Origin of the sequence: Rossellomorea sp. NPDC071047 (genome assembly GCF_050270195.1) — a bacterium.
Classification (GTDB): Bacteria; Bacillota; Bacilli; order Bacillales; family Bacillaceae_B; genus Rossellomorea.
In genome coordinates this window covers 1,186,671-1,244,341 of sequence record NZ_JBNNJT010000001.1, presented here as the reverse complement: position 1 = coordinate 1,244,341, position 57,671 = coordinate 1,186,671, and the positions used below count along the sequence as shown (strand labels likewise).

The window sequence follows — 57,671 nt, the reverse complement described above, 5'->3', positions numbered from 1 at the left end:
GTAAATTCGCCAATGCAATGACAGATTCCCCAGTGTTAATGGCTGCTAAAGCGACTCTTCGTAATCATCGACCTGTAGTACTGGGGATATCAACAAATGATGCTCTTGGTTTAAACGGTGTAAACCTAATGAGATTAATATCAACCAAAGATATTTACTTTATCCCATTTGGTCAGGATGCACCTGAAAGTAAACCAAAATCAATGGTAGCCAGAATGACGCTGATTCAGGAAACGGTAGAAGCGGCTATTGAAGGAAAACAGCTTCAGCCTGTCGTAATCGAAAGATATTTAGATTAATAGATTGAGAAGGCTATCAACTTGCACTGTTATGATGGCCTTCTTTTCATGTATATATATTTAAAGTTATTAGTAAATAAAAATAATCAAGGCATAAATATAAAATTTCCTATTGTCGAATAATTGTTTATGTTAAAATATTCTTTATTATAGTAATAGACTAAAAGGTATACCTACTATGAGAATACTGAATGGTTGGAAGGAGAGAAGATTTTGAATACAATGGGATTACATGTAGCTGTTGTCGGTGCCACAGGTGCTGTTGGACAACAAATGCTACAAACATTAGAAAAAAGGGACTTTCCAATAAAACAATTGACATTATTGTCTTCAGCCCGCTCAGCCGGATCCACCGTTACCTTTAAAGGGAAAGAATGGACGGTTGAAGAAGCTACGCCCGAGAGTTTTGAAGGGGTAGACATTGCTTTATTTAGTGCAGGGGGTAGTGTATCCAAACTTCTTGCTCCTGAAGCCGTTAAACGTGGAGCAATCGTCGTTGACAATACAAGTGCATACAGAATGGACCCAGATGTCCCTCTTGTTGTTCCAGAGGTGAATGAAGATGATATCAAACTTCATAAAGGCATTATTGCTAATCCTAACTGTTCTACGATCCAGATGGTGGCAGCACTTGAACCGATCCGTAAACAATATGGTTTATCTAAAGTAATCGTGTCAACCTATCAAGCCGTTTCAGGGGCAGGTGCAGTGGCCATCGATGAGCTCCACGCGCAATCACAGGCCATATTATCCGGTGAATCATTTGAACCGAGTGTGCTACCTGTAAAAGGGGATAAAAAGCATTATCAGATAGCTTATAACGCCATTCCTCAAATTGATAAATTCCAGGAGAACGGCTTTACATTCGAAGAAATGAAAATGATCAATGAAACAAAAAAAATTATGCATATGCCTTCATTGAAGGTATCTGCAACATGCGTAAGATTACCAGTTGTAACAGGTCACTCAGAAAGTGTATATATTGAAATTGAGAAGGGATCTGTAACAGTGAATGAAATCCACTCACTGTTAAAAGATGCTCCTGGAGTAACTTTAGAAGATGTCCCGGAAGAACAGATTTATCCGATGCCTGCACATGCAGTAGGGAAACCGGATGTATTTGTTGGCAGGGTGCGTAAAGATCTTGATGAAGACAAAGGCTTCCATATGTGGGTTGTGTCTGACAACTTACTTAAGGGAGCGGCTTGGAACTCAGTTCAAATCGCAGAAAGTCTGATGAAACTTGGTATAATTAAGTAACGAAGAGGGACCATTTCAGCTATAGTTCTATTTATTTCCACTAGTCGTTCTCACATACCTCTTGAACATATGACAATGAGGTGTAGTCATGAAAGTGATCGTTCAAAAATTTGGTGGAACGTCTGTACGTGATGAGGCAAGTCGCTTAAAGGCATTAGCCCACACAAAGCAAGCGATAGATAAGGGATATAAAGTGGTGGTAGTCGTTTCAGCTATGGGAAGAAAAGGTGAACCTTACGCTACTGACTCCCTATTATCCCTTATCGGTGGCAGGAATACTTCAATAAGTAAGAGAGAGCAAGACTTATTATTATCGTGTGGAGAAATCATTTCCAGTCTGGTCTTCTCCAACATGCTTCTTGAACATGGAATCCGGTCAACCGCTTTAACTGGTGCTCAAGCCGGATTCCGGACTAATAGTGATTTTAACAATGCTAAGATTCTGGAAATGAGATGCAGCCGTTTGGTAAAAGAGCTTGAAAATCACGATGCAGTGGTGGTGGCGGGCTTTCAAGGTGCAACGAAAGATGGTGATGTCACAACGATCGGCAGAGGGGGAAGTGATACTTCAGCTTCTGCTTTAGGAGTGGCATTAAAAGCTGAATTCATCGATATTTTCACCGATGTTGAAGGGGTCATGACTGCCGATCCCCGCATTTCATCCAAAGCGAGACCTATTACGGTTGTTTCTTATAACGAAGTATGTAATATGGCATATCAGGGGGCAAAGGTGATTCATCCAAGAGCTGTTGAAATTGCGATGAATTCAAATGTTCCAATCCGGATTCGTTCTACTTATTCAAATGGTGAAGGGACTCTTGTGACAACACTTGAAAATACGAAAGCACATAAAGAATTCAGGAGTCATCCCGTAACTGGAATCGCTCATGTACCCAACCTTACGCAAATAAAAGTTTTCGCTAAAGAAGACCAATACAATCTTCAAGCTGAAGTCTTTAAAGCGATGGCTATAGAAGGAATAAGTGTTGACTTCATTAACATCTCGCCACGGGGAGTTGTTTATACTGTTGCATCATCCCTGGCAGAAGGAGCGATTTCGGTTCTTAATAAAATAGGTCATAAACCTACTGTAGAGTCAGAGTGTGCTAAGATTTCAATAGTGGGAGCCGGGATGACGGGTGTTCCTGGTGTAACTTCAGCCATCGTATCTTCTCTGTCCAACGAAGGAATTCGAATCCTCCAGTCAGCAGATAGTCATACGACTATTTGGGTTCTGGTGAAAGAGATGGACCTGATTAATGCGATTAATGCACTTCATGATACGTTTCAACTACAAGAGAGAACCGCTACATTCAGGGTAGGATAAACTTAAGAGGAGAGTGACTAGATTGAATTTTGGCCGCGTTTCTACGGCGATGGTTACCCCATTTGACCGTAAAGGAAATATCGATTTCACCAAGACGACGCAATTAATTCAGTATCTGATTGATAATGGATCAGATTCTTTAGTAGTAGCCGGGACCACTGGAGAGTCTCCGACTTTAACAAAAGAAGAAAAGATGGCTTTATTTCGACATGTAGTAAAAGTAGTAAACGGAAGAGTACCTGTTATTGCCGGGACGGGAAGCAATAACACCCACGCGTCAATCGAACTTACCAAAAAAGCAGTGGAGGCAGGCGTAGATGCCATCATGCTGGTGGCTCCATACTATAATAAACCGAGTCAGGAAGGGTTGTTCCAGCATTTCAAGGCGATTGCTGAATCAACAGCCTTACCTGTCATGCTATATAATATTCCTGGACGATCAAGCGTCAATGTTTCTCCGGAAACTATCATTCGATTATCAGAGATTGAAAACATTGTAGCTGTTAAAGAAGCAAGCGGTGACTTGGATAGCATGACTGAAATCATTTCACATACATCAGACGACTTTATGCTATACAGTGGTGATGACGGACTAACTCTTCCTGTATTGTCGATAGGCGGAACTGGAATCGTGTCTGTTGCCTCCCATATCATCGGAAACGAAATGCAAGAGATGGTTGCTGCATTTACAAGTGGAAACCATTCAATGGCAGCCGGTCTGCATCAAAAACTTCTTCCAGTCATGAAAGGATTATTTACCAGCCCGAACCCGACACCGGTTAAAACAGCCCTTCAAATGAAGGGTCTCGACGTTGGATCTGTCCGCTTACCATTAATTCCATTGACAGAAGTGGAAAGAGCAAAGCTGTCTCAATTATTACAGGTATTATCTTAAGAAAAAGACTGTGAAGGACATTCCTTCACAGTCTTTTATTATAGACAGGAAAAGACCCTAAATCAGTAATAGATTAATTTATTTTAAAGAAGAAGGATTTAGTCACGTAGTATCGAAATAGTAATGTAGTAAAAATGAATGCAGTCCTTTTCCTAATCTTATTATAGGAAGGATAAAATTGGTTGTACTCCCAAAATATTATCAAGTATAATAAACGTAACTGATTGAAGATCGGGAAAGGCACAGCATAGGAGGACATAATGTGAGTAAAACAAAAAATGAAAGTATAAAGATCATACCGCTCGGAGGAGTCGGGGAAATTGGTAAGAACATGTACGTGATCGAAGTGGATCATGAAATTTTCGTGGTTGACGCAGGGCTGATGTTCCCTGAAAATGAAATGCTCGGGATTGATATCGTCATACCAGACATTCAATACTTGATTGAAAATAAAGAACGTGTGAAAGGAATCTTTTTGACTCATGGGCATGAGGATAGTATTGGAGCGATTTCATACGTTCTCAATAAAATTAAAGCTCCTGTTTACGGGACCCGTTTAACAAATGCTCTTGTAAAGGCTCGATTGAAGGATGAAAACATCAGGGAAGATGTGAAATTCTATACGATTCACTCAGATAGCCATCTCACTTTCGATGGAGTGAATGTAACGTTCTTTAAAACCACACATAGCATTCCGGATTCAGTTGGTGTATGCATACATACATCTGAAGGAGTCATCGTACATACCGGGGAATTCAAATTTGATCAATCTGCTAAACACCTTTATCGACCGGATTTAGGCAAAATGGCTCAAATCGGTGAAAAAGGAGTGCTATGTTTATTGTCCGACAGCAAAGAAGCGGAGAGACCCGGCTATACAACATCCGAAGCCGTCATAGAACAACATATAACAGACGCTTTACGAATGGCATCCGGTAGAGTTATTGTAGCTTGCTTTGCCTCTAATTTAATTCGACTACAGCAAGTTTTTGACGCTGCAGATCAAAATAACCGTAAAGTGATCGTAGTGGGTAAGAGTTTGAAGAGAGTATATGATGTAGCTTTGAAATTAGGCTATCTTCACGTCCGGGATGAGATGATCATAGGAATGGATGAGATTGGTGATTATCCTAAAGATGAAGTCGTCATCGTTGCCACCGGAACACAAGGAGAACCGTTTGAGGCCTTGCAGCGGATGTCAAAACGTTCCCATCGTCTTGTGAATATCGAAGAAGGGGATACAGTCCTAATTACGGCTTCACCTTCACCTGGCATGGAAGTCATTGCAGGAAAGACAATTGACATGCTTTATAGAGCAGGAGCAAACGTATTGACCGCCAATAAGAAGGTTCATGTTTCAGGGCATGGTAGTCAGGAAGATCTAAAGTTTATGTTAAATATCATGAAGCCGAAGTATTTCATTCCTATACAAGGTGAGTATAAAATGCTGGTGGCTCATACACAGATCGCTCACGACATCGGTCTCCCGTATAAGCAAATCTTCATTTTGGATAAAGGAGATGTGCTTCAATACAAGGACGGTAAGATGAGAATGAGCGGCCGGGTGCAGGCTGGGAATGTGTTGATTGATGGAATTGGTGTAGGGGACGTAGGGAATATCGTCCTTCGCGACCGTAAACTATTATCAGAAGATGGTGTGTTTACGGTCGTAGTAACGATCAACCGCAGATCCAAATCGATTGTGTCAGGTCCTGAAATTATATCTCGCGGCTTCGTTTATGTGAGGGAGTCAGAAGAATTGATTGAAGGAGCTGGAGGCATCGTAACGGACGTAGTACATTCCTATTTACAAAAGGGCTCTTTTGAATGGACAACCATTAAACAAGATATCAGAGATCAGCTCAATTACTATTTATTCAATAAAACAAGAAGAAGACCAATGATATTACCGATCATCATGGAAGTTTAATGCGTGAGGCTATTTGTTTCTAACAGATAGCCTCCGTTTTTTTATTTGATCCCAAAGTATAAAGTATGAAAACACTCCCTTATTAAAATAATAACAAGAGAATGGAAATGAAAAGGAGATGTTTTCATGGAAGAAAATCATGAACGAATGCAGGATCAGCCAAATAAAGGCGAGGATAATAAAGATAAACCATCAGGATTAATGGAAAAGATACAGCAATTAGGGCAAACCAATGTCCCGCAACTCTCTCAGGATTCCAATATCCATTGTTTGACCATTGTAGGACAGATAGAGGGACATATGCAGCTTCCGCCACAGAATAAAACAACGAAGTATGAACATGTTATTCCTCAGCTGGTAGCCATTGAGCAAAACCCTAAAATAGAGGGATTGGTGGTAATATTAAATACGGTAGGTGGAGACGTGGAAGCTGGACTCGCCATTTCTGAAATGATCGCTTCCCTTTCTAAACCTACAGTATCTGTTGTGTTGGGGGGAGGGCATAGTATTGGTGTACCGATTGCCGTATCATGCGATTTTTCGTACATTGCGAGCACTGCTACAATGACAATCCACCCGGTTCGGTTGACGGGGTTGGTGATCGGCGTACCACAGACCTTCGAGTATTTGGATAAAATGCAGGATCGGGTAGTTAGTTTCGTAACGAAGCACAGTAATATATCCGAAGAAGATTTTAAAGACCTGATGTTTGCAAAAGGTAACCTTACACGGGATATCGGTACGAATGTGGTCGGTGACGATGCCGTCGAATACGGCCTGATAGATGGGATCGGGGGCATTGGGACAGCCATTAAAAAGATTAACGAGTTAATTGAGATGAAAAAGCAATCGGATCAACAAGAGGGGCTAGTGCAATGATCCTTTATACAGTCGTTCCCAATGATCTTGTATTCCCAACAGATGCAAGTGAATTCAGTGGTCAAATGATGATGGAATATCAGGGTGTTCCTATCCTTGTTCAGCAGGAGGATAACCGGTATCGAATTGTGAGGGTCATGAGTAGTGATCCTGCACATTATCTAGATAATCAGATTTGCCCAGGTGAATTTATCAATAATTAAGCGAGAAAGAGGATTTTCCCGAAATAGTGGTTATGCTATAATATTACTGGAAGAGATAATCATAATGATACTTTAAGTTAACGGGAAGGGTCTGACACCTTAGGCACATGGATTGCCCCAAAGGATCAGCCCTTTCTTCATCTTTATGTACATAAGAAGAAAGACTTCAATAGAATTTAGGTGAATTGGATTGGCTAAACGAAAAAGAAGAAAAAAACGATCTGCAACGAGTTCAACCTTAAAACAAACCATTAAATATGAAATTACAGGAATGATCCTTGCTGCACTCAGTTTGATTTCAATCATAGAGCTTGGAGCTGTAGGGAAAGCAATGGTATATTTCTATCGATTCTTTCTGGGTGAGTGGTATATGGTTGCCCTTCTGTGGATGCTGTATGTGGCTGGATACCTCATGGTTAAACGGGAGATTCCTATGTTATTTAGTCGCAGGCTTATTGGGATTTACATCATCATTGCGAGCTTCTTGCTATTGAGTCATGTGAAATTATTTGATTTGCTCTCCAATGATGGTTCTTTCGATAATCCAAGTGTCATCATGAATACATGGGATTTGTTCTGGATGGATGCAGGCGGGGAAACGAGTACATCGGACCTTGGTGGTGGAATGATAGGGAGCATTTTATTTGCCGTTTCTTATTTTCTATTTGACTCGCAAGGAGCAAGGATTGTTAGTGCAACATTCATATTGATCGGAATCATACTAGTGACAGGTAAATCCATCGGGGATGTGCTGGGAAGAGCAGGAAAGCGCTTTGGTGCATTCTTAAGCGGACAATGGTCGGCGTTCAAGCAAGATATGAGTGATTGGAGAGAAGATCAGTCAAAGAAAAAAGAAGTGAAAGAAAAGAAAAAGAAAGAAGTTCCTGTGAGGCAGGAGAAAGCGGTTGAAACACAGCTGCCTCAGGAAGAGGAAACGAGAGAACCAATCATCTCAAACTTCGCGGAACGTGCATACGGAGGGAATCCGACTAAAGATGAACCATCCACTTCAGGAGCGGAAATGAATGGTGAAAAAGATGGTGCGGCCGCTAAAGATAAGCCCGATTCAGAAGGAGAAGCGGATTCTGCACCACCGATTACGTTTACTGAAGTAGAAAATAAGGATTATAAACTACCTTCTATTTCGTTATTAAAGACTCCTAGAAAAACAGATCAGAGTAATGAATATCAACTGATTCATGCAAACGCAGCCAAACTTGAAAGAACCTTCCAAAGCTTCGGGGTAAAAGCGAAAGTTACACAAGTTCACTTAGGTCCAGCCGTCACCAAGTATGAAGTTCACCCGGATGTAGGTGTGAAAGTAAGCCGCATCGTGAACCTTAGTGATGATTTAGCCTTGGCTCTTGCGGCTAAAGATATCCGAATCGAAGCTCCTATTCCAGGGAAATCGGCTATCGGTATTGAAGTTCCTAACTCGGAGGTTGCCATGGTGTCATTAAGAGAGGTGCTTGAAGCCAAGGAACATAATAAACCGGATGCCAAGCTACAAATTGGGTTAGGGCGGGATATAACGGGAGAAGCCGTACTTGCAGAATTGAATAAAATGCCTCACTTACTTGTAGCCGGGGCCACTGGAAGCGGAAAGAGTGTTTGTATTAACGGAATCATTACGAGTATTCTAATGAGAGCTAAACCCCATGAAGTCAAGCTCATGATGATTGATCCAAAAATGGTTGAATTGAATGTATATAATGGGGTACCCCACCTATTGGCTCCCGTTGTAACTGATGCAAAGAAAGCTTCACAGGCATTAAAAAAGGTTGTAAGTGAAATGGAGCGGAGATATGAGTTGTTCTCTCACACAGGAACAAGGAATATTGAAGGGTACAACGACTACGTAAAGAGACAGAATCTCGAGAACGAAGAAAAGCAGCCTCTGCTTCCATACATTGTGGTAATAGTGGATGAGCTGGCTGATTTAATGATGGTTGCTTCAAACGATGTAGAAGACGCCATCACAAGACTCGCACAGATGGCACGTGCCGCAGGGATCCATTTAATCATTGCTACGCAGCGTCCATCTGTTGATGTTATTACAGGGGTCATCAAAGCGAATATACCATCCAGGATTGCGTTTGCCGTATCTTCCCAAATCGATTCCAGAACCATCCTGGATTCCGGTGGCGCAGAAAAACTATTGGGTAGAGGAGACATGCTCTTCATGCCTGTAGGGGCTTCAAAGCCTACAAGGGTACAAGGAGCATTTTTATCAGATGAAGAAGTTGAAGAAATCGTTGATTTTGTCATTTCTCAACAAAAGGCACAGTATCAGGAAGAAATGATTCCAGATGAGATACAGGAAGATGAGAAAACGGGCGAAGCTGAAGACGAACTCTATAATGATGCAGTTCAGTTGATCGCTGAAATGCAAACTGCTTCTGTCTCCATGCTTCAAAGAAGATTTAGAGTTGGTTATACAAGAGCAGCACGATTGATTGATGAGATGGAAGTAAGAGGAGTCGTTGGACCTTATGAAGGAAGTAAGCCGCGAACCGTCTTGATCGGTAAACCTTCAGAAGAGCAAAGCTCTTAACAAAAGGTGTGTTACCCTATTCAAAATGAATGGGGTAACACACCTTTTTTATGTAAGGATCAAGAGGAAAATCTGAAAATGTATCCGTTTCAAATGATGTTATTCTAGTTTATCCACCAATGTGTTATACTATTAAAAGCGTTTACAATTGTAATGGCGTTGTTTTAACTTTGTAAAGATTGATAATCTACAACAACCTTAATGTAAATTTTATGTAAAATAACTCCATGAAACCCTATTCATCCTTAAATATTTACTAATTATTTACAAATAAGGATTTTAAATTGTCATTCTAGTCATTTTTTTCGACAAAATCACACAATGCTATTTATTTATGAAAAGAAAAGTGTTATAGTATTTTCGATTAGTAGGAAAGATATACATCAGAGGTCTGATGTCTTGAGAAAATTTGGTGGTGGTTCCAGTGACAATAAAAACAGACAATCGACATTTATACTTACAAGTGATAGACCGTTTGAAGAAAGATATCGAAGCGGGAGTATACAAAGAAAAAGAAAAACTCCCGTCTGAATTTGATCTCTCCAAACAACTCGGTGTGAGTAGGGCTACTCTCCGTGAAGCTCTCAGAATTCTTGAGGAAGAAAGTGTCATCGTACGACGTCATGGGGTAGGAACATTTGTAAACGCTAAACCGCTCTTTACTTCTGGTATTGAGCAGCTGAACAGTGTTACGAACATGATCAAGCAGGCTGGTATGGAGCCAGGGACCATTTTCTTAAGCTCAACAACTCAAGAAGCTACTGAGGATGATGTGAAGAGGTTTACTTGCAATGAAGAGGACGACGTGATCCTGATTGAACGGGTTCGTACTGCAAACGGGGAACCGGTTGTGTATTGTGTAGACAAAATTCCTGAAAAGGTTATGCCGAGGAATTTCACCCATGAAGATAATTCGATTTTCACCGTATTGGAAAAACGGGAGAATAAGAGAATCACTCATGCTGTTGCACAAATAGAACCAATGGGCTATCACGATAAAATCTCCCCTATTCTAAATTGTGAACCAGAAACGGCGCTACTCGTTTTAAAGCAAATGCATTTTGATGAAAACGATGAGCCGATTCTGTACTCAGTAAACTATTTTCGGTCAGACAAATTTAGCTTCCACGTATTAAGAAAGCGTGTATAACAAAAATCCATCTTTCTACTAATTTATTACAATATTAGGGGGTACTCTAGGTGAAAAAACGTAAAATTGGTTTAGCGTTGTCATTTGTTCTAGCTGCAGGTACATTATTAGGTGCTTGTGGAACAAGCGAGGACAAAGAAGGTGCATCTAGTGGTGAAGGTAACAAGAAAGAAGATCAATTTACAGTAGCGATGGTTACGGATGTTGGTGGAGTAGATGACAAATCTTTCAACCAATCTGCTTGGGAAGGTTTAAAAGCTTTCGGTGAAGAGCACGACTTAGAAAAGGGTAAGGAAGGTTTTGACTACTTACAATCACAATCTGATGCTGACTATGCTACTAACTTAAACACATTAGCTCGTCAAGACTTTGACTTAGTATATGGTATCGGCTTCCTTATGGAAGGTGCGATCAATGATATTGCACAACAACAAAAAGATTCTCACTTTGCAATCGTTGATGCAGTTGTAGACCAACCAAACGTTGCAAGTATCACGTTCAAAGAGCAAGAAGGTTCATTCCTTGCAGGAGTTACTGCTGGACTGGCAACAAAAACTAACAAAATCGGTTTCCTTGGTGGAATGGAAATTCCAGTAATCGAGCGTTTCCACTCCGGCTTCATTGCTGGTGTTAAATCAGTCAATCCAGATGCGGAAATCGTTGCAGATTATGCAGGGGCATTCGACAAAGCAGAACTTGGTCAAACAATTGCGTCTAAGATGTACTCACAAGATGTAGACGTTATCTTCCATGCAGCTGGTGGTACGGGTAATGGATTGTTCAAAGAAGCACGTGACTTAAAAGAAAAAGATCCTTCCCGTGAGCTATGGGCAATCGGAGTTGACTCCGACCAATCAGCAGAAGGTAAAGTTGGAGATCATAATATCATCTTAACTTCTTCTTTAAAACGTGTAGATAATGCAGTACTGGATCTTGCTAATAAAGCAAAAGAAGGAAACTTCCCAGGTGGAGAAGTTATCTCTTACGGTCTTAACGAAGAGGGTGTTGGATTAGCTGAACTTAACGAAGAGCTTTCTAACAAAGACGAGGTTATGACTAAAGTTGATGAATGGAAAGAAAAGATCAAGAGTGGGGAAATTACTGTTCCTGAATCTCTGGATGCAGCAAATTCATTCTCAGCTAACTAATTGAACAGGGATAAGGGGGCCAAGGATAGCCGGCCGCTTATCCCTTTTCTAAAAGGAATATTCATAATAATTAAAAATTTAATTGAAGTATAGAAACTTCTTTCTATCTTTCATTTAGAGTTTTAATCGGGGAAACCCTTTTTTTTCTAGAGTCTTAAGGTCTGACCTCTAACTACTAGATAAATATCCCTAGCCTATGCAAGGAGTGATTAGCAATGGATTATGTAATTGAGATGCTGAATATTCGCAAAGAATTTCCTGGCATCGTAGCAAACGATAATATTACCCTCCAGCTCAAAAAAGGTGAAATTCATGCGCTTCTTGGTGAAAATGGAGCAGGTAAGTCTACACTGATGAATGTTTTATTTGGACTTTATCAGCCTGAACAAGGAGAAATTCGTGTTAAGGGGCAAAAAGTAAACATCACCAATCCCAATATTGCCAATGACTTAGGGATCGGAATGGTTCATCAGCACTTTATGCTCGTTGATACCTTTACAGTAACAGAGAATATTATTCTCGGAAGAGAGCCGAAGTCCGGTGCAACAGTGGATATTAAAAAGGCAGAGAAGGATATTCTGGAAATCTCAGAAAGATACGGTTTAAAAGTGGATCCTTCCGCTAAAATTTCTGAAATTTCAGTAGGAATGCAGCAGCGTGTTGAGATTTTGAAAACACTTTACCGTGGTGCAGAGATACTGATCTTCGATGAGCCTACAGCGGTACTGACCCCGCAAGAAATCAAAGAGCTTATTCAAATCATGAAAACTCTTATTCAAGAAGGGAAGTCTATCATTCTTATCACTCATAAGCTAAAAGAGATTATGGAAGTGTGTGATAATGTAACCGTTATCAGAAAAGGAAAAGGGATCGGGACAGTGCAGGTATCAGAAACCGATCCGAATCACCTTGCCAGCCTGATGGTAGGACGCGAAGTAACCTTTAAGACTGAGAAGAAGGAAGCCGCTCCTACTGACAATGTGCTTGAAATTCGGGATTTGAACGTAAAAGACCATCGCAATGTTTCCGTTGTAAAGGGGTTGAACCTGGAAGTAAAAGCCGGGGAAATCCTTGGTATTGCAGGTGTTGATGGGAACGGTCAAAGTGAACTTATTGAAGCGATTACAGGGTTATACAAAGTTAATAGTGGCTCGATTAAGCTGAATGGAAAAGAAATAGTCAATATGAAACCGCGAAAGATTTATGAAACGGGTGTAGGTCATATTCCTCAGGATCGTCACAAACATGGTTTAGTTCTGGATTTCCCAATCGGTGAAAATATGGTTCTACAAACCTATTACCAAAAGCCTTATTCAAATAAGGGGGTATTAAGCTATAAGAATATTTACAATCAAGCTAGAAAGCTAATTTCAGAGTTTGATGTAAGAACACCTTCTGAATATACCCTTGCCAGAGCACTATCGGGTGGTAATCAGCAAAAGGCGATCATCGGCAGGGAAGTTGATCGAGATCCCGATTTATTAATTGCTGCCCAGCCAACCCGTGGCCTCGATGTAGGAGCGATCGAGTTCATTCACAAGCGCCTGATCGAGCAGCGGGATAACGGTAAAGCAGTACTATTACTTTCATTTGAATTAGATGAAATCATGAATGTAAGTGACCGTATCGCCGTCATTTATGAAGGACAGATTGTAGCAATTGTGAATCCAAAAGAAACAACTGAACAAGAACTTGGACTACTGATGGCTGGTTCGAAGAGGAAGGAAGCGGGGGAGAACGAACATGTCTAATCGATTAACAAATATATTAATCCCGGTTATTTCGGTCCTTTTAGGAATTATTGTCGGAACCATTATTATGCTTGTGAGTGGATATGATCCAATGGCAGGATATTCTGCACTATGGCAAGGTATTTTCGGAGAGATCTACTACGTTGGGGAAACGGTTCGACAAGTGACTCCATACATTCTGGCAGGATTGGCTGTTGCCTTTGCATTCAGAACCGGATTATTCAATATCGGGGTCGAAGGACAACTGATTGTAGGGTGGCTTGCTGCAGTATGGGTTGGAGTTGCTTTCGATGAGTTACCTAAGATCATCCACTTACCACTTGCTGTAATCGCAGCGGCATTAGCTGGTGCATTCTGGGGCTTTATCCCGGGATTACTGAAAGCAAGATATCGTGTACACGAAGTAATTGTTACGATCATGATGAACTATATTGCACTTCACGTAACAAATGCGATTATACGGGATGTATTGACGGAGCGTAAAGATCGTACGGACTATATCGCAGAGACTGCCTCATTAAAGTCTCCATTCTTTGAGGCCTTAACTGATTACTCAAGACTGCACTGGGGGATCTTCATTGCCCTCGCCTGCGTATTTATCATGTGGTTCCTTTTAGAAAAAACGACTCGTGGATATGAACTGCGTTCCGTAGGCTTTAACCAGCATGCTTCTCAATACGCAGGAATGAACGTAAATGGGAACATTATTCTTTCTATGGTCATCTCCGGAGCATTCGCCGGACTCGCAGGTGCCATGGAAGGCTTAGGGACATTTGGATACGCCTCGATTAAAGGAGGATTTACAGGGGTCGGATTTGATGGGATCGCTGTAGCACTATTAGGAGGAAATGTGGCCATTGGTGTTGTGTTCGCAGCATTATTATTTGGAGGACTTAAAGTAGGGGCGTTAAATATGCCACTTGAAGCTGGTATTCCAAATGAACTGGTAGACATAATCATCGCCCTTATTATTTTCTTTGTAGCATCTGGTTATATGATTCGATATCTGATTCAACGATTCAGTAAGAAGGGGGTGAAATAAGTGGGCTTTATCGATATCTTAACAATCCTTATTCCATCAACATTATTGTGGGCATCACCACTTATTTTCACTGCGTTAGGCGGAGCGTTCTCAGAACGTTCTGGTGTCGTTAACATCGGGCTTGAAGGATTAATGGTCATTGGAGCTTTCTCAAGTATCGTTTTCAACTTGGCGTTTGCAGACACATTTGGTGCGGCAACACCGTGGGTCGCCCTGCTTATAGCAATGGTCATGGGGGCGTTACTTGCTGTACTCCATGCGATTGCGTCTATTACATTCCGGGCCGATCAGGTAGTGTCCGGTGTGGCAATCAATCTGCTTGCCATCGGTTTAACGCTTTTCTTAGTCAAACGTATTTACGGAAAAGGTCAAACAGACATCATTTCTGAAGGCTTTGGAAAAGTGGATGTACCATTACTTAACAAGATTCCGTTAATCGGTGATATTTTCTTCTCCAACACTTATTGGCCACCATTTGTAGCCATTCTTGTGTCCGTCATCGTTTGGTTCATTATGTTTAAGACTCCATTCGGTCTCAGATTGCGCTCAGTAGGTGAGCATCCAATGGCTGCAGACACAATGGGTATCAACGTAACGAAAATGCGCTATATCGGCGTAATCATTTCTGGGGCTTTTGCAGGAGTGGGTGGAGGAGTATATGCCCAGTCCATTTCATCAGACTTTAGTCATGCAACGATAAGCGGGCAGGGATTCATGGCCTTAGCTGCTTTGATCTTCGGTAAATGGCATCCGCTTGGCGCAATGGGTGCAGCATTATTCTTTGGGTTCGCACAAAGCTTAAGTATCATCGGATCAAGTATCCCATTATTTGAGAATATTCCAAGCGTATATCTGCTAATCGCACCTTATGTATTGACCATCCTTGCACTTACCGGATTCATCGGCCGTGCAGATGCACCTAAAGCACTTGGTACACCGTATATTAAAGGAAATCGTTAATCATAACCGAAGCAACGATCAATATAAGGTATCTCGACTTTCGAGATACCTTTTTTGTGCAAACGAAAAAATGAAACATATTTAATATTTTCTATACATATACTAGTTTACTCTATGGGTATTTTTCCAATAGAGGAAGATGCTTGAAATCAACATATCACTACATGTATAGTTATACATAAATACCGCACAATAAGGGTGTTTATTACTTTTTTGATTTCAAAAATGACGGAAGTGTGGAACTAAGGAGGACGGTACGATGACAGCCGTAAATGAAGTAGTAAAAAAGAAACAGGGGTACACGCTACATATCGTTCAAACAGATAAGTATAAAACCAACAGTCTAATTTTGAAAATGAAAGCTCCTTTAGATCAAGAAACAGTGACCTTACGCGGATTACTCCCTCATGTGATGCAAAGCAGTACAAAGACCTATCCCAGTACAACGGAATTAAGATCCTACCTGGATGAATTATATGGTGCGAACTTTTTTACGGATTTAGGTAAAAAAGGTGAGTACCACGTGGTTAGCATGTCCGTGGAAATCGCCAACGAAAAGTTTTTAAAGGACTCAGAGCCTTTACTTCAAAAAGGAATAGAATTTTTAGCAGATGTCCTGCAAAATCCTCATATTGAAAATAACGAATTCGATAAGAAAACGGTCGAGAAAGAAAAACGAAACCAGAAGGTAAGAATACAGGCAGTATATGACGATAAAATGCGCTACGCTAATTCCCGGCTTGTAGAAGAAATGTGTAAGGGGGAGCGTTTTGCCCTTCATGTTAATGGCATCAGTGAGGAAGTAGAGTCCATAACGGCCAAGAGTTTGTATGAATATTATCAAAAAGTCATGAATGAAGATCAATTTGATCTTTATGTCATCGGCGATGTAGATGTTGCGGAAGTTGAAAAACTGTGTGATCAACTCCTCCACTTAAACGAACGTACCCCTCTCGAAGTCGATTCATCGGAAGTGAAGCAAAAAGAAAGGGAAAACGTCGTGAAAGAAAAACAGGATGTGAAGCAAGGAAAGCTTAATATGGGATATCGGACACATACCCAATATGGCGATGATGATTACTTTGCCCTGCAAGTGTTCAATGGCATATTTGGTGGCTTTTCTCATTCTAAATTGTTCATAAATGTGAGAGAAAAAGCGAGCTTAGCCTACTATGCAGCGAGTAGACTGGAAAGTCATAAAGGATTATTGATGGTAATGTCCGGAATAGAATTTGAGAAGTATGATCAAGCAGTCGGAATCATCAATGATCAGCTGAAAGCCATGAAGGATGGAGACTTTACAGATGGTGAGATCGAACAAACGAAAGCGGTCATCCGCAATCAACTGCTTGAAACCATAGATACGTCCCGTGGGTTGGTAGAGGTCCTATATCATAATGCTGTAGCCCATGAAGAAATTGATTTAAAACACTGGCTTGAAGAAATAGAGAAAACGACGAAAGAAGACATCGTGAAAGCAGCAAATAAAGTTGAGCTCGATACCATCTACTTTTTAACAGGAATGGAGGGATAAAGATGAAGAAAATTTCCTTCGATCAACTACAAGAAAACTTATATTATGAAAAAATGTCTAACGGGCTGGATGTCTATATTCTCCCGAAAAAAGGATTCAATAAGACATATGCTACGTTTACGACGAAGTATGGAAGCATCGACAATCATTTTGTCCCTCTGAACGAAGAAGAATTCGTTAAGGTTCCAGACGGGATCGCCCACTTCTTAGAGCATAAATTGTTTGAAAAAGAAGATGGGGATGTATTCCAGCAATTCAGCCGCCAGGGAGCGTCGGCTAATGCATTCACTTCCTTTACGCGAACTGCTTATCTATTTTCAAGTACTACTAATGTAGAGCGAAATTTAGAAACGCTCATCGACTTTGTTCAAGACCCGTACTTTACAGAAAAGACTGTCGAAAAAGAAAAAGGCATCATCGGACAGGAAATCACCATGTATGATGATAACCCTGACTGGCGATTATACTTTGGTGTGATTCAGAATATGTACAAAAATCACCCAGTGAAGATTGATATAGCAGGAACGATAGAGTCCATCACACCAATCACAAAAGATATGTTGTATCAGTGCTATAACACATTCTACCACCCAAGTAATATGCTTCTCTTTGTTGTGGGAGCTGTAGACCCGGATCAAATCATGAATCAAATCCGTTCGAATCAGGAAAAGAAGGATTATGAAAAAATGCCTGAGATCAAGCGGAAATTTGATGATGAACCAGAAACGGTTGCTGAGAAAAAACAGGTACTTAAGATGAATGTGCAAAGCCCTAAGTGCCTTGTAGGTCTTAAAGCGCCTGAACCGCAGCAGCAAGGCAAGGAAATGCTTAGACAAGAGCTTTCAATGAACGTTTTCCTGGATATGTTGTTCGGTAAAAGCTCAACATATTATTCTGAACTATACAATGATGGATTGATTGATGAAACATTCCACTATGACTATACACAAGAAAATGGCTTTGGGTTCCTGACCGTCGGAGGGGATACGGAAAAACCGGATGTGCTGGCAGAGAAGGTACAATCTTTGTTACTTAAAGCCAAACAAGAATCTCTATTTACAGAAGAGGGATTAGAAAGAACGAAGAAAAAGAAGATTGGTGCGTTTTTACGTGCCATTAACTCTCCGGAGTTCATTGCAAATCAATTTACACGCTATGCTTTTAACGAAATGGATCTTTTCGAGGTTGTACCCACACTTGAATCATTGAAGTATGATGATATACAAACCGTTGCGAGTACCATTATCAGTGAAGAGCGCTTTACGGTGTGTCAGGTAGTACCAAAATCATAAAATTGGAGGGAGCTGCTCTAGGCAGTTCCTCTCTTTATGTGGACATTGAGGTGGATATAGTGAAATATGCTTTAATAACAGGGGCATCAGGGGGAATTGGAAGCAGTACGGCTTTGTGCTTGGCAGAAGAGGGGTGGAATTTATATTTACATTACCATACGAATGAAAAGGCTATAACAGAGCTTCTACATAAGATTGAAAAGTTTGGGGTGAAGGCGATCCCCATTCAGGCAAATCTTGCCCAACCGAGAGAAGTCGTGAGTCTCGTGGACAGTATCTTCCAACTTGATGCCATTATATATAGTAGTGGGAATACAAGCTGGGGAATGTTTCAAGATCAGACTGAAGAAGAGGTGGACGATTTGATTAATGTTCATGTGAAAAGTCCTATCCTTCTCATTCAAAAGTTATTGCCTAAGCTGATAGAACGTAAGGGGAGTATCGTTATGGTAAGCTCCATTTGGGGGCAAATAGGCGGAGCGTGTGAGGTCGTTTATTCAACCGTTAAGGGGGCGCAATTGGCATTTGTGAAATCATTGAGTAAGGAGCTTGCTCTAAGCGGGGTAAGGATCAATGCAATCGCTCCAGGAGCAGTTGCTACATCGATGATGAGTTCATTTTCTGAAGGGGAACTAGAAGCTCTTCAAGAGGAGATTCCAATGGGGCGTCTCGCTCAGGCGGATGAAATTGCCGATTCCATTCAATTTCTCACTTCTGCCAAATCCTCATATATAACTGGTCAAACCATCTCCATCAATGGTGGTTGGCATACGTAAAAAAGTTTTTTAGTCAAATGATTAAGGCGAATAATTTTTCCTCCTGGATACAAACTAAGGTTGTATTTCAATAAAGGAGGTCATGACAAATGTCTGTATTAGATAACTGGTCTGATTGGAAAAACTTCTTAGGTGACCGTCTTCACCAGGCTCAACACGGAGGAATGGAAAATGAAACGGTTTCTGACTTAGCTTACCAAATTGGTGACTACCTAGCGAATCAAGTCGAAGCTAAGAACGATCAGGAGAAAGTGTTAGCGGATTTATGGTCTGTCGCTTCTCCTGAAGAACAACATGCCATTGCGAACATGATGGTTAAACTTGTTAATAACAATGGTACTCGATAAGGAGAGGGATTTTTCCTCTCCTTTTTTTATATATACGCTTTATGAGAATTACTAGAGACAGAAGTCATTCTCTTCGGGTTAAGTCTATGCTTCATTACTATAAACAGCTTATGAGGTATAAAATGAGAAATTGTACATATTTATGTAGGTTTTGCTTTTCTATTACCGGAAAATCATTTATTATAATACCTAGATGTTTAAATAACTTTTCCGAATTATGTCGATTCTTATCGAATTGGAATGTCACAGTTTTTTCAGGAGGGAACCAATGGAACGCAAAGAATGGTATTTAGAATATGAAATTCAAAAAAATCGTCCAGGCCTCTTAGGTGATATTTCCTCGTTATTAGGAATGCTTTCTATAAATATAGTGACGATAAATGGAGTAGATGAAGGCAGGAGGGGAATGCTTCTTCTTGCTAACAATGATGAACAGATAACAAGGCTCGAGTCCATCTTACAAACGATGGATACGATTAATGTTACAAAGCTCCGAGAGCCGAAATTACGGGATCGCCTTGCCGTTCGTCACGGCCGTTATATTCAGCGTGATGCCGATGACAAGAAAACGTTTCGGTTTGTTCGTGATGAGCTGGGGTTATTAGTGGATTTTATGGCTGAGCTATTTAAACAAGAGGGACATAAGCTTGTTGGGATCAGAGGGATGCCCCGGGTAGGGAAGACTGAATCCATCGTGGCATCAAGTGTATGTGCAAATAAGAAATGGCTCTTTGTCTCTTCTACCTTATTAAAGCAGACAATAAGAAGCAAGCTGATTGAAGACGAATACTCATCTGAAAACCTATTTATTATTGACGGTATCGTTTCAACTCGCCGTGCAAGTGAAAAACATTGGCAACTAGTAAGGGAAATTATGAGATTGCCTGCTGTGAAAGTAATCGAACATCCAGATGTATTTGTTCAAAACTCTGAATATTCACTTGAAGATTTTGATTATATCATTGAACTTAGAAACGATCCTGATGAAGAAATTACATATGAGTTAGTAGAACAAAATAATCTATTTCAAAATTCCGATTTTGGAGGTTTTGATTTTTAATATTGGAAGGTGTTAAGTGGTGACGGAATTAGGAAATCGTTTAAAGGAAGCCCGTGAAGCTAAAGGTTTTAGCCTCGATGATTTACAAAGGATAACAAAGATTCAAAAACGCTATTTGATTGGGATAGAAGAAGGTTCGTATGACGCGATGCCGGGGAAGTTCTATGTGCGTGCATTTATTAAACAGTATTGTGAAGCGGTCGGCCTTCCACCTGAAGTGATTTTTGAGGAACATAAGGATGAAATTCCGACAACCTATGAGGATGAGATACCTGTCTCCCTTTCCAGGGTCCAGTCAAGAAAGTCCGTATCAGAAAGCTCTACCAAGGTATTTGACTTCGTGCCCAAACTTCTCATAGCCTTGTTTGTAATAGGTGCATTGATTGCTGTGTGGGTATTTTGGCAGGGGAAAGTAGGGGATAAAGCCCCGGAGACACAACCCTCAGAAAATCAGGAACAAGTCGCTGTAGATGAAAACCAAACGGCTGAAAGTGAAAAGCCTGAAGATGAAACCAAAGATAAAGAAGAAACAGGAAAAAGTAAATCTTCTGCAGATGAAAATGCTGAGGAAGAAAAAGAACAAAAACCTGTACAATCATTAGAAGCTGTTAATACTTCAGGATATAAAACAACCTATGAGCTTAAAAATGCAGATGAATTCAAGCTGGAATTATCTGCTAAGGGGGATACCTGGGTCGGTGTATATAACACGAAGGATGAGTTGTTGTTTGAAGGGCTATTAAAAGAGGGAAACAAAAAGGATTTTGACTTTTCCTCCGAAAAGCTTGCATATCTTGTAATAGGTAACGCTTCAAATACGAATATTTCAGTAAACGGCAATCAGCTTGAGTACAAGGTATCTTCTTCAGATGTTGTAAGACAGGATATCATCATTAACTATAAACCTAAAGCGACACAATAATTGAGATGAAAGGAGTTTTAATAACTCCTTTTTCTTACATACTATAGTTAGACGTGTTTTTTAGTATTGGAGGTAGAAAGGTGAACTTACCTAATAAGATTACAGTTTCAAGGATATTTTTAATTCCATTATTTTTAATCATTATGCTTGCACCGTTAAATTGGGGTGACATGATGTTTCTTGGGGCAGAAATGCCGGTCAAGCACTTTGTAGGGGCTTTGATATTCATCATTGCGGCAACAACCGATTGGATAGACGGTTATTATGCAAGAAAGCTTGATCTCGTCACGAACCTTGGGAAATTTTTAGACCCATTGGCAGACAAATTGCTTGTATCCGCTGCCTTGATTGTACTGGTTGAGCTTGGCCTTGCCCCTTCCTGGATTGTCATCATCATCATCAGCCGTGAGTTTGCGGTAACAGGCCTTCGCCTTGTGTTAGCCGGTGAAGGGGAAGTGGTTGCTGCGGGTCAGCTTGGAAAGATTAAAACATGGGCACAAATTATCGCTATTTCAGCGCTGCTTCTGCATAATGCCATTTTCGAACTGATCAATCTGCCATTTGCGACCATTGCTCTTTGGGTGGCTATGTTCTTTACTATTTGGTCTGGATGGGACTATTTCAAGCATAACAAAAAAGCATTTGTAAATTCGAAATAACTGATAAGGGGATTGATTCTACTGGAATCATCCCCTTCTTTACATCAATGACAGGGGGAATAGGGATGAATGCAGAAATCATAGCGGTAGGATCAGAACTACTATTAGGTCAAATAGTCAATTCCAATGCTCAATATATTTCAGAGCAGTTGGCTGAAATGGGGGTGAATGTCTACTACCACACTAGTGTTGGAGACAACCCTGAACGATTGCAGCATGCGATTTCAGTTGGTCAAGGGAGAGCAGACTTGTTGATTTTCACGGGTGGACTTGGACCGACAAAGGATGATTTGACGAAGGAAACCATTGCGAAGTCATTAGGTACAACTTTGAGCATGGACGAAGATGCATTGGAATCAATAAAAAATTATTTTACAAAAGTCAATCGGGTGATGACACCCAATAATGAGAAGCAGGCTCTCATTTTATCTGGATCACAAGTATTGAAGAATGATTTTGGGATGGCTCCCGGAATGTTATTGAAAAAAGATGGTATAGCATACATGCTTTTACCCGGGCCTCCATCCGAAATGAAACCGATGTTCAGTACTTACGGCAAACAGGCGGTCCTTACACTATTAAAGAAGAATGAAATCATCCATTCACGGGTCCTGCGCTTTTTCGGCATTGGGGAAGCTCAGTTGGAAACTGAATTAGAAAATTTGATTGATCAACAAACCAATCCGACCATTGCCCCACTGGCTGGTGACGGAGAAGTTACACTGAGGCTGACGGCCAAACACGAATCGAAAGAGGCTGCCATCACCCTTTTGGATGAGTTAGAAATTGAAATTATGAATATTGCAGGAGACTACTTTTACGGTTACGATCAGGATTCTCTCGTCGAGGTGGCATTCAAGTTATTAAAAGAGAAAGGTGTCACCCTATCCTGTGCAGAGAGTTTAACCGGTGGTCTCTTTCAAGCTCAATTAGCCTCTTTACCAGGTACATCCTCCATCCTGAAAGGCGGGGTGATTTGTTACCAGGATGAGGTTAAGAAGAAGGTACTCTCCGTGAAAGAAAGTACACTTATACAACATACATCAGTAAGCGAAAAGTGCGCACAGGAGCTTGCGGAAAATGTCAGAGAACTTTTATCATCGGATATCGGAATCAGCTTTACAGGTGTGGCGGGTCCCGGATCACACGAAGGGCACCCTGCTGGAACCGTTTGGATTGGACTGTCCATGAAAGATCAACCTACTAAAACGTTTCCATTAAATCTTGGCGGCGGTCGGAACGCTAACCGGATGAGAACGGTAAAATACGGTTGGTATTATTTGAATAAAGAATTGGGTAAGTAAGGATGGATTAGCTGTCTTCTGAAAGGTGGAAGGCAGTTTTTTTATTGTAAAACCGCTCCAAATTCAATCCAGATCACCTGTGGAAAAAAACCGAATGAATGTTCGATTTTTTTCTTGTTTTCTATTATAAAAACGTTTATAGTATAGATAGGTTGGATTTGAGACAAGCTTATAAGTTGTCTATTTCAAGTTCTATATTCAAAGGAGGAAGATTTTGTGAGCGATCGTAAAGCAGCCTTAGATATGGCGTTAAAACAAATAGAAAAGCAATTCGGTAAAGGCTCTATCATGAAGCTTGGGGAGCAAACTGATAGAAAGATAGTAACATGTCCAAGTGGTTCACTGGCATTGGACGCAGCTCTTGGAGTTGGCGGATATCCCCGCGGTAGAATCATCGAGGTATATGGTCCGGAATCATCCGGTAAAACAACAGTAGCACTTCATGCCATTGCAGAAGTCCAGGCTCAAGGCGGTCAGGCGGCATTCATCGATGCAGAGCACGCACTTGATCCTGAATATGCACAAAAGCTAGGGGTAAACATAGATGAATTATTACTTTCTCAACCGGACACAGGTGAGCAGGCACTGGAAATTGCTGAAGCGTTAGTCCGTAGTGGTGCGGTAGACGCCATCGTTATCGACTCTGTAGCAGCACTTGTACCGAAAGCCGAAATAGAGGGAGAGATGGGGGATGCTCACGTAGGTCTTCAAGCCCGCTTAATGTCACAGGCTCTTCGTAAGCTTTCAGGTGCCATCAACAAATCGAAGACCATCGCGATTTTCATTAACCAGATTCGTGAGAAGGTTGGAGTCATGTTTGGAAATCCTGAGACGACTCCTGGTGGACGCGCACTGAAATTCTATTCTTCTGTACGCTTGGAAGTCCGTCGTGCTGAAACACTTAAGCAAGGAAATGAAATGGTAGGGAACAAAACGAAGATTAAAGTCGTAAAGAATAAAGTAGCGCCTCCTTTCCGTGTAGCGGAAGTAGATATCATGTACGGTGAGGGAATTTCTAAAGAAGGTGAAATCGTCGATCTTGGATCTGAGCTTGATATTGTTCAGAAGAGCGGTGCCTGGTACTCTTATAACGAAGAGCGCTTAGGTCAGGGTCGTGAGAACGCGAAGATTTTCCTTAAAGAAAATCCGGAAATCCGCAGCGAAATCATGCTGAAAATCCGTGATCATTACGGATTGGATACAGGTAGAGCTGAAACCGATGATCAAAGTGAATTAAGTCTTTTAGAAGACTAACCAAATATGAGAGAAGCAGCCATTTTAGGTGTGCTTCTCTTTATTATGTATGGCAAGTTATTATTTGGTAGAAAATAGTAATAGTGTCTTTCTCTAATGGTAATCGCTTATAGATAAGAAAAGCATGTGAATAGTCGTTTTCTGATATTAACTTCTAAATTCAACAAAAAATTTTCAAATAGATGGATAGTGTCAAAAAAACATCCATAACCCCATAGTGACAGTGTCAATTTATGTCGATTGGAAAAAATCCCTTGAGAAATCTAGTGATAGAGGGCTCTACCCCTTGACAATAAATTTTCAGAGATTTAAAATTAACATGTATATTTTACAAATTTTTCGAATGAATATTTGAAAGCCTAGCGCTGTATATTTTGTTCTTTTGAGCAATGTACAAGCCGACATGTAAAAGACATGATGACAGTTCATAGCAAGAGGAGGTGAAATAATGCAACCTATAACAATCATCTCCATTTTGCTTGGCCTTATCGTCGGTGTAGTTGTTGGATACCTAATTCGTAAGTCCATTGCTGAAGCAAAGATTGCTGGTGCTAAAGGTTCAGCAGAGCACATTTTAGAAGATGCTAAGCGCGAGGCAGATGCTCTGAAGAAAGAAGCACTATTGGAAGCAAAGGACGAAAATCATAAACTTCGCACAGAAATGGAAAATGACCTTCGTGAACGAAGAAATGAATTGCAGAAACAAGAAAATCGTTTAATGCAAAAAGAGGAAAACCTCGATCGAAAAGATGAAACGCTTGATAAGCGTGAAGCCTTACTTGAAAGAAAAGAGGGGACCCTTAACGAGAGACAACAACATATTGAAGAGATGGAAAGCAAAGTGGACGAGATGGTACGATCACAGCAAACCGAGCTAGAACGTATCTCGAGCTTAACTCGTGATGAAGCGAAAGGAATCATTCTTGACCGCGTTGAAAATGAACTTTCCCATGATATCGCTATTATGGTCAGAGAGCATGAAACACGTGCGAAGGAAGATGCAGATAAGAAGGCGAAAGAAGTCCTTTCACTGGCTATTCAGCGTTGTGCTGCCGAACATGTGGCAGAAACAACGGTTAGTGTTGTGAACCTACCGAATGATGAGATGAAAGGTCGAATTATTGGGCGAGAAGGACGTAACATTCGTACGCTGGAAACTTTAACAGGAATTGATCTGATTATTGATGATACTCCTGAAGCGGTTATTCTTTCTGGTTTTGATCCGATTCGTAGAGAAACGGCTCGAATTGCATTAGAGAAGTTAGTTCAGGATGGACGTATCCACCCTGCACGAATTGAAGAGATGGTCGATAAATCCCGACGTGAAGTGGATGAATACATCCGTGAAATTGGTGAACAGACAACTTTTGAGGTTGGTGTTCATGGTCTTCACCCGGATTTAATTAAAATCTTGGGACGTTTAAAGTATCGTACAAGTTACGGTCAAAACGTTTTAAAACACTCAATGGAAGTGGCGTATCTATCTGGATTATTAGCAGCAGAGCTAGGTGAGGATGAAAGACTCGCTAAACGTGCTGGATTACTTCATGATATCGGAAAAGCGATCGACCATGAAGTAGAAGGAAGTCACGTGGAAATTGGTGTTGAACTGGCAACGAAGTACAAAGAACACCCTGTTGTCATTAACAGTATTGCTTCTCACCACGGAGATACAGAGCCTACGTCCATAATCGCCGTACTGGTTGCTGCAGCTGATGCTTTATCTGCTGCGAGACCTGGCGCGAGAAGTGAGACGCTTGAGAACTATATCCGTCGATTAGAGAAGTTGGAAGAAATCTCAGAGTCATATGAAGGCGTTGAGAAATCGTTCGCGATCCAGGCAGGACGTGAAGTTCGTATTATGGTTAGACCAGAAGCCATTGACGATTTGGAATCTCACAGATTAGCAAGGGATATCCGTAAACGGATCGAAGATGAGCTCGATTACCCTGGCCATATTAAAGTAACGGTCATCCGTGAAACAAGGGCTGTCGAATACGCGAAATAAGAGGTTGACTCGAAAAGGGATATTCCCCTTTCGAGTCAGCTTTTTTTATCGTTTATTTTATTTAACCAGGGGATGAATCTATTTTGGATCGTTTATGGATGAATAGACGGCAAGTTATTTGTGATACAATAACTACAATACTGAATACATATAAAGAAGGGAATTTTCATGAAAATTTTATTTGTTGGAGACGTAGTCGGTTCAATGGGCAGGGAAATGATCACGGAATACTTGCCAAAGTTAAAAAAGAAGCACTCACCGGATTTCACCATCGTTAACGGGGAAAATGCTGCATCAGGCAGAGGAATAACGGAGAAGATTTACAAACAATTTTTGCAAGATGGCGCTAATATGGTAACTCTAGGTAATCATACTTGGGATAATAAAGACATTTTCGATTTTATCGACTCATCGAAACAAATGGTGAGACCGGCGAACTTTCCTGAAGGAACCCCTGGGAGCGGTTTGGTCTATGCTGAAGTGTATGGAAAAGAGGTTGCCGTTATCAATGCCCAAGGTAGAACTTTTATGCCCCCCCTTGATGACCCTTTTAAGGCACTGGATGAACTTGTGGACGAAGCAAAGAAGAGAACGTCCATTATCTTCGTTGACTTTCATGCAGAGGCAACAAGTGAAAAGCAGGCTGTTGGCTGGTTTTTGGATGGCCGGGTATCCGCTGTAATAGGGACCCATACACATGTCCAAACAGCGGATAACCGCATCCTGCCCGATGGGACTGCATTTATGTGTGATGTCGGTATGACAGGCCCATACGATGAGGTATTGGGAATGAGCAAGGATTCTGTTCTGAAGAGATTTCAGACAAGTTTGCCTGTTCGCTTTGAAGTTCCAAAGACAGGACGGAAAATTTTGAGTGCCTGCTTAATAGATGTTGATCAAAAAACGGGTAAAGCGAAAAAAATCGAACGTATTTTAATTAACGAAGACCATCCATTTATGGCAGAATATTAAATGTTTCCTTCCTTTTTTAGGTGAGACCGGAATGATTTGTCCATTTCCTGAATATAGTATCAGTGGAATCATTTATACCAAGTTTGTTCTTTACCACGGACATACGGTATGGGGGAAATGACAAGGAGGAAAAGGAATGGAAATATTAAAAGTTTCAGCAAAATCTAATCCTAATTCTGTAGCTGGTGCACTCGCCGGTGTTCTTCGTGAAAGAGGAGGAGCTGAGATTCAAGCGATTGGTGCAGGGGCTTTAAATCAAGCCGTTAAAGCAGTCGCGATTGCCAGAGGCTTTGTGGCTCCTAGTGGTTTAGATTTGATATGTATCCCGGCATTTACAGATATCCTGATTGATGGGGAAGAGCGTACGGCGATAAAGTTAATTGTGGAACCAAGATAATAAACCAAAGGCTGTCCGTTAAAGAGGGGATTCTTTAGTGGACAGCCTTTCTATTATTCCATAGTATTATTTATAAGAAAGTCAGGCACTTGAAGGGATGAAGAAACATGTTATTTGATGCACACTGTGATGTATTGATGAAGTTATACTTAGAACCGGGGAAGAAGGCATTTCAAACGAAGTACAATTTACATATTACCTATCCACAACTGATCGAAAGCAGAAGTAAGGTACAATTATTTGCTATTTATATCCCATCCAATTCGAAGCCAGGTCAACGATTTCAAGCTGCCCTGGAAATGGTGAACTTATTTCATAATCAAATTCTGAAACCCAACCCTAAACTAAAATTTGTCACCTCCAAAAGAGAGATAGAAAAATTAGCACATGATGAAATCGGGGCAATGCTGACACTTGAGGGCATAGAAGCGATAGAAGAGGATCTCACTAAGCTTGAAATTCTTTACCGGCTTGGGGTGCGTTCTGTTGGATTGACGTGGAATTGGGCCAATGCTGCTGCAGATGGGGCACTGGAGCCAAGGGGTGGAGGATTAACCAATTTTGGTCATGAGGTCGTTTCATTCTTAAACGAGAACAGGTTGTGGACAGATGTTTCCCATTTATGTGAGAAAGCATTTTGGGATACAATCGAGATTGCCGATTATCCCATTGCTTCTCACTCGAATGCCTACTCCATTTGTCCAAATCCCCGAAATTTGAAAAACGAACAAATTGAAGCGTTAATCAAAAAGGACAGTGTCATGGGGATCACGTTTGTACCGCCATTTCTAAACAAAAAAGGAACAGCAGTTATTTCAGATATTATCAGGCACGTAGAACATGTTTGCAGTTTGGGTGGAGAGGACCATATTGGCTTTGGATCAGATTTCGACGGGATATCAGAAACCGTACAAGGGTTATCATCATTTGATCAATATCAGAACTTGATCAATACACTCCAACGATACTATAGCGAGAAACAGGTGGAAAAGTTCTTGTTTGATAACTTTGTTGGAAGAATACCAGATTGACTATAAAACCTGCCATTAAAGAGATGCCTTTAATGGTTTTTTTGTACCAGGAATTAAGTCTGTACATTCATAATCTCTTTAATACAGTAGTGATTTAAATAGAAAAGTGATAAACTGATAGAGTGAATACAATTATAAGAGTTGCAACAATCCTTTGTAGAAATAGGTTGTTTGAACGAAAAGAAGAGAATATGCTTCTCTAATAGATGTTGCAAAAATTGATTGAAGGGGTGTAATAAATGAAAGAACAACTTTCATGGAAAGTTGGCGGCCAGCAAGGTGAAGGGATAGAGAGTACGGGTGAAATCTTTTCTATGGCCCTCAATCGCCTTGGGTACTTCTTATATGGTTACCGCCATTTCTCCTCTCGTATAAAGGGAGGGCATACAAATAACAAGATTCGGGTAAGCACTACACAAGTGCGTGCAATTGCTGATGACTTAGATATTTTAGTAGCTTTTGACCAGGAAACGATTGATGTGAATTATAAAGAATTACATAGCGATGGTGTGATTATAGCTGATGCCAAGTTCAAGCCTGAAAAGCCTGAAGATACGGATGCTTCTTTATATATCATTCCTTTCACTCAGTTAGCTGCAGAACTGGGAACTTCGTTAATGAAGAATATGGTAGCCGTAGGTGCGACATGTGCCGTTCTCAACCTGGATCCAAACGTTTTCAAGGAGGTCGTGGAAGAGATTTTTGGCCGTAAAGGTGAAACTGTAGTAGAGAAAAACATGGAAGCCATCAAGCAAGGATTTCAAACGATGAAAGATGAGCTTGGAATCAAGGTTGGTTCATTACAATTGAAGGAAGCCGATGGAAATAAGCGCATGTTCATGATCGGGAACGATGCGATTGCTCTCGGTGCACTGGCTGGCGGGGTTCGTCTCATGGCAGCATATCCAATCACTCCAGCTTCTGAAATCATGGAATACCTAATTAAGAAGCTCCCGATGGTAGGAGGAACGGTTATCCAAACAGAGGATGAGATTGCAGCTGCAACGATGGCAATCGGGGCGAATTACGGGGGAATCCGTTCATTCACGGCATCAGCTGGACCTGGTCTTTCACTTATGATGGAAGCAATCGGTTTATCCGGTATGACAGAGCAGCCTTTAGTAGTGGTGGATACTCAACGAGGAGGTCCGTCCACGGGACTTCCAACGAAACAGGAGCAGTCCGATTTAATGGCCATGATTTACGGTACGCACGGTGAGATTCCTAAGATCATCCTGGCTCCAAGTACTGTACAGGAAGCGTTCTATGATACAGTAGAGGCGTTTAATTTAGCAGAGGAGTATCAATGTCCCGTCATCATTCTTTCAGATCTTCAGCTTTCTTTAGGGAAGCAAACGGTTGAACCTCTTGATTACAGCAAAGTGGAAATTCGTAGAGGGAAACTTGTTGGTGATGAATCCGAATTAAATGAATTAGAAGCAAAGAAATACTTTAAACGTTTTGAAGTGACTGAAGATGGTGTATCACCACGAGTCATTCCTGGAATGAAAAACGGTATTCATCATGTAACAGGAGTCGAACATGATGAAACAGGGAAGCCTTCTGAATCTCCGGTAAACAGGCAGGCGCAGATGGATAAACGTATGCGCAAGGTGGAAAGCATCCGCTTTAACAATCCAATCCACACTCATGCACCACATGAAGCATCCGATTTATTATTAGTCGGTTTCAACTCGACACGTGGAGTAATTGAAGAAGCAATGGAACGACTTGAAGCTGATGGGCTGAAAGTGAATCATGCCCATGTCCGCTTAATCCATCCGTTTCCGGCAGATGAGCTGGAGCCGTTGATGCAATCAGCGAAGAAAGTGGTCGTGATTGAACATAATGCCACTGGACAATTAGCCAATATAATCAAAATGAACGTTGGGTATGGAAATAAAATCACAAAAATGACAAAGTATGATGGAACACCATACCTACCAAATGAAATTCATTCAAGATGTAAGGAGTTGATCTGATCCATGGCTACCTTTAAAGATTTCAGAAATAATGTTAAACCCAACTGGTGTCCTGGGTGTGGAGACTTCTCTGTACAAGCCGCGATCCAACGGGCATCGGCAAACGTGGGGCTGGACCCTGAACAATTAGCAGTCGTTTCCGGAATCGGTTGTTCAGGACGTATATCAGGGTACATTAATTCTTACGGCTTTCATGGCATTCACGGCCGTTCCCTTCCTATCGCTCAAGGATTGAAAATGGCGAATAAGGATTTAACCGTCATCGCTTCAGGAGGGGATGGGGATGGATTTGCCATTGGCCTCGGCCATACGATCCATGCAATCCGTCGTAATGTAGATGTCACATACATCGTTATGGATAACCAGATTTATGGGCTGACAAAAGGACAGACCTCTCCGCGTTCGTCATCTGGTTTTAAGACAAAGTCTACGCCTCAAGGAAGCATTGAGCCAGCACTGGCACCGATGGAAATGGCACTGACAGCCGGCGCAACATTCGTTGCCCAAAGTTTCTCATCTGACTTGAAAGAGCTGACGGCGATTATTGAAGCAGGTCTAAATCATAAAGGCTTCTCATTGATCAACGTATTTAGTCCTTGCGTAACATATAATAAGATTAATACGTACGACTGGTTTAAAGAAAACCTGACAAAGCTCTCTGACCTTGAAGGCTATGATCCATCAAATCGTGAACAAGCAATGAATACCCTCATGGAGAAGGATGGACTGGTAACTGGATTGATTTATCAAAACAAAGAACAGCCTTCATACCAGGATCTTGTAACCGGGTATTCTGAAGAGCCATTGAGTACACATGATTTAAAGTTAGATGAGGATAAATTTGATGAATTAGTCAAAGAATTTATGTAATAGAAAAAACCGGGCTCCTTATTTGGGTGCCCGGTTCTTTAATTTATTGATTTCTTCGATTAAGTGAGCATTTGTGAAATGCAGGTGCTGAATAGTGTCTTCATAGCTCTTTATTTTATTTTTCATTTCAGCTGATTCTTCCTCTTTGAAACTGAATACGTCTTCCTTCATAAGTTTGATGTTCTTCCTTAATGTATGAAGGGTCGTGGTATAGTCCTTTTTTTCTTCCAACAGCCTTTTTAGTGATGTTTCGATTTTTTGGATATAGGCCGATTTTTCGATTTGCATTTTCGATGCCTGTTCAAGCTGATTCGCTTTTGTGGTAAGTAGGTCCTCATAAAAGAATGTAGTTTCTGAAAAAGCTTGCTCGATTTCATACAGTGCTACTTCTTTTAAGTAAAGTTGAGTTTTCAAGGAGTCGTTCTGGTGCAAGAGATTGTAGTTTTCATGTTCCTCAAAGCCGTTCTGGATGAGCAAATGTTCTTTTGTTTCCGCCCACTCAATTTTCAATTTCTCCAGCAGCTCCACAAGTTCTAGTAATTCTGTTTCTTTTAGGTAAAGTTGAGATTTCAAGGAGTCGTTCTGATGAGAGAGATTGTAGTTCTTATGTTCCTCAGAGTCATTCTGGATGAGCAAATGTTCTTTTGTTTCCGCCCACTCAATTTTCAATTTCTCCACCAGCTCCACAAGTTCTAGTAATTCCGTTTCTTTTAGGTAAAGTTGAGTTTTCAAGGAGTCATTCTGATGCAAGAGATTGTAGTTTTTATGTTCTTCAAAGCTGTTCTGGGTGAGTAAGTGTTGTTTATGTGCATTCCACTCCCTTTGAAATTCCTCTCCTAACACTTCCAGTTCCAATAATTCACATTCTTTAATATATAATTGTCTTTCTATTTGTTGTTTGTTTTTCAATAGAATTTCTATTTGTTTTGTAAGATAACAATTTGTCACTTGTAATGAAATGATTTCTTTTTCAAATGCATCCTTTGTTTCTTTTTGGTGTTCCGTTTGTTTTCTTGTTTCCGTTAGGTGTATTTGGGTTGTTTTATGGAGTTGATCCTTTAGATGATTAATCGTGTAGCGAAGCTTGGTCATTTCCTTTTCCTGTGCCCTAATGAAGGAATGGTATTTTGAGGAGATCTGTTCTTTTTCCGTATCGCTTTTTTTACATTGCATTCGATACTCTTCAATCTTGTTTTCTAAAAGTTGATGTTCTTTTTTTAAGGACTTGTATTTTTGAGCGAGGAAATCTTTTTCCAATAATGAACATTTTTGTTTGTATTTTTCCATTTCAGATTTATAATGAATGATTTGCTGCTGCAATTGTATAGGAGAAAGTTGTTTCATCCAGGAGGTCTCCTTTCTTATCTTTTTTATTATGTATATGTATTCATCAATGTGAACGCTATTTGTCCATAAAAATAAGCCATGAAAACTTCCCAGTGTTTCCATGGCTTTTATATTTATAATAAATATCATTGCAATGATAATATAAGCGTTTACGTTCGTAATATTCATTTAAAAGAGTAAGCGTAACCAATCAGAAGCTTGTTTTTGAAGAAATATATATGAATGTCATATTATTGTAGTTTTGATCATTTTACATTACAAGTGGAGCAATTCGTTAAAGGTTATAGATTCCCCCTTCCTTATGGTATATGATATGCCGGATTTGAAATTGGAGTACTGACAAAAGTCTATATGATTAGCCTATTTTTTCATAGTTTTAAAAAACTATTAGTATGCCTATTATTTTTTTTTATAAAAATAGGTATTTTCTCTATACCAAATTCTTTCTCGTCCATAGGATATAGTGTGATAGAAATATAATATTCATTAAAAGAAAGGAAGGATTTTTTTGAAGAAGCGTAAACAAATTAGGGGTTCCCAGACTCCGACTCCAACGCCAACCAGTATCCCATTGGATCCAAACGATTTAGCACCTGAATGTATTAGAGTAGACAAAGTGTATGACTGGGTGTTCTTCGCGAACAAGTATGAGAACAAGAACTTTATTCCTGATGAAGCATGTCGTGCAGCAGTCAGTGCAGCATTGGCGGCAGGTCAAAGAGTAGAGGTGCAGACTGCTCCAGTAGACCCGGCTGACGTCAGCGTAACAGGTACTATCATTGAAAATGGTAATCCTGGAAAAGTTCTTATCGTCTGGACAGTACCGGTAGACGTTACGATTTTAATTGATGGGGTAGCAGAGTGTTCATTCACTATTCGCACTCAATTCACCGACGAAATTATGCTTTGCGTACCGACAGGAATTACAAATGACAACTTAAACATCAGAGCGACTCAAGTTATTGCGACTTCTGGTGGAGTATTAATGGGACCGGATCCATTTGGACCAATGATCCCATTGAAAGTCGTACTATGTAAAGATGTTCAAGTAGAGTACCCGGTTAAACTTGAAGTATTGGCTAAATTCTGCTTCCCACGTCCAAACAATATTCCGGTACCTGAAGAAAGACTTCAATGTGACCTGAGTTTACTGGAATTCCCTCGTCAATGTCCAGGGTTATTCCCGGTTGATAACTGTGAATGCCAGGCGACTGCTCTTGCTAGAAATGAAGATACACTTGCAACATTTGGTTCCGGTGCAACCGCAGACGTTGTAACAGGTCTATCGACTCTTAGAGCAGAGATTTGTCAAGAATGTTCACTTGCTGATAGCACATGGTCTTACTCCTTCACTGATACTGAAGTAGGTCCTACACCGGCTCCAACTGGAACAGGGTTCCAACCTGACTTCAGCTTCACTTTCGATCCATCTTCCATCGATAGCGTAACATGTGGAGAGGACGCTTTGACTGCTGTAGGAGAAGGAATCCGGTACTTTGATGGTGCTCCTGAACAGTTATTCTACGAATTACAGATCTTCACAGGTTTATTGGGACCAATCTCAGAAGGCTTCCGCTTAATCTTAAGAAATACAGCTAATGTTGTAATCTTTGACAGTGGAGTAGTTGAAGCATTGGTAGAATTCGGTGAGTGTGATACATTTGCTGACCTGCTTGGCGGATTGGATGATTAATTAAATGAGGGAGAGAGGAATCTCTCTCCTTTTTTTTAACATGTAAACAAACCATACATAAGATAATACAAAGAAATCAATGGAGGTGAATGTGATGACAGTGGAGGAGGATGAATCTAAAGATGGCACAGGCTACCCGGAAGTCATGAATGATATTCATTTAATATCTGAAGAACTTGAGTCCCTCTATAATCATTATTCAAGGCGAATAAAGAATGTGTCTGAGGAATTGTCCAGGGAAAGATCAAAACATAAAGTGTATCAATTAGAAATCGCGGAGAACCACCATACAATTCAGATGTTGACAGAACAAATTGAGTACTTATTACAAGATATGGAACTGAAACATGAGATTTATCTTCAACTGAAACATGAATTAAAGAAAGGACCATTTCAAAGTGAATCTGAATTTATCAATGAAGCAACCAATATACCAGATAATATGGATGATAGCTTTTCTGGAAATAGCTTATGGGAAGTTAATGACCATTTACTTCCCACAGCCATTCCAGAAATAAGGGTGATTTATGAAAGCACTTTTAGCCATAAGAGATCAATACTAGAAAGTGTAAAAAATGATGCAATTTCTTTGTTGATGGAAGCGAATGAGTACTTCTTATCAGAGAGCAAAAGGTCCATTGAGGTCGAGGTATATGCTAAAGCATTCACAAGTCAATTAGCATGGATCAGAAAGCAAGAGAAGCAATACATGAATGGAAAGAATGAAAGGTGGTATACAAAAATGTGGAATTTTTTATGGGGGAAACAAGAAAATAATCATCCTGAAATATTAAAGAAGCTTAATTTGATTGAAGAACATTTAGAATCGTATTCAGGAAAATTCAATGAAGTGAAAGAATCATTGAATAAGAGCAATGAAAGAGAAGAAACCACTCAGAATTACTTACAGAAAATGAGTGTCTTGCATGAAGAGCTTAAGAAAATCGAAGAGCATTACGAGGAAGAACTTCATGCATTAAGGAATCAAATTGAAGAATTTAAACAAAGAGAAACAGACCTTGAGAAACAGATGACGTTAATGAATGAGAAAGAGACAGGAAAGCAGAAGGGCAAGAGCCAGCGTGAAGTGGAGCTGGAGAAAGAACTGACTAAACTTCGTCAAGAACTAAAATCTCAGTCAAATAAGAAAAATGATCTTTATAATAAAATGAAACAGCAAAGTAAACAAGTTCCTCAGGGGAACCCTCAATTTGAAGAGTATGGAAATATACCGATGGCTCCTGAAGCGAAACGAACAATGTTTAATCCGAACAAATACATTCGATGAATTTGAAAGGGGGGAAAAAGATGCAATCCAAGGATTTAAATAAAATTTATAAGCAGCAAAAGAGTGTACCCATTGGGATTAGAAAAGAACAAAAAAAGAAAATGGAAGCGAAACGAACAAAGTTCAAATTTAAGGGATGCGGGTGTAACGCATAAAGAAAGAGTCTATATTTCAAAGAAATTAATTCAATTACTTGAAGCGGAATGTAAAAAAGAGCTTCCGAATGAGGCATGCGGATTTATTTCTGGTCATACTAAGGTTTGTAAAAATGTATGGCCGACCAGAAACACAAACCCTTCTCCTTATACATTTGCCATTGATATTCATGATCAAGATAGAATATTGGGTGAACTGAAAAAAAATCATGAAGAATTAGTTGGAGTTTATCATTCTCATCCTTTTGGTAAAGCAGTACCTTCAAACGATGATATTAAGCATGCCCCTGGCCAACAAATTTATTATTTCATCATTGCCTTAGGAAGGGGAGAAGCAAATATCAGATGCTATAAAATATTTAATGGTAACGTAAGGGAAGTCGATATCAAAATTTACGGGTGACAAATTTCATTTTTAAAAGGGATCTGCTATATGGCAGATCCCTTTTAACTGTTGAAAAACGTTGACCTGACAATACTCGAAGAAGGAGAATCAGTCTCCCTCTTCGAATATATATAACTTTAAATTCCCTTCCTCTTTGAAAGGATTTTCATCATTTCTTCTTTTTTATTATAGGCTTTAAAATATTCAATAACAATTCTATGGTTATTTGAATAGTATGGGTTTGTTTTAGCTTTTTTGGGTGGGTGCCATAAATGATAAATGTCACCGGTTAATCTTTTATGAGGACCACATATTGTATCGCAAGCAGCAACAAATGCATCGTCCTCACCACCCCAGCCTTTAAAACGTTCATCAAAACCTTTAATCTTCATAAAGCATGTTTTTTTGATTAAGTTTATTCCACCCACGGGAATCGACTTTTTAGGATGCCGGTTTTTACCATGTAACAGGGAAGTATTTAGAGAGAAATTTGGTTTCTCATATATCTTTTCTGACAAGGGGCGGGACAAATCACACACATTGTTAAATGGAAGTATAAGCGGAAAATATTTAAGAAGCTTCAAGCCTGTAAAAATAGCATATTTGGGGCAAAGTATATCTGCATCTACAATGGCAATGAATTCAGTTTTAGCTTTTTTTACTGCCTTATTTATTGCTGAAGATTTGGAATAAGGATCATTCCCATCGTAAGCGATTATGATATCTGTGTTTGGAAACAAGGTTTTGTAGTAATTCATAACTACACTTAAGGCATTTTTTCTGTATGGATCCTTTGAATGAAAAGGAATGATGATCGAAAAGGGAATCATCTTTAGACACATCCTTTCTTTAGGAAAAGATAATAAGACTAATTTAGGTTTGCAAGTATCCTTTCTATAATGGAAAGGGAAATCATTCCATCTTCAGCGGTAACCTTGGGCTGCTTGTGGGTTTTAACATTTTGAATGAAATCTAATAGTTGCATTTGTAATGAATCATACTCAGGAGCAGAAATATTAATTGTAGAAACTTTATTTTGACTTATAATATCTTCTATTTCAGGATAATGAGAGGAGACTTGAATCGTCTTAATCGTATGGTTAATCAAATCTACATCAAAGTATGAATGGTTGGTTATAATTTCGATTTGCCTCTTTTTATATTTCGATTTATAGCTTGCCGTTAATGTACAAATCAATCCGGATTGAAGAGTAAGAATAGACGTTACATGATCGTTCCCATGGTGATTGTTCTTTGGGGATCTAATTGAATATATTTCTTTAATTCTTTCACCTTTAGTGATCTCTTCTAATAGATATACATCATGAATCATTAAGTCACTGACAACATCAGGGGAATCCAAACGGATAGCAGTTGGGTTTAACCTATTAAAATTGATAGAGTAAATATCCTCGTACTTTAATAGCTCCATTAATAATCTAAAGGTAGGGTTGTATAATTCTATGTGCCCCACTTGTACAATCAAGTTTTTAGATTGAGCTTTTTCAACAATCTTTTCTGCATCAGAACTATTAGCAGTGATGGGTTTTTCTATTAATAAATGAACATTTTCATCTAAACATAGATTCGCAAGTTCGTAGTGATAATTAGTTGGCACACAAAGACTTATTGCATCCACACTTCTTACAAGATCGATCATAGTAGGGAAACGCTTAATTTTATATTTCTCTGAAATGGCTTGACTCTTTTTATTATCGTTATCAAATATTCCTAGTAGTGTCACATGATCCTTAAGTGCCAATAAGGCATTAATGTGCTTCTCTCCCATTTTACCAGCACCAATAACTCCAATCTTCAAATTGAACACCTCTTATACCTATTTTTAATATACTATGCAAAATAAATGAAATTGCTTGGACAAACATTTAAATGTTTAAATTAGTCCAAACTTTTATTGAGGTTAGTACATACACTATGTTATAAATAACGTTTGCAGAGGTGATCTACGTGAAGAATCTTAATGGTGTGACACTAGGGAGAAATGTAGTTGTAGAAGAGGGTGTTTTGATAGAAGAAGGGGTCGAGATTGGTCATAACAGCGTGATCTTAAAAGGCACCCATATCATGAAAAATTCAAAAATAGGTAATAACTGTGTAATTGGTATAAAGCCACAAGGAAATAATAGGATGAGAGGCAACAAAAGTTCTACTACATTATTAATTTCAGAGAATGTGAAGATAGGCAACCTGGTCAGCATTTATTCTGGCACCACTATTGGTCAACATGTATTCATTGGAGATCATGCAAGTATAAGGGAGAACGTAATAATTGATCAGGATACTGTGGTTGGTAGGGGTGCTATCATTGAATTAAATAGTACGATTGGTAAGGCATGTACTATTCAAACACTTGCGTATGTGACAGGTGATACCATTATAGAAGATCACGTTTTTATTGGTCCTTGTGTTTCTATGTCCAACGATAAATACATGGGTAAATCTCCTTATGAGTTGAAAGGTCCTGTTATTAAGAAAGGTGCTTCAATTGGAAATAATGCCACTTTACTTCCTGGAGTTATTATTGATAACGATTCTGTAGTTGGTGCAGGCTCAGTAGTAACAAAAGATGTACAAAATAATAGTACTGTTATAGGAAACCCCGCAAGAGAATTAAAGAGAAATTAATTCATACACATACTAATCAGTGAGAATGAATAAAGTAATTATTTTTGGACATGAAAGAAAGCCCCTCATAAACTGACAAAGTTCATGAGGGGCTTTTTTACTTGTATAAATGATTAGGTGAAGAAACTTTTTCAACTGGAATTATAATTTTTTTATTGTATCTACACTATACAAGGTTTTCATTGTGTTAATTTCATTCTCTTTCATTGTAGTTACATATTTATCAATTTGCTTTTTGATATATTGGCGATATTGTGGTGCAATAATATTTAAGGCTTCTGGATGAAATTTTTCCATCCACGATGTATTGACTGAATCCCCTCTAACTTTTTCCTTTAATTTATTCATTTCAAGATGGTTGCCATTATATTTGGAAGTAATGTATGAAAGGACGTTTCCGAAGTGTGGATAAGGATGTTTTATTATATTGTTTGCATCATTGATTTTAAACAAATTATTTAAATAAGGTTCTGAAAGAGGTACGTTATAAATCGTTTTTTCCAATAGATCTTTCCTGAAACATTTATAACAGTTCATACAAGGCTTTCCTACGCCGCCTCTGCTGCATGCTTGCGCAATATTTTTATAGCGGGAGTTCATAACCATCTTTGTTGTAGATACTTCACTTAATCCTATTAATGGGAGTGTAAAGGGCATATCTACGCTATCTAATATTTCTGACCAGATGGATATGAATGGATTTTCCTTCCAGTCTGTATACCCCTCATAACCGACCCTGTATCCCTCTTCGATCGTATGACCATTTGCTAAACTATTGAAGCCGTAGTAATCAGATAATAGTAAACTAGGAACTGCGTCGGACAAAATGGTATTAAAGCCAACAGGATTCCTTACATACTGTAAATCTGTCTTTATTCGATGAATATTAAACCCAAGTTTTTTTAAAGAATCACATGCAAAATATGCAGCTTCTTGATTAAGCATCGTTTTTCTCTGTTTAAGTGTATTAGGAGGGATTCTATCTATATAGAACAAGTGAGTTGAAGGTGGGAGAAGTAATAAAGCTGAAGTTGAATCCATACCCCCACTATATGAAAGGGCTGGTGCAGCATTAATTGGAGCTTTTCTGGGTTTGAGATTATAATTTACAGGAACTATTTTTTTATTAGTGAGTCTGTAGAAAGCCCTGTGGAAGTGTACACTGACTCCTATTGGTACAGAGATTACAGGACCACAAAATGGGTACACAATGGAAATAGCAGCAAGAGCTAACATATCTGGATGAACTGAATCGATATTCCAGTTGTTTGGCAAGTGAATATTACATTGTTTATTATCTAGGTGTACTTCACCCGATGTTTTATAACTGTTTCTAAAAATAGTAAAGTTGGTTTTATCCGATGAGTCAATAAAATAAGAAAGGGTCAATAAACCGTTTTTGCATTTGTAGTATATTTTCATTACATTCATCCTTTATTAATAAAATTCATGAAACTAATGATGTATAACCCTTGAAGAAAAAAGAAATAAATGGGATATTATAGTTTTGGGTTGGATAATTAAGATGGTATAATGTGTGAATTTGTATTTAATATGCTATAAATTTCTTTGGAATTATAAAGCTATGAATCCCACTTGTTTTTCCTTGCTATCTTTTTTTTAAGATAATGTCTTTTACGGAGTTAACAAACTGTTGTGCCCGTATTTGATTAGAATGATTTCTTTGAATGAAATGGTATCCATTATTAATAATTTCTTCTCTTGATCGATTGTTATTGAGATAATACTTCGCTTTTTCTTCAAAATTTGTAAAATTGCATGCGATGAAATTCTCACCATCCTTGAATCCTAACTCGAGAATATCGTTGTTGGGTTCAGCGAGCAGTAAAGCTTTACATGCAGGTACCTCAAAGAACTTCAAAATTGGATATTTGAGATTACTTCCACAAGTAAAAAAGATTTTAGCTTTGTTGATTTCTTTCGCATATTTAATATCGACAATCGGTTCCTTATCCCAGGATACTAAGTGACCAGGGTGAGCAATGTGGGTGAAATTAGGAAGAGTATTAAACTTATTTAACACTGCTTCTCTAAATTTGTACCGGCCATGCGTTGGCGTGTTGATTAATCCCATCAGTAGATAGTCATACTCTTTATTTTGTTTCCAATCTCTATAAATTTTTGTGTTTACTGACCAGGGTAACCATTTGAATTTATGCTGAAGCTCTGGATAGGAATTGAGAAAATTTTCTTTTGATACCGAAAAAACAGCATCAAATTTATTCGTAAGAACATAGTTTTTCCGGAAAGCAGGATTATAATGAGAATCAATAACAAAGCAACCTTTAGGTATGTCAATGGAATACAATCCAGTGATATTCGGTGCTAGTGCATAATTATATCCGACATCATAATGAAAAATAAAATCAGGTTTGACTCTTATTTTTTCTAATATATCTCTTATATCCCCATCTTCATACCAATAGTATAAATCAGCAAATTCTTCAAATGCTTTAATCATATCAAACTTCGCCTTATGCTTAGCGTATTTTATCCAGAATGGTCTAATTAATATTAAAATCTTAGGTTTCATCAGCTGACACCTCTTTAGTAATAATAGAGTAATCAAAATTATCAGGATGATAATTTTGAGGGAATAATAGTAAGTCATTACATTTAGTATCAATCGAGTAGTAGGCACTTAGGAGATGAATGTTTAGCTGGGGGATTTTTATCAGAGTGTTTTCTTCACCAGGAATGAAAATGTTGAAGTTCTCATTTAAATAGTTAATGAATTCTTCCCCGTTAACATTGACTTTTTTAAGGAAATCTATATTGAACTCAATACATCCCGCGAAAGTTTGGCACCTTTTTAAGGTACCCTTCATCCCCTCCAAAACTTTCCATTCGTGACCTTCGACATCAATTTTAAAGATGACTATCTGATTTTCAATACTTTTCAACTTAAATAGGTCGTCAATTTTAATACTGCCTATTTTCTTTTTAATTTGTTCTCTATGTTCTAATTGATAGATTGATGAATTTCCGGAACGCTCTTTATCTACAAAAAAATCTTGAGAATATAAGTTTTGATCAGATGCCAATTTATAAATGATTTTCATTTGGTCTTTATTTAGATGCTTTTGGAGAGATTTTTCGATATAAGGTTTAAGTTCTTTATTTGGCTCTACGCCATAAATCAATGCATCCTTACAGTAATTTGCAGAAAATAATATCTCTCCATAATTCAAGCCAATGTCTAAGATTAGGTTTGGTTCCAGCTTCTCTACAATTCTTCTCCAGAAATTCACAACTCTGGGCTGAGTGATCCCATTGTGCAGTGACAAGCCTAGTCCTTTCTTATCTTCATCATTTACAAAAAATGAATTCTGGTTATCACTAAATATGATTTCTTTCATCTTTTCAACACCCCTTTATTATTATTGTTCTTGGAGAGATTAGAATGAGAGAGTATGAATCAATCAATCCAGGTTTTTTTTCTTTCAATAATTATTTCATTAACATGTTTAATGAATTGAGTTGCCCTAACTTCATTTGAGTGGTATCTATTAATAAAATTCGCCCCATTTTTTGATATCCTATTTCTTAATGTAGGATTATTTAAATAGAAGAGAGCTTTTTCTTCGAAGTCTGCTTTAGTACAGGAAATGAAATTCACCCCATTAATAAAGCCTAATTCATAAATATCATTGTTAGCTTCAGCAAGTAATAGAGTGTTACAAGCGAGCACTTCGAAAAACTTTAAAACGGGGTAGTTTAATGTACTACCACAGGTAAAGAAGATTTTCGATTTATTGATTTCTTTTGCGTAATTAAGATCGACCAATGGATTCCCTTTCCAAGATACTAAATGTCCGGGGTGTTGGTGATGGACGAATCCATTATATTTTTTCATTGTTTCCAGCACTTTTTCCCTGAAAGGATATCTTCCTTCTAATACAGGATTGACTAAACCCATCAACATAAAGTCATATACTTTTGGTTGCGACCAGTCTCTAAATATAGCCGTATTTATCGACCAGGGTAACCAAATAAATCGGTTTTTCAGGTCTGGATACATTTTCAGGAAGTTTTCTTTAGTGACGGAAAATATAACATCAATTTTATTTTTATTTACATACTCCCTGCGGAAACCTGGATTGTAATGAGAATCGATAATATAACATCCTTTAGGAATATTAATTTCAGACAAACCAGTAATTCTAGGGGAGAGCTTATAATTGTAAGCTGCGTCATAATGGAAAATAAAATCTGGTTTAATGTTCAATTTTTTTATAATTTCATGAATCGAACCATCTTTATGCCAATAATATACATCCGCAAATTGTTCCAAAGATTTAATAACGTCGTATTTGGATTTGTGTTTTGCGTAAATTCTTCCAAATGGTCGGATCAAAATTAATAATTTTAATTTTTTTATTTTCAAAATTCGCACCTCCTTCTATTTTATTTTATGGATTAACAGATTTTTTGTGAGGACAAGATGTGAAAATTTCCAATAATAGATTAGTGTCTTAACAGATTCTTTGGATACGCATAAACTGATAAAAACAATAAGGGGTGTGTAGATTGAATTTAGATAAGGATAACTTGAAAGTGACGGTTATTGGTCTGGGGAAAATAGGTTTAACCATTGCTTCAGTAATAGCGGAGAAAGGAATAAGAGTTTATGGAGTAGATAAAAACCCAAATGTAGTTGAACAAGTTAACAAGGGTAACTGTCATATAAAAGGTGAACCTGGCTTGGAAGAGTTGGTAAAGGCAAATCATATTGCTCAAGTACTGACTTCTACTACAAATACTAAAGAAGCAGTGAGTAACTCCAATGTAGTAATTGTCATTGTCCCGGTATTAATAACACCTGATAACAAGGTTGATTACCAATATATTGATGAAGCGGTTAATCAAATTGGACAAAGTATAAAAAAAGATACAGTAGTGATATTCGAAACAACATTACCAACCGGTGATACAAGGAACCGGTTTGGTTCCAATATCGAGAAGCTTTCCGGTTTAAAGATGGGTACTGACTTCTACCTTGCATATAGTCCAGAGAGAGTTTATTCAAATAAAATCATAAAAAATCTCAAGGATTATCCTAAAGTCGTGGGGGGAGTAAATAAAAAAAGTAAGGATCTTGCAGTTTCTTTTTATAAAAAGGCATTACAATGTGAAGTAATTGAAATGAGTAGCACTGAAGCTGCTGAATTTGCTAAAGTAGCAGAATCGGTTTATAGGGACGTGAACATCGCACTTGCAAACGAGCTTTCTGTGTATGCGAATGAAAAAGGTGTAAATATATTAGAAATCATAAAGGCTTCAAACTCACAACCTTTTTCTCATATTCATAATCCAGGCATAGGAGTCGGGGGGCATTGCATCCCTATATACCCTTACTTTTTCTTAAATAATGGACTAAGTACAGATGGCTTAGTTAACAAAGCTAGAGAAATCAATGATAGCATGGCGGTTTATTCTGTCGATTTGATAGAAAAAGAAGTAGGTAAATTAGATTCTATGAATATACTTATTTTAGGGCTGTCGTTTAGAGAAAATGTGAAAGAACACACAAAATCAATTACTATACGTCTAAATGAAATCCTAAATGAAAAGAATGCGAATGTTTTTGTGAACGATCCGTATTATTCTCCTAAAGAAGTTGAAGACATGGACATAAAGTATATTTCACTTCAGGATAAATTAGTTCCTGACATGGATATTGTCATTTTACAAGCTAATCATTCCGAATATGAGAACCTTAATCTTTCCATGTTTAATAACTGCAAAGTATTCCTTGATGGAAGAAATGCGTTCAACCGCAATGAAGTTGAAGAGCAGGGAATCAAATATATCGGCATTGGAGCCACATAAGGGGGTGAGTGAATGATACCTATGGTAGATACTAAAAGTGATTTGAAGCTATACGAAAAGGAAATATTGAAAGAAGTGGCAGCAGTAATCAGAGGTGGAGAGTATATATTTGGACCAAAGTCCAAAAAAATCGAAGAAGAGATAGCTGATTATGTAGGCGTTAAGTATGCGTTGGGGTTAGCAAATGGTACAGATGCCATTACATTGGGATTAAAAGCCCTGGGAATTGGAGAAGGGGACGAGGTCATCACTACTCCTTTTACCTTTTTTGCAACCGCTGAATCTATCGCTCATGTAGGAGCCAAGCCGGTTTTTGCAGATATTGAAGAAGAAACATATAATATAGATCCTAAGGAAATCATCCGGAAAATTACTAATAAAACGAAAGCGATCATTGTTGTCCATTTATTTGGCCTGGCTGCAAATATGGATGAGATAATGAAAATAGCCAGGGAGCACGAACTATATGTGATTGAAGATGCTTGCCAGGCGTTAGGAACAAAGTACAAAGGAAAGATGGCAGGAAGCATAGGGGACATAGGTTGTTTTTCGTTTTATCCTACAAAGAACTTAGGTGCGTGCGGTGATGCTGGAATGCTGACAACTAACTCTCTGGAACTGAATAATAAAATAATGCAATTCAGGAATCACGGCTCTCAAGAAAGGTATATTCACAACACAATAGGAATCAATAGCAGGTTGGACGAGATACAGGCAGCCATTCTATTAGTGAAATTAAAATACTTTGAAGAATTATTGGATAAAAGAGATGCTATTGCTAAAACGTATTACTCAGGATTAAAGAATAACCTAAAGCTCCCCACTTATATACAATCAAGAGAACACACTTATCACCAATACTCATTCAGGGTGCAAAAAAGGGAAAGATTAATGGAGTATTTAAAAGAAAAAGGAATTTCGTCTATGATTTATTATCCGATTCCGTTACATCTACAAAAAGCGTTTAGCCATTTACATTATCAAAAAGGGGATTTTCCGAAAACAGAAAAAATATCCGATGAAATCCTCTCCCTGCCGTTGTATCCAACGTTATCCAATAGCCATCAACAATTTATCATTAACACTGTAATCGAGTTTTTAAACAACCAATAATACGAAAAAAAACCATTTCTTTTTATAGATAAAAGAAATGGTTTTCGTTATTAAAAGTGTATTTTAAAATGTTTAAAAAACCATTCATCATTAAAAGACCTGCTCTGTAAATATTTCTTTCTTCGTTGTTCCACTCCATCTTTGAGAACAAGATTCTCAATTTTTTTTGGACTCCTATGAATGATTAAATCTTTCGTTTTTTTAATCCTATCCTGATTGAAATGCAGGTAAGCCATCCGCAGTAGGTTATAATATACTCCATCATAATCTACTTTGTAAGGGTGGGACTTCCTGAACAAATGTTTGATTGTAACTGCCGGCTCGCAGCTGCACCTATAGCCGAACAACCAAAGTTTTATAGATAATTCTACATCTTCATGTCCCCAGGTTTTAAAGCCGGTTTCAAATCCACCAACTTTAAAAAAGACATCCCGTTTTATTAAAAAACACCCGCCTGGAATAATCGCAGTATTAAATAAACATGGCTTTTTCTTATGCCATTGTATCCTTAAACTGCTATTTAAAGTTTGCCCATAGCCTACAATCTTCGGGTCGTCCATTGATGCTATCGCGGGACAAACGACATCCGTCATATCCACCCTTAAAGTAGTTAGTAATCTATCTATCCAATAAGGTTCGAAAGATAAATGAGCATCACAAAACATTAAATAGTTAAATTTAGCGTTTTCAGCTCCTATATTACGTGCTACTGAAGGCCCTACTCCCTCCGTCCTAATTAACTTGACTTTATTTTTGAAATGAGATTGTTCCAAGAAATCACAACACCGATCTTCAGAAGCATCGTCAACAATAATAACTTCGTAGTCAATTGTCGTATCAGTAGCAAAAAGTGAAGTTAATGTGTTTTTCACATTTGGACCTTCATTTTTTACAGGAAAGATAATAGATACCTTCGAATTATCCATTTGCACTTCAGATTCTCTCCTTCACATATATATTCATCCATTTATCTTATGTCAATAAATCGTGTTGGTGTTCTTAGAATTCAGGGCTCATGTGAAGCATCATAGTTAGTCGATTCGTAACATAAGATAAAGAGACCAAATAATCATTAAGGGTGGTGAGCCTGTAAATGAAATTAAAAATCAATAATCATGATTGGGGATCAATTCCAGACTATTACTTATCAGCCATCCAGTTTTTTTGTGCGGAGAATAATTATCATTTTAATTGGAATAAAGAAGAACAAATGATGGAAGTGAATAGTTCTCTACACGGCAAAAAAGTATGGCTGTCAGTGAACACATCGAATGAGAGCACAAATCATGAGATAATTGAAAAGGTGAGAGAGGTATTAACTCATTATGGAGTTGAAATTTCGATTGTGGAAAATACTGGATGGATCAGTGATGGTGACCTGTTTATGGAATTAGTGTCGACTAAACCAAAGAACGATAAACGGTTTGTTTCATTTGGATATAACGAAAAATTGAATTCCATCAATGTGAAAAAAAATCTCTCCATCTATAAGGATGAGCTGCATTTCAATGGGTACTATTTATTGCAAGAGCGACACTCAATTCCACATCTTAGATGTTCCATACAGTGTAAAGATGAAGAATTCTTACTTAATGAGGGTCCTTCAATTTTAACGACTTGTGCGCTGAAAATACTACTTGGAAACCAGAAACCCACCTTACTCGATTTGAATGTTCTGCACATATTAAAAACGACAGGTAAGCTTGATGAGGATACCGTAACAAATAAGGAGGAGATAAAGAAGCCAAATAGGCATACCCAGATTGATGATAAGGAATACGAAGAAATCAAAAAGCAAAAAGCAAATCGGAAAATCCGGGAAGCCCAGGTGAAAAGGCCATCTGCTGAAATATATTTTGATTATAATGTCTTACCTAATCGGAAACTGGAACGATATTCCATTAAAGCTGCATTTTACATTAAGAATACCGGAAACGTAGACTTATTGAATCCAAAAATCTGCTTTCGAATGAACCCTCCTGATAAAATTGAAATTGGAGGACAGATCCTCCCTCCTGAAATGAGTGAGATTTTTTCCATTCAAGGCCAAAACGGTGCACAAGGGTGGAAGTATATGGGGGAAGACTGGCTGGAAAAGGCATTTGCAACTGGCGATTATTGGATTGAATCTATCCAGGAATCCATTATTCCGCCGGGGGAAACAATTTCGGTTGAGGGGTTACAATTTACGTTGGAAAATCTCGAAGAACAGGAATCTTCTACTATTTTGGGGTTTGTGTTATTTGAAGAACAAGAGCTCCAGCTCAGTTCAAACAACAAAATCATGATTAGCTTTTAACCATAATAAAGTTGCCAAGGGATCTCCCAAAGCAACTTTATTTATTACTGACGTTATTCTCTTGACCTGTCATCGTTTTGAGTGACCTTCTTATCTGATGAATGTTTCTGACGTGGTTTAATAATATGAGTTTGGCTTCGTTTTTGGTTTTCAACCATTCGTTTCAGCTCAAATAAATTGTGGGTCATTCTCGAATTATGGTCACGGATGGAATCGACTTCCTCAATAAATTCAATAAATCGCTGCTCGACTTCTTCAAATTTCTCCATTAATACTTCATTCTGATGGATAAAGTGGAGTTCTTGCTCCTGTTCAACCAATTCAATTCGTTCATCCTGCTGTTTTGACCGTTGATCAATATCGGCAAATTGGGTGGAAAACCACCACTCATTCTCTTCAAACTGCTTTTGATATTCGCTGATAAATGTTTTAATATATTCCATTTTTTGTTTTTCAGCTTCGACTAACTGATCCTTTGCGAACTGCAAAGAATCAAGAGTATGTTTCCTCTCAGACATTAGCTTTTCTAGCTCTTCTGTTTTAGAAATAAGGCTATAGAACATTTCTTTCTTCGTTTCTTCAGAATGAGCTAATGCAGCGTTTAAATCCGAAATATGCTGTAGTTGACTATGCACTTTCGTATTTAAAGATTGGTTTCGTTGCAGCAATGTTTGATTTTCTTTTAGTAACGTTTCGTTTTCAAGGGTTGACTTGTTATGACTTTCTTCCACCTTGGATAAGGAAAGTGAGAGGTTATTGAGTTCATTTTCGGATTGAAGGTGCTTTTTTTCTAGTTCATTATTGATTATAGACTTCTCTTGAAGCAAATCTTCCTTCTTGTGAAGCTGTTGACGGAGTGAATCTCTTTCTTCATCCAGCCTGGACATGGAAAGGGCCAGGTTGTTCCGATCCACCTCAGTTTGAACCAGCTTTTTCTCCAGCTCGTTTATCATTTCACTTTTTTCCAAAAGGAATTCTTCCTTGCTGATAAGCTTATCATGAAGTATTTTCAATTGATCTTCTAATAGGGATAAAGATACTGATAGATTTTTTCGCTCCATCTCGATCTGAAGCAGCTTTTGCTTTAATTCATGAATGTTTTCAGTCTTCTCTATAAGGATGTTTTCCTTGATGTGTAGCTGATGGTGAAGTTCATTTACTTGATACTCAAGCTTTTCTTTCCGTTCTTTAAATCTATTCCGATCCTTCATAAGTTCTTCCTCAGAAACCCGGTTTACTTCTAATTCCTCATTTAGATGGTCTATTTGGTGAAGTTTAGAGTTGAAAAGTTCTTTATAATGCTGTACCTCAGCATACAGATGGCTTTCTTGTAATCTTTGAATGGTTTGGTTTAGTTCATCTATTTTAGAATGGAAGTATATTTTTTCCTGGTTTTCAATGTGATACATAGGTGTCTTCATTTCATTCTTTGCTATGTTAATCGCCTCCCTGGGTATTTGTCTTACTTTACGTTATGCACCATTTGCAAGGGGAGTTACATGGATGAAAGCCCATTTATACTGGTAAGCGGGAAGTTTCGAACAAATTTCAACACTTATGCGCCTCTATTGTATGTATCCTCGAAAACCTTTATACTATTATAATGTGCAAGAATGTATATCTTCTTAGATGATTTATAATAGAAGATAAGCGGTTTGGTTATAGAGGTAGAAAGGGGATTTTTCATGAACGAAGAGCAAAGAAAACATGGACAACAATCGAAGTCTGTTACTCCATCGGACCAAAAATCCGAAAAGGATTACAGTAAGTACTTTGAAAGTGTCTATATCCCACCATCGTTAAAAGATGCCAAAAAGCGTGGGAAGGAAGAAATTAAATATCATAATGACTTTACGATTGATGATCAATATAGAGGTTTAGGGGAAGGCAAGAAATTCTATATTCGTACGTACGGTTGTCAAATGAATGAACATGATACAGAAGTGATGGCAGGGATTTTCATGGCTTTAGGCTATGAAGCGACGAATTCGACTGATGATGCAGACGTTATCCTTTTAAATACATGTGCGATTCGTGAAAATGCCGAGAATAAGGTATTTGGTGAGTTAGGTCACTTGAAGCATTTAAAGCGGGAAAAACCTGAGCTATTGATCGGTGTATGCGGATGCATGTCACAGGAAGAATCCGTTGTGAATAAGATTCTGAAAACATACCAGCAAGTAGATATGATTTTTGGAACTCATAACATTCATCGACTTCCTAAAATCCTGTCTGATGCTTATATGTCCAAAGCCATGGTAGTGGAGGTTTGGTCTAAAGAGGGGGACGTCATCGAGAACCTTCCGAAGGTACGCCGCGGGAACATTAAAGCATGGGTGAACATCATGTACGGGTGTGACAAATTCTGTACGTACTGTATCGTTCCTTACACACGCGGTAAGGAACGGAGCCGACGTCCTGAAGAAATCATTCAGGAGGTAAGAAACCTTGCTGCCCAGGGGTATCAAGAGATCACTCTTCTTGGTCAGAACGTGAATGCCTATGGTAAAGATATCGAGGATCTTGAATATGGCTTAGGAGATTTAATGGATGACCTTCGAAAAGTGGATATTCCTCGTATTCGATTTACGACCAGTCATCCGAGGGATTTCGATGATCATTTAATTGAAGTTCTTGCGAAAAAAGGGAATCTGGTTGAGCATATTCACTTACCGGTTCAATCCGGATCGTCAGATGTCCTGAAGATCATGGCCAGAAAGTATACACGTGAGGAATTCCTCGAATTAGTGAGGAAAATCAAAACTGCGATGCCGGACGTTGCTCTTACAACTGACATCATCGTCGGATATCCGAATGAAACCGATGAGCAATTTGAAGAAACTCTTTCTTTATATCGGGAAGTTGGATTTGAATCGGCTTTTACGTACATCTATTCTCCTAGGGAAGGTACCCCTGCGGCGAAGATGAATGACAATGTACCGATGGATGTCAAAAAAGAGCGGCTTCAACGATTAAATGCAGTTGTGAAGGAATACTCTGCTGAAGCGATGAAGAACTATAAAGGGCAGATCGTCGAGGTACTGGTGGATGGAGAGAGTAAGAAAAACCCTGACATCCTTGCCGGCTATACCCGACGCAGCAAGCTTGTCAATTTCAAGGCTCCTAAAACAGCCATTGGAAAAATTGTAAAGGTTAAGATCACAGATGCTAAATCGTGGTCACTGGATGGGGAAATGGTCGGAAATGGCCAGATTGGATCAGAATTTCAAGAACCGGTAGAGGTGAATTAATATGGCAAAGTACACAAAAGACGATATTATGAAGCGGGCAGAAGAGCTTGCAACGATGATTGCTGAAACAGAAGAAGTGGATTTCTTTAAACGCGCTGAAGCTCAGATTCACGAAAATCAAAAAGTGCGTGAAATGATTGCAAGTATTAAGAGCTTACAAAAACAAGCGGTTAACTTCCAGCACTATGGTAAGACAGAAGCGTTAAAAATGGTTGAAGAAAAGATTGAAAACCTGGAAAAGGAAATCGATGCCATTCCAGTCGTACAACAATTTAAAGAGTCTCAAACGGACGTGAATGACTTACTACAAATTGTTGCTTCCGTCATTTCTAATAATGTGACGGATCATATCATTGAAACCACCGGCGGAGATTTACTCCGTGGTGAAACCGGATCACAAGTGAAAAACTCAACGCCTGGAAGCTGTTCTTAATAGAAGAATGGTGTATATAGGTGCATAGTGAAAATAAAAACGATCTCTGCTTAAAGGAATATCCCTTTCATGCGGAGATCGTTTTTTGTGTTTTTTTAGATCTTTTGCTACTGTTTCCTTCTTCGTTTTAGTTGTGCGCTCCATTATCGAAAAGTCTGGTAAGGTACTTCGGAGCTTTGTCACATCCCTGCCCGTATTTCTAAGGAAATGACCCCTTTTTCGTTTTGCTTTGCTTTTTGACATGAAAACATCCTCCTCTTCAAAATTGTCACTTCATTGCTGATTCTTAGTTTACCATTTTTCTATGGTGGCGGGTAGTGCATTCCGGAACATTCAATGGGTATTCGCATACAATACATTATCTCGCAACAATCCCATTATGTAATTAAATTTACTCGCACAAACACCTAGATAGTCGCATAAGATGAATTGAAAATGAATGAGGAGGTTCGCTCGAATGGCAGAATATAGAGAGATTATTACTAAAGCGGTCGTAGCGAAGGGACGTAAATTCACACAGTCTCATCATACGATTAGCCCGCCGCATAATCCATCGAGCATTTTAGGCTGCTGGATCATTAATCACCAGTATGAAGCACACAAAGTAGGCAAGAAGGTTGAAATTCACGGTTCATACGATATCAACGTATGGTACTCCCACAGTGACAACACAAAGACATCTGTTGTAACGGAGAGAGTACAGTATACAGATTGCATTAAGCTGAAATACCGTGATCCTGATTGCTTAGATGATATTGAAGTATGTGCTCGCGTACTGCAACAGCCGAATTGCTGCGAAGCGGTTATTTCACCAAACGGTAACAAAATCATTGTTCACGTGGAACGTGAATTCCTAGTGGAAGTTATAGGAGAAACGAAAGTATGTGTCCTTGTAAATCCTGAAGGTTGTGACGATGAAGACTGGGATTGTGACTTAGATGATGAAGAATTTGAAGAGTTAGATCCAGACTTCTTAGAAGGAGACGAAGAATAGCATTTACTAGGAAGACGGCCTCTTCCTAGTTTTTTCTTCATCAGAGTTTAAAGGAATTTATCGCATAAGGGATGGTAAACAGTACAGGGGGCATCTCTCTAGATGCTCTTTTTTTCGTCGTAGAAACCAATCACATGTCATTTCCCTATGAGGTACGTCACGGTAATAGCGATGGAAACCGATAAAACTATTAGACCAAGAAGGGTATCATACAGATTGTTTTCCTTATATCCCTTAGTATAGTACAGCCCATAGGTGAACTCTAAAACACTATTCATTTTATTGGTATGTTAAAATAGAAAAGATATAGAAACCAAACACCTAGTATTGAAAGGATTTTTAACATGAAAAAGATTTTAGTCCTGGCAGAAAAACCTTCTGTCGGTAGAGATATTGCCAAAGTACTTCAGTGTACGAAAAAAGGAAATGGATTCTTGGAAGGAAACGACTATATCGTCACTTGGGCCCTGGGACATTTAGTCACATTAGCAGAGCCAGAAAGCTATGATGACCGCTACAAAGCTTGGAAACTTGAGGATTTACCCATGCTCCCTCCGTCCCTTAATCTTGTAGTCATTAAGAAAACAGGGAAACAGTTTAGCTCAGTGAAAGCACAAATGAACCGTCCGGATGTCAAAGAAATCGTCATTGCGACTGATGCCGGCCGGGAAGGGGAGCTTGTTGCCCGCTGGATCATTGATAAAGCCCGGGTAAATAAACCGCTGAAACGATTATGGATTTCATCTGTCACCGATAAGGCGATTAAAGACGGATTCAATAAACTGAAAGATGCTAAAAAATACGAAAACCTATATGCAGCTGCTCAAGCGAGATCTGAAGCCGATTGGTATGTGGGAATGAATGCAACCAGGGCTTTGACTACCAAACACAATGCCCAGTTATCATGTGGGCGTGTACAAACACCTACGTTAAGCATCATTGCTCAGAGGGAAGAAGAAATCAGGAACTTTAAACCACAAACTTATTATGGCATACAGGCTACAACGGATAGTGGTACGTTTATTTGGTCAAACCGTAAAAATAAAGATACGAAAACATTTTCTAAGGAAGAAATAACAAGCGTCATGAAATTACTGAAGGACAAAAAGGAAATCACTATTCAGTCAGTAAAAAAATCACAAAAGAAAAATCATGCTCCTTCTTTATATGATTTAACAGAATTGCAAAGGGATGCTCATAAAATCTTTGGTTATTCTGCAAAAGAAACACTATCCATTATGCAGAAATTGTACGAGCAACATAAATTGGTTACTTATCCAAGAACAGATAGTAAACATTTATCCAGTGATATGGTCTCCACATTGAAGGATAGATTGAAAGCAGTGAGCGTACAACCTTATCGTAAAATGGCTCATTTAGCGTTACAGAGTTCAAAACAACTTTCAAAAGCATACGTAGATGACCAAAAGGTGACGGATCACCATGCCATTATACCGACGGAGGAGACACCTTTCCTCCAAAAATTACAGGACCGTGAAAGAAAGATCTATGACCTAGTCGTGAAACGCTTCTTAGCTGTATTCTACCCTCCATATCTGTATGAGCAAACGACTATAGAAGCCTCGATCGGTACTGAAGCCTTTCAGACGAAGGGAAAGCGGATTGTAGAAATCGGTTGGAAAGAAGTTTATGATTTTGATTCAGAAAAAGATCATTTGCTATCAAAAATGGAAGAAGGGGATATGTTTTCTGTTCTGGCAATAAAAGAAACAGAAGGGCAAACCAATCCTCCCGGTCATTTTAATGAAGGAACACTTCTATCCGCTATGGAAAACCCAAAGAAATTCATGAAAGAAAGCAACAAAGATCTTCTGGATACAATAGATGAAGCGGGGGGACTGGGGACAGTTGCGACAAGGGCAGATATCATTGAAAAACTTTTTAACTCAGGCGTGATTGAACCGAAAGGAAAAGAAATTCTCATTACGTCTAAAGGAAAGCAATTATTGGAATTGGCACCTCTGGAATTACAATCCCCTACCCTTACAGCAGAGTGGGAGCAAAAGCTTGAAAAAATCGCAAATGGATCTCTTAATAAACAAGTATTTTTACAAGAGATAAAAGATTATACAAGTAAATCGGTTAGTGAAATAAAGAACTCTACTAAGAAATTCTCTCATGATAATCTAACCGGAACGAAATGTCCTGATTGTGGAAATCTGATGCTCGAAATAAAGAATAAGCATGGTAAGAAATTGGTCTGTCAGGATCGCGAGTGTGGTCACCGGAAAAACATTAGCAAAAAAACCAATGCACGGTGTCCGAATTGCCATAAACGCTTAGATCTAAGAGGAGAAGGGGAGGGCCAGATGTTCACATGTGTGTGTGGACATAGGGAGAAACTTTCAACCTTTAACGATCGCAGAAAAAAAGAAAAGAATAGTAAAGCAACTAAAAGGGATGTAAATAAGTATTTGAAAACACAGCAAAAGGACGAGCCGGTCAACACTGCTTTAGCCGACGCATTGGCTAAATTAAATCTGGATCAGTAAGGTTTTATAGGGATGACTCCCTATTTTAGGAGTCACCCCTATCTTTTTTTGATAATAATTGATAGAATATTTTTAATTATGTAAAAATGAGGTGAGTGTGATGACATCAATAACCATTCAAGAATTTTTTGAAGCAATTGAAAAAGGTGACAAAGAGACAGTGGAGCAGTCATTGAGAAATGACACAAATCTGTGCAACGCAGATAATGAACAAGGTTTAATAGCATTAGGGGTGGCTGCACATTATGGTCATAGGGAGATCGTTGAGCTTCTGCTGAATTTTGGTGCGGATATCAATTCCTTCTCAAATTCTAAAGTTTCCTACATCCCTTCTAATACGGCTTTACATGCTGGAATCGCCGGGAAAGCTTCTAAAGAACTGTTGGAGTATTTACTAAAACAAGGAGCGAATGTAAATCAACCCGATTCATCAGGGCACACACCGTTACATATAGCTGCTTTCGACGGAAGTGAAGAAATTGTGTCCCTGTTACTGGCTCACGGAGATGGACAAGAGATACATTCGGGAAATGACCGTACTCCATTGGATATTGCAAGAGAAAGGAATAATAAAGAATTCTTAAAAGCTCATGAAGAATTTGCAAAAGGAAAAGTACAGTAGCTTCCATTAGTTTTAATGAGGCTGGGACATAACTAAAAAACCACCACATAAAGACGAACAATTTCAGTGTAGGCTCTTAATACCGCTAATGATTTCCATGCAAGACTACGCTTTCCGCGGGTAGCTAGTGAGCCTCCTCGGCAAGCCTGCGGGGTCTCACATAAGCTACTTTTCCCGCAGGAGTCTTCGTCTTGCACTCCAATCAACCGCTGGAAAGCGCTAAATCTAAATGTTCATTGGAACAAATTAAAAACCCGAACTAATTTGCCTCTAAGAATGCAAATTAGTTCGGGTTTTACTTATACTAAAACACTTTTGTCGCCTCATTTTATTTCTCGATTTTGCTATATAAGAATGTTTATTTATGAAAAATTATTCACTTATATATATTATGTTATGAAACTTTTTTTAAATAATGTAACCCCTTACAATCTTGATTTGAAAGCCTTTGGGTGATGATTAAGTTGATTATTTATTCGGAAAAAATAATATTTTTAGAAAATTCTGTTGTTTTTTGTCGTTTGTCGTATTAGAATAGACGATAAATTCATTTACTGAAGGGAGGACATCGTGATGCTGACATTTCTTGCATCCATCTGTATTCTAGTAGTAGGTTATTTCATTTATTCAAAGGTGGTAGAGGGTATTTTCGGTATTGATGATACTAATGTGACTCCTGCATACTCAAAGAAGGACGGCTTGGACTATATGCCCATGAGCTGGTGGAAAGCAAGCCTGGTTCAATTGTTAAACATTGCGGGGTTAGGTCCGATCTTCGGGGCAATTTTAGGTGCTTTGTATGGACCTGTTGCATTCCTATGGATTGTGATTGGCACCTTATTTGCTGGAGCGGTTCATGATTACTTTTCTGGAATGTTATCTCTAAGGCATAATGGAGCTCAGTTTCCTTCAATCGTAGGAAAATATTTAGGAAAACCTGTACAATCCGTTATGAACATTTTATCGATCGTGCTGATGATTCTCGTAGCCGCTGCCTTTACATCAGGTCCTGCACAACTGATGGCAGAGGTAACACCGCTTAATTTTATGACGTCTCTTGTCATTATTTTTACATACTTTCTCATTGCGACTGTCTTACCGATTAATAAGATTATTGGAAAGGTTTATCCGTTTTTTGGAGCCATCCTTATCTTTATGGCAGTGGCAATTGGAATTGGGTTGTTCTTCTTTGAACATCCAGTCCCAAATCTAACATTTGAAAACTTACATCCTAATGATTTGCCTCTATGGCCATTACTGATGGTTACCGTTT

At 38.8% G+C, this 57,671-nt stretch carries 50 protein-coding genes (2 of these 50 cut by a window edge); 41 read left to right on the top strand and 9 right to left on the bottom strand.

Translation table 11 applies throughout. The annotated features are described in order from the left end of the window. The 28 genes from ACQKFO_RS06410 to ACQKFO_RS06275 all read left to right on the top strand — a co-directional run. Positions 1–299, top strand: partial view of a dipicolinate synthase subunit B gene (locus ACQKFO_RS06410; protein WP_427597500.1) — the 3' portion only. It extends 295 nt beyond the left edge of the window; 299 of the gene's 594 nt are visible here — the last part of the coding sequence; its start codon lies beyond the left edge, outside the window; its stop codon occupies positions 297–299. A gap of 222 nt (positions 300–521) precedes the next feature. Beyond that, positions 522–1,559, top strand: coding sequence for an aspartate-semialdehyde dehydrogenase (asd, locus tag ACQKFO_RS06405; protein ID WP_427597805.1), 1,038 nt, complete (start codon positions 522–524; stop codon positions 1,557–1,559). Positions 1,560–1,647: 88 nt separating this feature from the next. Beyond that, positions 1,648–2,886 (top strand): aspartate kinase, encoded by a 1,239-nt coding sequence (gene dapG / locus ACQKFO_RS06400; RefSeq protein WP_427597499.1) that lies wholly within the window; start codon positions 1,648–1,650, stop codon positions 2,884–2,886. 22 nt (positions 2,887–2,908) lie between these two features. Beyond that, complete coding sequence (dapA, locus tag ACQKFO_RS06395; protein ID WP_427597498.1) at positions 2,909–3,781, top strand: 4-hydroxy-tetrahydrodipicolinate synthase; 873 nt, start codon at positions 2,909–2,911, stop codon at positions 3,779–3,781. A 262-nt stretch (positions 3,782–4,043) separates the two neighbouring features. After that, complete coding sequence (locus ACQKFO_RS06390) at positions 4,044–5,711, top strand: ribonuclease J (protein ID WP_427597497.1); 1,668 nt, start codon at positions 4,044–4,046, stop codon at positions 5,709–5,711. Between the two features lie 126 nt (positions 5,712–5,837). Then, positions 5,838–6,590, top strand: a complete 753-nt coding sequence (locus tag ACQKFO_RS06385; protein WP_148968781.1) for a ClpP family protease — start codon at positions 5,838–5,840, stop codon at positions 6,588–6,590. Then, positions 6,587–6,793, top strand: a complete 207-nt coding sequence (locus tag ACQKFO_RS06380) for a YlzJ-like family protein (protein ID WP_427597496.1) — start codon at positions 6,587–6,589, stop codon at positions 6,791–6,793. The genes ACQKFO_RS06385 and ACQKFO_RS06380 overlap by 4 nt, the downstream gene beginning before the upstream one ends. Before the next feature lie 190 nt (positions 6,794–6,983). Further along, positions 6,984–9,347, top strand: a complete 2,364-nt coding sequence (locus ACQKFO_RS06375; protein WP_427597495.1) for a DNA translocase FtsK — start codon at positions 6,984–6,986, stop codon at positions 9,345–9,347. A 424-nt stretch (positions 9,348–9,771) separates the two neighbouring features. Beyond that, entirely contained in the window at positions 9,772–10,497 is a 726-nt protein-coding gene (locus tag ACQKFO_RS06370; protein ID WP_299740966.1) for a GntR family transcriptional regulator, read from the top strand. Between the two features lie 50 nt (positions 10,498–10,547). Then, positions 10,548–11,645, top strand: a complete 1,098-nt coding sequence (locus ACQKFO_RS06365) for a BMP family lipoprotein (RefSeq protein ID WP_427597494.1) — start codon at positions 10,548–10,550, stop codon at positions 11,643–11,645. A gap of 215 nt (positions 11,646–11,860) precedes the next feature. Next, positions 11,861–13,396 (top strand): ABC transporter ATP-binding protein, encoded by a 1,536-nt coding sequence (locus tag ACQKFO_RS06360; protein ID WP_427597492.1) that lies wholly within the window; start codon positions 11,861–11,863, stop codon positions 13,394–13,396. After that, entirely contained in the window at positions 13,389–14,438 is a 1,050-nt protein-coding gene (locus tag ACQKFO_RS06355; protein WP_427597490.1) for an ABC transporter permease, read from the top strand. The genes ACQKFO_RS06360 and ACQKFO_RS06355 overlap by 8 nt, the downstream gene beginning before the upstream one ends. Then, on the top strand, positions 14,439–15,398 hold the full coding sequence (locus ACQKFO_RS06350; protein ID WP_427597489.1) for an ABC transporter permease: 960 nt from the start codon (positions 14,439–14,441) through the stop codon (positions 15,396–15,398). Between the two features lie 259 nt (positions 15,399–15,657). Then, positions 15,658–16,932 (top strand): EF-P 5-aminopentanol modification-associated protein YfmF, encoded by a 1,275-nt coding sequence (yfmF, locus tag ACQKFO_RS06345; RefSeq protein WP_427597488.1) that lies wholly within the window; start codon positions 15,658–15,660, stop codon positions 16,930–16,932. 2 nt (positions 16,933–16,934) lie between these two features. Continuing rightward, a complete protein-coding gene (gene yfmH, locus ACQKFO_RS06340; RefSeq protein ID WP_427597487.1) occupies positions 16,935–18,224 on the top strand; it encodes an EF-P 5-aminopentanol modification-associated protein YfmH in 1,290 nt (429 codons plus the stop codon). Between the two features lie 56 nt (positions 18,225–18,280). Then, positions 18,281–19,000, top strand: a complete 720-nt coding sequence (gene ymfI / locus ACQKFO_RS06335) for an elongation factor P 5-aminopentanone reductase (protein WP_427597803.1) — start codon at positions 18,281–18,283, stop codon at positions 18,998–19,000. 89 nt (positions 19,001–19,089) lie between these two features. Next, positions 19,090–19,347, top strand: a complete 258-nt coding sequence (locus ACQKFO_RS06330) for a DUF3243 domain-containing protein (RefSeq protein ID WP_044337337.1) — start codon at positions 19,090–19,092, stop codon at positions 19,345–19,347. A gap of 268 nt (positions 19,348–19,615) precedes the next feature. Continuing rightward, positions 19,616–20,407: a DUF3388 domain-containing protein gene (locus tag ACQKFO_RS06325; protein ID WP_113968160.1), complete on the top strand. Its 792-nt coding sequence runs from the start codon at positions 19,616–19,618 to the stop codon at positions 20,405–20,407. 19 nt (positions 20,408–20,426) lie between these two features. Next, positions 20,427–21,329, top strand: coding sequence for a helix-turn-helix domain-containing protein (locus ACQKFO_RS06320; protein ID WP_427597485.1), 903 nt, complete (start codon positions 20,427–20,429; stop codon positions 21,327–21,329). Between the two features lie 80 nt (positions 21,330–21,409). Then, positions 21,410–21,988 (top strand): CDP-diacylglycerol--glycerol-3-phosphate 3-phosphatidyltransferase, encoded by a 579-nt coding sequence (pgsA, locus tag ACQKFO_RS06315; RefSeq protein WP_149155565.1) that lies wholly within the window; start codon positions 21,410–21,412, stop codon positions 21,986–21,988. Positions 21,989–22,053: 65 nt separating this feature from the next. Beyond that, positions 22,054–23,292, top strand: coding sequence for a competence/damage-inducible protein A (locus tag ACQKFO_RS06310; protein ID WP_427597483.1), 1,239 nt, complete (start codon positions 22,054–22,056; stop codon positions 23,290–23,292). A 216-nt stretch (positions 23,293–23,508) separates the two neighbouring features. Next, positions 23,509–24,546 (top strand): recombinase RecA, encoded by a 1,038-nt coding sequence (recA, locus tag ACQKFO_RS06305; RefSeq protein WP_148969298.1) that lies wholly within the window; start codon positions 23,509–23,511, stop codon positions 24,544–24,546. A gap of 448 nt (positions 24,547–24,994) precedes the next feature. Further along, a complete protein-coding gene (gene rny / locus ACQKFO_RS06300) occupies positions 24,995–26,554 on the top strand; it encodes a ribonuclease Y (RefSeq protein ID WP_113968155.1) in 1,560 nt (519 codons plus the stop codon). Between the two features lie 168 nt (positions 26,555–26,722). Then, a complete protein-coding gene (locus ACQKFO_RS06295; protein WP_427597482.1) occupies positions 26,723–27,526 on the top strand; it encodes a TIGR00282 family metallophosphoesterase in 804 nt (267 codons plus the stop codon). A 136-nt stretch (positions 27,527–27,662) separates the two neighbouring features. Further along, a complete protein-coding gene (gene spoVS / locus ACQKFO_RS06290) occupies positions 27,663–27,923 on the top strand; it encodes a stage V sporulation protein SpoVS (protein WP_034760060.1) in 261 nt (86 codons plus the stop codon). 107 nt (positions 27,924–28,030) lie between these two features. Next, positions 28,031–28,954 (top strand): dipeptidase, encoded by a 924-nt coding sequence (locus tag ACQKFO_RS06285; protein WP_427597481.1) that lies wholly within the window; start codon positions 28,031–28,033, stop codon positions 28,952–28,954. A 239-nt stretch (positions 28,955–29,193) separates the two neighbouring features. Next, positions 29,194–30,936, top strand: a complete 1,743-nt coding sequence (locus ACQKFO_RS06280; RefSeq protein WP_427597479.1) for a 2-oxoacid:acceptor oxidoreductase subunit alpha — start codon at positions 29,194–29,196, stop codon at positions 30,934–30,936. A 3-nt stretch (positions 30,937–30,939) separates the two neighbouring features. After that, positions 30,940–31,806, top strand: a complete 867-nt coding sequence (locus ACQKFO_RS06275; protein ID WP_427597478.1) for a 2-oxoacid:ferredoxin oxidoreductase subunit beta — start codon at positions 30,940–30,942, stop codon at positions 31,804–31,806. An 18-nt stretch (positions 31,807–31,824) separates the two neighbouring features. On the opposite strand, the gene ACQKFO_RS06270 is transcribed toward ACQKFO_RS06275, so the two are convergent. Further along, entirely contained in the window at positions 31,825–33,150 is a 1,326-nt protein-coding gene (locus ACQKFO_RS06270; RefSeq protein ID WP_427597477.1) for a hypothetical protein, read from the bottom strand. Positions 33,151–33,661: 511 nt separating this feature from the next. Here ACQKFO_RS06270 and ACQKFO_RS06265 point away from each other — a divergent pair. The 3 genes from ACQKFO_RS06265 to ACQKFO_RS06255 all read left to right on the top strand — a co-directional run bounded on the left by ACQKFO_RS06265 (position 33,662) and on the right by ACQKFO_RS06255 (position 36,692). After that, positions 33,662–34,846, top strand: a complete 1,185-nt coding sequence (locus tag ACQKFO_RS06265) for a hypothetical protein (protein ID WP_427597475.1) — start codon at positions 33,662–33,664, stop codon at positions 34,844–34,846. A gap of 94 nt (positions 34,847–34,940) precedes the next feature. Further along, positions 34,941–36,134 carry a hypothetical protein gene (locus tag ACQKFO_RS06260; protein WP_427597474.1) on the top strand — a complete coding sequence of 398 codons (1,194 nt, stop codon included), beginning with the start codon at positions 34,941–34,943 and terminating at the stop codon, positions 36,132–36,134. A gap of 72 nt (positions 36,135–36,206) precedes the next feature. Beyond that, a complete protein-coding gene (locus ACQKFO_RS06255) occupies positions 36,207–36,692 on the top strand; it encodes a Mov34/MPN/PAD-1 family protein (RefSeq protein ID WP_427597473.1) in 486 nt (161 codons plus the stop codon). A 119-nt stretch (positions 36,693–36,811) separates the two neighbouring features. On the opposite strand, the gene ACQKFO_RS06250 is transcribed toward ACQKFO_RS06255, so the two are convergent. Continuing rightward, on the bottom strand, positions 36,812–37,504 hold the full coding sequence (locus ACQKFO_RS06250) for a galactosyltransferase-related protein (RefSeq protein ID WP_427597472.1): 693 nt from the start codon (positions 37,502–37,504) through the stop codon (positions 36,812–36,814). Positions 37,505–37,542: 38 nt separating this feature from the next. After that, positions 37,543–38,493, bottom strand: a complete 951-nt coding sequence (locus ACQKFO_RS06245; protein WP_427597471.1) for a Gfo/Idh/MocA family protein — start codon at positions 38,491–38,493, stop codon at positions 37,543–37,545. A gap of 149 nt (positions 38,494–38,642) precedes the next feature. Here ACQKFO_RS06245 and ACQKFO_RS06240 point away from each other — a divergent pair, with 149 nt between their 5' ends. After that, entirely contained in the window at positions 38,643–39,320 is a 678-nt protein-coding gene (locus tag ACQKFO_RS06240; RefSeq protein ID WP_427597470.1) for a DapH/DapD/GlmU-related protein, read from the top strand. Positions 39,321–39,461: 141 nt separating this feature from the next. On the opposite strand, the gene ACQKFO_RS06235 is transcribed toward ACQKFO_RS06240, so the two are convergent. From ACQKFO_RS06235 to ACQKFO_RS06220, 4 genes are all read right to left on the bottom strand, one after another. Continuing rightward, positions 39,462–40,742: a DUF6395 domain-containing protein gene (locus ACQKFO_RS06235; protein ID WP_427597469.1), complete on the bottom strand. Its 1,281-nt coding sequence runs from the start codon at positions 40,740–40,742 to the stop codon at positions 39,462–39,464. A gap of 187 nt (positions 40,743–40,929) precedes the next feature. Continuing rightward, positions 40,930–41,874, bottom strand: a complete 945-nt coding sequence (locus tag ACQKFO_RS06230) for a glycosyltransferase family protein (RefSeq protein WP_427597468.1) — start codon at positions 41,872–41,874, stop codon at positions 40,930–40,932. After that, complete coding sequence (locus ACQKFO_RS06225; protein WP_427597467.1) at positions 41,864–42,700, bottom strand: FkbM family methyltransferase; 837 nt, start codon at positions 42,698–42,700, stop codon at positions 41,864–41,866. Before ACQKFO_RS06225 ends, ACQKFO_RS06230 begins: the two co-directional genes overlap by 11 nt. Positions 42,701–42,759: 59 nt before the next feature. Continuing rightward, positions 42,760–43,728 (bottom strand): glycosyltransferase family protein, encoded by a 969-nt coding sequence (locus ACQKFO_RS06220; protein WP_427597466.1) that lies wholly within the window; start codon positions 43,726–43,728, stop codon positions 42,760–42,762. A gap of 143 nt (positions 43,729–43,871) precedes the next feature. Between ACQKFO_RS06220 and ACQKFO_RS06215 the strand changes: the two genes are divergently transcribed. Together ACQKFO_RS06215 and ACQKFO_RS06210 are read left to right on the top strand one after the other, a co-directional pair. Further along, complete coding sequence (locus ACQKFO_RS06215) at positions 43,872–45,173, top strand: nucleotide sugar dehydrogenase (RefSeq protein WP_427597465.1); 1,302 nt, start codon at positions 43,872–43,874, stop codon at positions 45,171–45,173. 12 nt (positions 45,174–45,185) lie between these two features. Continuing rightward, on the top strand, positions 45,186–46,286 hold the full coding sequence (locus tag ACQKFO_RS06210; RefSeq protein ID WP_427597464.1) for a DegT/DnrJ/EryC1/StrS family aminotransferase: 1,101 nt from the start codon (positions 45,186–45,188) through the stop codon (positions 46,284–46,286). A gap of 50 nt (positions 46,287–46,336) precedes the next feature. Here the strand turns inward: ACQKFO_RS06210 and ACQKFO_RS06205 are convergent, their stop codons facing one another. Further along, positions 46,337–47,212: a glycosyltransferase family 2 protein gene (locus tag ACQKFO_RS06205; RefSeq protein ID WP_427597802.1), complete on the bottom strand. Its 876-nt coding sequence runs from the start codon at positions 47,210–47,212 to the stop codon at positions 46,337–46,339. A gap of 167 nt (positions 47,213–47,379) precedes the next feature. Here ACQKFO_RS06205 and ACQKFO_RS06200 point away from each other — a divergent pair, with 167 nt between their 5' ends. Then, the gene (locus ACQKFO_RS06200; RefSeq protein ID WP_427597463.1) at positions 47,380–48,585 is read left to right on the top strand and encodes a hypothetical protein; all 1,206 of its coding nucleotides are present in this window, start codon (positions 47,380–47,382) and stop codon (positions 48,583–48,585) included. Between the two features lie 53 nt (positions 48,586–48,638). Here ACQKFO_RS06200 and ACQKFO_RS06195 read toward each other — a convergent pair whose 3' ends face one another. Then, complete coding sequence (locus ACQKFO_RS06195; protein ID WP_427597462.1) at positions 48,639–49,994, bottom strand: hypothetical protein; 1,356 nt, start codon at positions 49,992–49,994, stop codon at positions 48,639–48,641. 276 nt (positions 49,995–50,270) lie between these two features. Between ACQKFO_RS06195 and miaB the strand changes: the two genes are divergently transcribed. The 6 genes from miaB to ACQKFO_RS06165 form a co-directional block, all read left to right on the top strand. Beyond that, positions 50,271–51,836: a tRNA (N6-isopentenyl adenosine(37)-C2)-methylthiotransferase MiaB gene (gene miaB, locus ACQKFO_RS06190; RefSeq protein WP_427597461.1), complete on the top strand. Its 1,566-nt coding sequence runs from the start codon at positions 50,271–50,273 to the stop codon at positions 51,834–51,836. Between the two features lies 1 nt (position 51,837). Continuing rightward, complete coding sequence (locus tag ACQKFO_RS06185; RefSeq protein ID WP_148969272.1) at positions 51,838–52,269, top strand: RicAFT regulatory complex protein RicA family protein; 432 nt, start codon at positions 51,838–51,840, stop codon at positions 52,267–52,269. Positions 52,270–52,726: 457 nt separating this feature from the next. Beyond that, a complete protein-coding gene (locus ACQKFO_RS06180) occupies positions 52,727–53,263 on the top strand; it encodes an outer spore coat protein CotE (protein ID WP_113968133.1) in 537 nt (178 codons plus the stop codon). Positions 53,264–53,607: 344 nt separating this feature from the next. After that, positions 53,608–55,776 (top strand): DNA topoisomerase III, encoded by a 2,169-nt coding sequence (locus tag ACQKFO_RS06175; RefSeq protein WP_427597460.1) that lies wholly within the window; start codon positions 53,608–53,610, stop codon positions 55,774–55,776. Between the two features lie 100 nt (positions 55,777–55,876). After that, a complete protein-coding gene (locus tag ACQKFO_RS06170) occupies positions 55,877–56,398 on the top strand; it encodes an ankyrin repeat domain-containing protein (RefSeq protein WP_427597459.1) in 522 nt (173 codons plus the stop codon). A 573-nt stretch (positions 56,399–56,971) separates the two neighbouring features. Continuing rightward, positions 56,972–57,671: the start of a carbon starvation CstA family protein gene (locus ACQKFO_RS06165; RefSeq protein ID WP_427597458.1), read on the top strand. It continues 749 nt past the right edge of the window; only the first 700 of its 1,449 coding nucleotides appear in the window; it begins with the start codon at positions 56,972–56,974; the stop codon falls past the right edge of the window.

Coding starts and splice junctions, on each gene's coding strand:
- yfmH (WP_427597487.1), top strand. CDS start 16,935: ATGAAGAAAATTTCCTTCGATCAACTACAAGAAAACTTATATTATGAA.
- ACQKFO_RS06355 (WP_427597490.1), top strand. CDS start 13,389: ATGTCTAATCGATTAACAAATATATTAATCCCGGTTATTTCGGTCCTT.
- ACQKFO_RS06360 (WP_427597492.1), top strand. CDS start 11,861: ATGGATTATGTAATTGAGATGCTGAATATTCGCAAAGAATTTCCTGGC.
- ACQKFO_RS06235 (WP_427597469.1), bottom strand. CDS start 40,742: ATGAAAATATACTACAAATGCAAAAACGGTTTATTGACCCTTTCTTAT.
- ACQKFO_RS06325 (WP_113968160.1), top strand. CDS start 19,616: ATGGAACGCAAAGAATGGTATTTAGAATATGAAATTCAAAAAAATCGT.
- ACQKFO_RS06380 (WP_427597496.1), top strand. CDS start 6,587: ATGATCCTTTATACAGTCGTTCCCAATGATCTTGTATTCCCAACAGAT.
- ACQKFO_RS06195 (WP_427597462.1), bottom strand. CDS start 49,994: ATGTATCACATTGAAAACCAGGAAAAAATATACTTCCATTCTAAAATA.
- ACQKFO_RS06260 (WP_427597474.1), top strand. CDS start 34,941: ATGACAGTGGAGGAGGATGAATCTAAAGATGGCACAGGCTACCCGGAA.
- ACQKFO_RS06250 (WP_427597472.1), bottom strand. CDS start 37,504: ATGATTCCCTTTTCGATCATCATTCCTTTTCATTCAAAGGATCCATAC.
- ACQKFO_RS06185 (WP_148969272.1), top strand. CDS start 51,838: ATGGCAAAGTACACAAAAGACGATATTATGAAGCGGGCAGAAGAGCTT.
- miaB (WP_427597461.1), top strand. CDS start 50,271: ATGAACGAAGAGCAAAGAAAACATGGACAACAATCGAAGTCTGTTACT.
- rny (WP_113968155.1), top strand. CDS start 24,995: ATGCAACCTATAACAATCATCTCCATTTTGCTTGGCCTTATCGTCGGT.
- ACQKFO_RS06170 (WP_427597459.1), top strand. CDS start 55,877: ATGACATCAATAACCATTCAAGAATTTTTTGAAGCAATTGAAAAAGGT.
- ACQKFO_RS06270 (WP_427597477.1), bottom strand. CDS start 33,150: ATGAAACAACTTTCTCCTATACAATTGCAGCAGCAAATCATTCATTAT.
- ACQKFO_RS06295 (WP_427597482.1), top strand. CDS start 26,723: ATGAAAATTTTATTTGTTGGAGACGTAGTCGGTTCAATGGGCAGGGAA.
- ACQKFO_RS06230 (WP_427597468.1), bottom strand. CDS start 41,874: ATGAAACCTAAGATTTTAATATTAATTAGACCATTCTGGATAAAATAC.
- ACQKFO_RS06310 (WP_427597483.1), top strand. CDS start 22,054: ATGAATGCAGAAATCATAGCGGTAGGATCAGAACTACTATTAGGTCAA.
- ACQKFO_RS06210 (WP_427597464.1), top strand. CDS start 45,186: ATGATACCTATGGTAGATACTAAAAGTGATTTGAAGCTATACGAAAAG.
- ACQKFO_RS06225 (WP_427597467.1), bottom strand. CDS start 42,700: ATGAAAGAAATCATATTTAGTGATAACCAGAATTCATTTTTTGTAAAT.
- ACQKFO_RS06200 (WP_427597463.1), top strand. CDS start 47,380: ATGAAATTAAAAATCAATAATCATGATTGGGGATCAATTCCAGACTAT.
- ACQKFO_RS06175 (WP_427597460.1), top strand. CDS start 53,608: ATGAAAAAGATTTTAGTCCTGGCAGAAAAACCTTCTGTCGGTAGAGAT.
- ACQKFO_RS06285 (WP_427597481.1), top strand. CDS start 28,031: ATGTTATTTGATGCACACTGTGATGTATTGATGAAGTTATACTTAGAA.
- ACQKFO_RS06180 (WP_113968133.1), top strand. CDS start 52,727: ATGGCAGAATATAGAGAGATTATTACTAAAGCGGTCGTAGCGAAGGGA.
- ACQKFO_RS06280 (WP_427597479.1), top strand. CDS start 29,194: ATGAAAGAACAACTTTCATGGAAAGTTGGCGGCCAGCAAGGTGAAGGG.
- dapG (WP_427597499.1), top strand. CDS start 1,648: ATGAAAGTGATCGTTCAAAAATTTGGTGGAACGTCTGTACGTGATGAG.
- ACQKFO_RS06275 (WP_427597478.1), top strand. CDS start 30,940: ATGGCTACCTTTAAAGATTTCAGAAATAATGTTAAACCCAACTGGTGT.
- asd (WP_427597805.1), top strand. CDS start 522: ATGGGATTACATGTAGCTGTTGTCGGTGCCACAGGTGCTGTTGGACAA.
- ACQKFO_RS06205 (WP_427597802.1), bottom strand. CDS start 47,212: ATGGATAATTCGAAGGTATCTATTATCTTTCCTGTAAAAAATGAAGGT.
- ACQKFO_RS06385 (WP_148968781.1), top strand. CDS start 5,838: ATGGAAGAAAATCATGAACGAATGCAGGATCAGCCAAATAAAGGCGAG.
- yfmF (WP_427597488.1), top strand. CDS start 15,658: ATGACAGCCGTAAATGAAGTAGTAAAAAAGAAACAGGGGTACACGCTA.
- spoVS (WP_034760060.1), top strand. CDS start 27,663: ATGGAAATATTAAAAGTTTCAGCAAAATCTAATCCTAATTCTGTAGCT.
- ACQKFO_RS06330 (WP_044337337.1), top strand. CDS start 19,090: ATGTCTGTATTAGATAACTGGTCTGATTGGAAAAACTTCTTAGGTGAC.